The sequence below is a fragment of the Vagococcus allomyrinae genome (assembly GCF_017829975.1).
Classification (GTDB): domain Bacteria; phylum Bacillota; class Bacilli; order Lactobacillales; family Vagococcaceae; genus Vagococcus_D; species Vagococcus_D allomyrinae.
In genome coordinates this window covers 1-57,671 of sequence record NZ_JAEEGA010000014.1, presented here as the reverse complement: position 1 = coordinate 57,671, position 57,671 = coordinate 1, and the positions used below count along the sequence as shown (strand labels likewise).

Sequence of the window (57,671 nt, the reverse complement as noted above, 5' to 3'; positions counted from 1 at the left end):
TTTCTGGTCGGAAGGTTTCAATCTTTTCTTCCTGTCTACGCACTAAGGCCAAGGTTGGTGTTTGCACGCGACCAGCAGATAAACTATCTTCATATTTAACCGTAAGTGCTCGTGTGACATTTAGCCCAACTAACCAATCAGCTTCTGCTCTTGCCAAAGCTGAGTGATACAAATTGTCATATTTTTGACTTGGTTCCAGTTTTTTAAACCCATCTTTAATCGCCTTTGTGGTCTGGGATGAAATCCACAACCGCTTGACGGGTTTATCAAAACGAACGTATTCTAGTATCCAACGGGCAACTAATTCACCTTCTCGTCCTGCATCCGTTGCAATGACCGCCTCTTTCACATCTTTACGCTTAGCTAACTGACTGATGGCTTTTAATTGGTGCCCTGTTTTGGGTAACGGTTTAATCCCCACTCGTTTGGGAATCATCGGTAATGTCTCCATACTCCAAGCAGACCACTCTTTATTGTAATCTTCCGGCATTTTCAAGCCTAATAAATGGCCTAGTGCCCAAGTCACAATCACATTTGGGCCTTCAATATAACTTTTATTTTTTTGCGTTGCCCCAAGTACTTTAGCTAAATCTCTTGCAACACTTGGTTTTTCCGCGATAATTAATTGTTTCATCGATATCCTTTCCGTCTTCTGAAAGTTTCACACAATTTTTCAGAAGCATTAAACCTTTATATTGTTGAAGGTCCTCGTCGCAATCATCACAATACGCAACCTCCCCTTCATTCCAAAACGCTGTTAAACAATCTGGCTTCTCTCTCATCATACTATATTCTTCCTTTAATTGGGAAAATTTTTCCTGATAAGCCAATTTGGCACTGACTAAATTATCAAAGACTTGCTCCTCAACAATATCGTCCTGCCATTCATCAAAAAACCACCATGGTTCATTTTCACTGTAGGTTACAATTACTTGATACATGTTGTCCCATCCTATTCTCTTTTTATTCACTGTTAACAGTCTAATCTCTTTTGACCTATTCCGCAAACTTTTGAATTGAAAATAACATCACGTAGCGATAACATACGGCTGATTAAAGATAAGTTTAAAACGCTTCTCAACTATTTTTTTCCTAAATAAGACTGATCTCACAGTATCTAGAGTTTCATTTTAACATAAGTCCGTCACAAAATCATTCTGTGTTTTCAGTCACAATCAATCAGTAGATAGCACGACAATCGTTATTTAAATAAAAAAACTACCCACAGTATGAGTAGTTTTTTAGAGATAGGCCCCAATTGATATTCAAATAGGAGTAGGCAATGACTTATTCACTAACAGGTTTAATTTTGCCATCCCATTTTTCAGTAATCCATTCTTGAGTTTCTTTTGAACGCAACGCTTTAAATAAGGCTTCGATTGCTGGATCATCCTCGTTGTCAGTTCGAACCGCTAAAATATTTCCATAAGGCGAGTTATCTTTTTCAACAATTACGCCATCTTTTTCTGGTGATAAATCAATACCACCTGCAAAGTTAGCGTTGATTGCCACCAAGTCAGCCTCATCATTTTCATAAGTCGCGGCTAAAAGCTCTGGATTAACATCGTGATTAAATTTCAACTTTTTAGGGTTTTCGACGATATCATCAAACGTTGCCGTCGTTAAATCAGTGCCTTCTTTAACTTTAACTAGTCCTTCATCTTGAAGCATCGTAATAATCCGGCCCCAATCAGATTCAGAATTACTGGTTATGATCGTTGCCCCATCTTTTAAGTCTTTGATGTCTTTAATGCGTTGTGAATACAATGCCATTAATTCAATATGAATGGCTCCTTTATTAACAAAATCATCATAACCACTTTCCTTAACGGTTAAGTCAAAAAATGGAATATGCTGGAAATAGTTGGCATCAATTTCTTTTTCTTCCAGCGCTTTATTTGGCAAAACATAATCATTAAAGGTTTCAATCTCTAAGGTAATTCCCTCTTTTTCCAGTTGCGGTTTCACAAATTCCAAAATCTCCGCATGAGGCGTTGGTGACGCCCCCACTTTCAAGGTTGTTGTTTCTTCTTTCTTGCCACTACCATCTGTTGCAGCTTTGTCCGAATTCCCACACCCTGCTAACGTTAATGCTAGAGCTGAGACAGCTAAAATCCCGATTAATTTCTTTTTCATACAAAATTCCCCTCCACTTTTCCTTTATATATAATTAACGTTTATCTGTTCGTTTTACCGCAAAATCGCCGATTCCCTGAATGATAAACACAATTATCAAAATGCCAATCGTCGCAAATAAAGTGACGGTTGGTTTGTTACCTGTAAACCCTTCTCGATAAGCCAAGTCACCTAGTCCACCGGCGCTAATGGCCCCAGCCATAGCTGTAAAGCCGATCATGGTGATCGTCGTCACAGTTGCCCCAGAAATTAAAGCTGGCATGCTTTCTGGTATCAACACTTTGAAAATAACTTGCAGACGATTAGCTCCCATGGCATCTGACGCTTCTAATACCCCACTGTCAACTTCTCTAAAAGCCATTTCGACTAAGCGAGCAAAGAACGGGGCGGCTGAAATAACCAGCGGTAAAATGGCCGCTTTAGGACCTAAGAAAGACCCGATCAAACTCTTAGTAATGGGAATTAATAAAATGATCAGAATAATAAAGGGAACTGAGCGGCAAATATTGCTGACAACCGAAATAACGTTATAAAACACCTTAGCAGTCTTATTGTCTTTACTTTTGCCTAAATAATAGAGTAGTAAGCCTAACAACAAGCCAATGATAATGACAAAAAACATCGAAATAGCTGTCATATAAAGTGTTTCTTTGGTTGCCTTAATAAACTTTTCCGAATCAAGTTGGCTAAAATCAAAATACTGTTCTGTTAATGTTTTTTTCATTCTTGTCCAACCTCCACGCCAACGCCTTCTTCTTTAAAGAAGTGAATGGCTTGCTCAATTTCTTCCTCAGCACCTGTCAGTTCAATGATCAAGGTACCAAATGAACTAGTTTGAGTCTGTTGAATCTGCCCTTGAATGACATTCACATCGACCTGGCAATGACGGATAACTTTTGAGATAATCGGGCTACGTGCTTTATGCCCTTCAAAGGTTAGCTGTACGATTTTTCCTGCTGTAAAGCTTTCCGCTAAGAAGTTCAAGGCATCTGGGTTACTTCTCGTTTCTGGAACGGTCTCTTGTTGCACAAATCGTTTCGTCACTTCTTGTTGCGGATTACTAAATACCTCCAAAACATCTCCTTGCTCAACAATTTTGCCTTTTTCCATCACCGCTACCTTGTGACAAATTTTACGGATGACATGCATCTCATGAGTAATCAGCACAATCGTTAAGCCCAATTTTTGATTAATTGAAGCCAATAAGTCCAAAACTTCATCCGTCGTTTGTGGGTCTAGTGCACTTGTTCCTTCATCACACAAAAGGATTTTGGGGTCATTGGCTAAAGCCCGAGCAATTCCCACCCGCTGTTTTTGGCCGCCTGATAATTGACTTGGATAGGCGTCTTCGCGCCCTTCCAACCCTACCAGTTTAATCAAATCCAAGGCTTTATTCTCCCGCTCTCTCCTAGACAATCGACTTAATTCTAAGGGCAAGGCAATATTTTCAATCACCGTTCGTGACCACAACAAATTAAAATGCTGGAAGATCATGCCAATCTCTTTGCGAAACTCCCGCAACTTTTTACCACTCAACACTGCCACATCTTGCTGATCAATCAGCACCTGCCCCGAACTGGGAGCTTCCAGGCCATTTAACAATCGGACTAAGGTACTTTTACCTGCACCAGAGTAACCGACAATCCCAAAGATTTCTCCTTCTTCGACGGTAAAATTGACATCGGAGACTGCTGATACTGTGCCATTTTTCCCGCTAAATTCTTTTGATACTTGGTTCAAATTAATGAGCGCCATCCGTTTCACACTACTTTCTATTTCTTTCAGACACGAACTAAAAAAACGTTCCTCCTTGTTATACAACAAGGACGAACGTTTGACGTTTCGTGTTACCACCTTTATTTGCTGTTACCTCACAATAACAACCTCAATCAGTACGAGGTCTAGCCTGATACTGTTACACGTTAACGGGTGTCGACGGAATAGACTTACCGATGCTCATCTATTCAGCTCAAAGACCATCTTCCCACTCAGTCCTGTTGCCCTTTTTCACCGATGGGGGCTCTCTTGTAAACATTCTTGAGAAGTACTCTTCTTTTCAAAGCTTTTCCATTTATTGTGTCTCATTTTAACAAGTTGTCTTGAATTTGTCAAACTAAATTATCAAATTCTTTTTCGTCAATATCTGTTAACACAATCATCCACGCAAAATTTTCATTTTTAACATCTAAAGATGAGGCATCGGCTAAAGCCTCTTGATTAATTGAAGCGACAGTTCCAGACACTGGGGTAACTAATTCAGTAACAGCTTTTTCAGCTTCAATTTCCGCGAAAGAATCACCAACTGTCAAACGGTCGCCAATCTTAGGTAAACTGACAAAAGAGACACTCCCAAAATCATCTTGTCCTTCATTCGTCAAACCAATTGACAAACTGTCTCCTTCTTTTGTCACCCAGATCTGCTTATTCACTATTTTTTTCATTGTAAACTCCTATTTATTGCCTTATTTTAATAATTCAGCATAGTCCTGTTCTTTAAACCCAAGCAACACCTGATGTCCTGCTTTCTCCATAATTGGGCGTTTAATCAACATGCCGTCTTTGGTTAAACGACCAGCCGCTTCCTCATTAGAAAAGCCATTGACAATTTCCTTTAATCCTTGCTCACGATAGCGAGCTCCACTTGTGTTAAAGAAACGACGAACTGGTAAGTCACTTGCTTCCATCCAGGCGACTAATTGCTTTTTAGTCGGAGGTGTCTCAATCATGTCGATCGTCTTATATTTTACATTATTTTCATCTAACCATGCTTTTGCTTTTTTACATGTTGAACACTTAGGATACCAATAAAAATTTACCATCTAATCCCTCTTTCTATCATTATCTATAAATAGTATAACATAAATAGAAAGCAAAGCTAAAGGCTGACCCCAAAAAAAGAACAGCCCTTTGGACTGTTCTTAAAACACTACCTAAATTTCTGATAATCATCTTGTTGGAAACGCATTGACATCACGATGCCAACGCCAATCAAATTCCCTAATAATGAAGAACCACCTTGACTGACAAAGGGCAAAGGAATCCCGGTTAAGGGCAGAAGTCCAATGTTAGAGCCAATGTTTTCAAAGACATGGAATAAAATCATCATGATAATCCCAGTTGCAATATACGCATAAAATTCATTATTTGTATCGAAGCAGACACGAATCATGCGATAAATTAAGATAAAATACATCAAAATCATCAACGTACCGCCGACAAAGCCAAAGTTTTCACCGATTATGGTAAAAATCATATCTGATTCTCTGACCGGAACATAAACCTCTGACACATTAAAGCCTTTGCCAAACATCCCTCCGGAACCGATGGCAATCAACGCTTGAGCTTGTTGCATGGAGTTACCCGTGGCATCGTGGAATGGGTCAATCCACGAGTCAATACGCGCCAGTTGGTATTGTTTGACTCCCATTGAAAATAAAAACTCACGGCCAGCATCTTGGGTCACCAGATAAAGAATACCTGCTGCTAATAAAATAAAGACGATAATCGTAGGCAAAACTATTTTCCATGAGATTCCTGATAGTAAAAAGACACCACCTAAGATGGCCACATAAACTAACATTGTCCCTAAATCCTTTTGAAATTGCAATAAAATAACAATCGGAATCGTAAAAATAATCAGTTTACCAATCAAAAGAAAGTCATTTTTGATGGTGTGCAAATGCTTTAAATTGTGTTTCGTCACCACATAGGCCAACATTAAAATGTAGGCAATCTTCATCAGTTCCGACGGTTGAAAGGTAAAGCCGCCAAAATTAAACCAGTTTTTAGAACCTGTTAAAGCGGCTAAATTTTCATCATGAAACCAGATCAAAGAGGTCATTAAGCCCAATCCCATCAGGTAAACAAAGGGCGTGATCTTCCACAACATCTTAGAACTAAACTGCATCAAAATAACCACTGCAATGGCACCGATCAATATCCAAAGCAGCTGCTTTAACATCGGCGTCATAATATCTTTCGTCATTTGATCATTACTCAAGGCAGCATATAGGGCCGCTAAGCCCATTAAAGATAAGACAAAAACAGGCAATATAATGCCATAGTCGATGCGATTATCCAAACTATATTTATATTTCACTTTTTCCATTTTTCATCTCTTTTCTATCTCATCACATCTTCCATTATAACGGAAGATCGGTAGGCTACCTTCTCTGTCACTAAATTTAAGAAAAGTTTAGGAATCTAAGTCCTTTAAAAAGTTGACTAATGCTGCAAACGTCTGTTGTGATTGGGGAAGTGTCATATCAAATTGATACTCATGCGTTAGTTCTCCTTCGTCTGGAGAATAAAAAGCCGTCGTCACATCTGTTCCTTGAGACTCAATTAATTTGACAAAGGATTTAGCCTGTTCTTCAAAGGAACCCTTATTTCCATCTGTGATAAAAGTAGCAGGAAAACCACCACTAACCACTTCCAACAAATCCGCTTCTTTGGCAATCTCCGATTTAGCCCAGTCAGCTTTTCCTGTATAAGCCCACCCAACATTGCGAATGAAATAATCGACCGCCGATATACGCCGAGTAGTAGCTAGTTCATTTAACGAAAAAGGAGAGCAAAACAGGATGGCGCCTTTAATCGTTTCTTTAGGAACTTCTTGTAAAAAATTGACTGCTTGACTATAACTATCGTTCACTTGAATATTAATAAATTGAGAGGCAATTTGCCCACCAGCTGAATCGCCAGCAATAATCAGCTGGTTCAGATCCAAGGAATAGGCTTGACTAACTCGCTGTAATTCTTTATAAAGATCATTCATTTGGACTAACGGACCTGGATAACGGGTACCTGGAGCCAAATCATATTCCATGTTAACGACTGCATAGCCTTGAGCCGCTAACATATTGGCATAAATCGACACATCGGACTTCTGGCCACCAACATACGCGCCACCATGCACCCATAAAATCACAGGAAAATTGTCACCTGTTTTAGGAACAATTAAATCATACTTATTTTGCGGAATTAGCGACTCATAAGTCAAATCCTGCTTAATCTCAATCTTCTCCAAAACCTCACTGTAACCAGCTGGTTCTTTTGCCACTCCGCCATTAGCGAATAATGAGTGCACAAGAGCAGTCGCTGGGTAGGGGGTGAATATCATCATAAAAATGGCAAATAGCAGGCATACGCCTAGTACGATCCCAGTATCTTTAAACATTTCTTTCATTTAATAAGTCCTCATTTATCTATTTTTATGTTACAAGGGCTAAGCTATCTTTCAAAATACATCTATCATCACCTATATAACTAACTTCGTCAAATTATAGCATAATTTGCCTTTCAATTCTTTAGTTATGACTAAAAAAATCAAAATCAACGTCTAAGCAGACATATTGTGATGGTTCGTGCCTAAATTTAGAATTTATTCGAACATTTCTTTCCTTTTGAGTGACAACTTGCTATAATTTAATTAAAAGGAGGTTCACAATATGGTCAATACTTCTAATCGCTTTAATCCCTGCCAAGCTTGTGGCAACGAAGATATCTCCGATGTTGCCAATTTTTGTATCAAGTGCGGCACCACGCTGTACAACACTTGCACAAATGAGGACTGTGGACATACCAACCCAGCAGCTGCTTACTTTTGTGAGAATTGCGGCTCCTATACAAATAAACTATTGATAGAAAGTGCTGTATCCGATAAATCTCCTGATGAGATTGCTTTGGATCTAAAAGCAATTTAGCACATTTAATAATTACCAAAGCTGATTGTATCAGCTTTTTTTATTGACCATAAAACCCCCATTTGATTTATAAGACATATACAAGTTTACTTATCTATCAAATTAAAGATTAAAGAAGTCTAAAACACACGAATATAAATTTAGTTTATTTTGTGGTATAATGAAAGCTAGATGACATAAAGCGTTTTTCTTTGAAGATAGAAAGGGAGTGGCTTTTAAATGTTTAGACCTGTTCAAAATAATGCTTCAGAAGTTGGCATCGAATTTGTTCCTGATACTAAGGTTACCTTTTATTTTAAGGGCGATTTAGTCAGTGGGATCGTTGTCAAACAAATGACGAATTCAGCAATTGTTTCAATTAACGAAACCACCGACAATAAAGACATAATGTTTCAAACAAACGGGAACATGGTAGTGAGTTATGACGACTTATCTGTTAAAAATTAAATTCAAAAACTCGTGAATAGGTTACGATAACCTACTCACGAGTTTTTTTGCGGATCTTAAGAAATAATTTTTAAACCAATGGCCGCCCCTAAAATCAGTGCGATACAAAGAATTCGTTTGAGGTCTTTAGATTCACCATAAATTAGCATGCCTAAAATCGCCCCACCTGAAGCGCCAATTCCCGTCCATACAGCATAAGCCGTTCCCATTGCCAAACTGTCCATTGCCAGAGATAACAAGACAAAACTAATGCCAAAAGCTCCTACTAATAACCCTAGGGACTTGGCGTTTTTTTCTAAATTAAACTTGTTAATCAGCGATACCCCGACCATTTCAAATAAACCTGCTACGACTAACGCAATCCACGCCATCAGTTTTTCACCTCACTTGTCTCTGCTGGTGTCACCATTTTTAAGCCGATAACCCCAACTAACAGAATAACGATCAAGCTCACTTTGGCCACACTTAAGGAGTGACCAAATAACAAGGCGTCCAAAAGAACTGTCCCAGTCGTTCCAATCCCCACAAAAACAGCATAAACAGTTCCCACGGGTAACTCTTCACTAGCTGAAATCATCAAATAGAAACTAAAGAAAATAGCAACTAAGGTTAATCCCCAAGTCAATGGCGTCGTCGAGTGTTTTAACCCCACGACCCAACCTACTTCAAAGACACCAGCAATCACAACTTTCAGCCAATTTTTATTCATCTACATCCGCTCCTAATACCTTATTTAACGATATCCACACTCTGTCAAACCATGCAAAAAAGCCTAAGAGACTACTGCAGCAACAGTATCTCCCAGGCTTTTATCCTTCCGTGACGTAATAATGACTATTACGAGTTCTCTCTCGGTCCAGACCACAACGTGCGGAACCCTAGAAAACATTTAGTATGAAAATTTCAATTATCACTTTATTATACACATTTGGCTAAAACTTTCAAGCAGAAAGTCTAATTTTTTTTACAACTGGCGCAACTCATAGCGGAAAAGGTTTAGGCCTTTATCCTCTAAAAAAGCGATGAAATAGTATTCATCGCTTTTAACTATCTAGTATAAATGACTGTTATCCATACTTAATTTTTCAATAATTACAAAGGCGACATCGCCTCTTTGGCTGGAGCATTTAATTAAACGATCTACTTGATTACTTAGTGCCGAACAAGCGGTCGCCAGCATCACCAAGACCTGGTACGATATAACCATCATCATTCAAATGATCATCGAGACCCGCTGTGTAAATATCCACATCTGGATGAGCTTCTTGAAGAGCTTTTACACCTTCAGGAGCTGCAACTAGGCAGACAAATTTAATATTGTTACCGCCACGCTTTTTCAACGCATCCACTGCTAAAATCGCTGAGCCGCCGGTTGCCAACATTGGATCAACGACAAATAATTGACGTGTGTCAATATCAGATGGTAATTTCACGAAATACTCCACAGGTTCCCAAGTATCATGATCACGGTACATGCCGATATGGCCAACCTTGGCCGCTGGAATTAGTTCCAACATACCGTCTACCATGCCGATTCCTGCACGGAGAATTGGAATAATCGCAACTTTTTTACCTGTTAAGGTTTTTTGCGTTGATTTCCCCATTGGTGTTTCAATTTCAATATCCTCTAACGGCATATCGCGTGATACTTCAAATGCCATTAACATGGCTATTTCATTCACAACCTCACGAAATACCTTTGTTCCACAGTTTTTATCACGAATGATGGTTAACTTATGCTGAATTAATGGATGATCAATAACTTGAAATTTTCCCATAGCGATTCTCCTTTTCTTGAAGGTCTATTATCCCTCTTAGTTTTTCTTCTAACCTATTGTAAAGCAAAAAAGAGTGATTGACTAGTCAATCACTCAAACTTTTAACGATAAAGTGGAAATTTTTCAGTAATTGCTTTGATTTCTTTTGAAACACGCACTAGCGCTTCTTCATCTTGATGATTTGTAAGAGCCACATCTATTAATTCAGCTACGCGACGAACATTTGCTTCTCGGAAACCACGAGTTGTTACAGCCGGCGTTCCGATCCGAATGCCACTCGTTTTAAACGGACTTAAGACTTCAAACGGAATCGTATTTTTATTCACAGTAATATGGACTTTATCAAGGATTTCTTCGGCTTCCTTGCCATTTAAACCATAACCTGTGACATCAACTAACAGTAAATGGTTATCAGTAGCTCCACTGATAACGCGAGCTTTAGGTGCCTGATTAAAAGCTTTCACCATGGCTTGCGCGTTGGCAATCACTTGTTCCTGATAGTCCTTAAAGTCTTCTGTTAATGCTTCTTTAAAGGCAACCGCTTTGCCGGCGATGACATGCTCCAGCGGACCACCCTGTATGCCGGGGAAAATCGCACTGTTAATTTTTTTCGCCAAATCTTCGTCATTGGTTAAAATCAACCCACCACGAGGTCCACGTAAGGTTTTATGAGTTGTCGTTGTTACGATGTCCGCATAAGCCATCGGATTTTGATGGAGACCTGCTGCTACTAAACCAGCAATGTGAGCCATATCGACTAATAATTTGGCCCCTACCTCATCAGCAATTTCCTTAAAACGAGCAAAATCAATATGGCGAGCATAGGCACTTGCCCCAGCCACAATCAATTTTGGTTTCACTTCACGAGCGCGAATACGAACCACTTCATAATCGATCACTTCTGTAACGGGATCAACACCATAAGGATGAAAATCATAGGTTTTTCCACTAAAGTTTACTGGAGAACCATGAGTTAAATGACCACCATGAGTCAAATCCATCCCTAGAACCGTATCTCCTGGCTCAATTAACGCCATATAAGCAGCTGTATTCGCTTGCGAGCCAGAATGGGGTTGAACATTTGCAAATTTTGCATCAAATAATTGCTTTGCCCGCTCAATTGCCAACGATTCAACAATATCGACATATTCACAACCACCATAATAGCGACGGCCAGGATAGCCTTCTGCATATTTATTCGTTAAAATACTGCCTTGCGCTGCCATGACACCTTCTGACACAAAGTTTTCTGATGCGATTAATTCAATATTTCGTTCTTGACGGTTTTTCTCTTTGGCAACAGCATCCCACAACTCTTGATCTTGTTCTTTAAAACTCATTCTTCACAACACCTCTTTTTCTTTTCTATATTGTAACACAGTCCCTATCGATGAATCAATTTCCTATCCTCACTATTTCGTAAAATAGTTAAGAATTAAATAGTCTCAAGAAAAAAAAATTAAAAATCATCCGCATTTGCTAACTATAAAATTGAAAAACGACCAAAACATTCGTGTTTTAGTCGTCACGTTGAAAATATTCTTGGTTTGCCGCTTTCTTTAACCGATTCATATAAGCCAAACCTGCGCCCTCTTCTGGATAGGTTTGAGCAAAAATAACAGCTATTGGTTGCTTCTGTCCATCCAGTTCTCTAAGGCCGGCAAACAACCGTTGACTTGCAGTCTGAACATCTTGTGTGATACTTAATTCATAATTGCCAACTACATCAGCCTTAAAGGATTGGATGATCTCACGACTTGCAAGGATTCCACAGCTTATTCCTTTTTTTGCGGACCAGTCTAAAGCATCTTGCCAATTATTTTTTTGCCAATCAATCAGCAACACACGTGCATTCGGAGAATAATGCTGGTATTTCATTCCCGGAGCCTTAGGCGCTTCGTTTTCACTGATTAAATGTTGATCTAAGTTCACTTCTCCCACCACACTTGCTAGCGCTTCGACCGTTACCGCTCCTGGTCTTAAAATAACAGGAATCTCAGTTGTCATATCGACTACTGTGGACTCCAGTCCTATGTCAGTCGGACCATCATCTAAAATCCCAGCGATCTTTCCAGCTAGATCATGATAAACATGTTGAGCCGTCGTTGGACTTGGTTTACCTGAGGTGTTGGCACTCGGTCCCACAATTGGCACCCCTGCTTGCTCGATCAGCGCCAAAGCCATTTTGTTATTTGGCATTCTGAAAGCCGCTGTGGATAACCCACCCGTTGCGACGCTAGGCAAACTGTTTTTCTTGATTTCAAAAATTAGCGTTAGGGGCCCAGGCCAAAATTTTGCCATCAGTGATTGGGCTTTCTCAGAGAGGTTATCCACAAAAGGATCTAAGTCTGTGATTTCCTTTATATGGACGATTAAAGGGTTGTCACTCGGCCGTCCTTTGGCTTGATAAACCTTGTTGACAGCTGCTTCATTAGTCGCGTCAGCACCGAGTCCATAGACCGTCTCCGTCGGAAAAGCAATCAGTTCTCCTTGGCGAATTAATCGTGCTGGAACAGCTAATGAATCTTCCGTATAAATTATTGTTTCCACAGGTTATCCACAACTCCTTTTTCAGATTTTCCTAATTTATCAAGCCTTTTAATCAGTTATTCACATTTTGGGGATAACCGATTTGTCAAGTGTTAATAAGTCTGTTGATAACTCAATAAACCACTTCCAAGCTTGCTATAATTATGTTCTTTTAACTAAAAGCTAGTTAATAAAATTTTTTTATCCACAGAGTTATCAACAGACTTCAATCATGCGATCGTGACCCGTTAAATCTTGATGAACAACAACTTTTTTAGTTGGGAAAGCCTCTTTAAATATCTGTTTAACGGCTTCTCCCTGACGGTAACCAATCTCCAAGTAGATTTTACCCGTTGGTTTAATAACAGTTTTTGCCTCTTTAGCTAACCTCATATAGAGAGCTAACCCTTCTTTTTCGGCAAACAAGGCTAATTTTGGTTCATACGTACGAACACTGACGTCCATCTCTTGCCACTCATCAGGTCCTATATAGGGTGGATTTGATATGATCACATCAAACTGTTCTGAGATCACCGCTGTCAACAAATCGCTTTTTAGAAAACGGCAATCTAGGGCCAGCCGCTCCCCGTTTTCTTCGGCGACAGCTAAGGCTTTGTCTGAGATGTCAACTGCCGTTACTTGCCAATTAGGGGCTTGTTTTTTTAAGCTGAGAGCAATCGCTCCAGTTCCAGTGCCCACATCGATTACTTTCAGAGCTTTACTCGACTCATTGCCCTGTAGACATAATTGAACCAGTTCTTCTGTTTCCGGTCGCGGAATTAGTGTGTCAGCCGTGACTTTAAAACGTTGGCCATAGAACTGACAAGAACCAATGATATATTGAGGCGGGATATCTTGCAAAACTAATTCCAGATCCGCTTCCAATTGCGTTATTTCAGATATCGGCATCACTTGCCGATAATGACCAAGCAAGTCTGTCTTTGTCCAAAAATTTCTTTCCAAAATTAAATACTCAGCAATATATGGTTCTTTCTGATGAGTATCTAAAAAAGAAGAAGCCCAGTTAAGGACTTCAAAATAGCGCTTATGAGAATTAGCCATTTTGCATCTCTTCCAATTTGGCTGTTTGATCATAAATGATTAACGCATCAACTATTTCATCTAAATCTCCTGATAAAATTCGATCTAATTTTTGAATAGTCAAACCGATACGATGATCCGTTACTCGATTTTGAGGGAAATTATAGGTCCGAATCCGTTCAGAACGATCCCCTGTTCCAACTGCTGATTTACGACTTGCATCGTATTCATCTTGCGATTCTTGGCGCATTTGATCGTAAACTCGCGCTCGCAAAATTTGCATCGCTTTTTCACGGTTTTGTAATTGAGAGCGCTGATCTTGCATAGCGACTGCAATTCCGGTTGGTAAATGGGTCAAACGAACAGCAGAAGCGGTTTTGTTGACATGCTGACCACCTGCGCCACTTGCATGATAAATATCAACCCGAATATCTTTATCAGCCAATTCTAATTCTACTTCTTCCGCTTCTGGTAAAACAACAACCGTTGCCGTAGAGGTGTGAACACGTCCTTGCGATTCTGTTGAAGGGACCCGCTGAACGCGATGAGCCCCACTTTCATATTTTAATTTAGAAAAGACATTTTCGCCAGTAATCATGGCAATTACTTCTTTATAGCCACCAATTCCGGTAATATTAGCCTCTAATACTTCAAATTTCCAGCCTTGAGATGAAGCATAACTTTGATACATCTCAAAAAGATCGCCAGCAAATAAAGCTGCTTCATCGCCACCTGCGGCACCGCGAATTTCCATAATGATATTTTTGTCGTCATTAGGATCTTTAGGAATTAACAACACTTTAATGTGTTCTTCGATTTCTTCTTTTTCTTTCTTTAAATCAGATAACTCTTCCTTAGCCATTTCTTGCATATCAGCATCGAGCTTCTCGCCCAATAATTCCTCTGTCTCAGCAATTCCGGCAACCACCTCTTTATAACGACGGTAAACGGCTACCATCTCACGAGTGCTCGCCTCTTCTTTCGACAGCTCCATAAAACGCTTCGTGTCAGAAACGACGGTTGGATCGCTCAGCAACTCGCCTAGCTCTTCATAACGATTTTCAATTGATTGTAGTTGATCGTACATAATTACTCTCCTTTTTCCCTTATGATCCGACGTTCACTTTCTGAATGCTCTAGCATCTAGCGAGTGACCTGATCGAAACATAAGTGTAGTGTTGCTTCTAATGACCTGTTGCTTCGCTACAACGGCGGCGCCACATAATGCTTACGGCAAACAGGGTAATATGACTCATTGCCACCAATTTGGATTTGGTCTCCGGTATACGTCGGTTTCCCATCCAATAAACGCAAGTTCATAATTGCCTTGCGATGACAAAACCAGCAAATGGTTTTTAATTCTTCAAGTTTGTCTGCGTACAATAACAAGTATTTAGATCCCTCAAATAATTCATTGCGAAAATCATTTTTAAGGCCAAATGCCATGACTGGAATATCTAATTCATCTACGATTCGCGCAAACTGAATCACATGGTGTTTTTCCAAAAATTGTGATTCATCAATTAAAACACAATAGGGTTTAAAATCAAGTTCCTTAATAAATTGATAGACGTCTGTCTCGCTAAAAATCGCTGTTGCTTCTCGAGACAAACCAATTCGACTAGAAACTTTGCCGATGCCATCACGGGTATCTACGCCACTAGTCATTAAGACCACACGCTTATTTTGTTCTTCATAGTTATGGGCAACTTTTAAGATCTCAATGGTTTTTCCACTGTTCATTGCGCCGTATTTAAAAAATAACTGAGCCATTTCCCAATCCTTCACTTTCATTTTCTTCCTATGTAAGTATACTTTAAAACAACAAAAAAATCATCTTATTTAAAGCGAAAAGCAAAAAAAACAGTCGCAAAAGCCACTGTTTTAAACAAATTTGTGCTCTAACCATAATTGGGCTTCCACTGCCCAAGTATGTTTGACTAGCACGCCTTGAGCAAACATCCAGTTTATGAAATACAATGCGGCACTCTCTAAAGACGTTTCCAACGCAAGCAACAAACCAGCTAAATAAGGTGGGCTATCCGCTTGGTCCCATTGGATTTTATCGGCAATAAATAAAATTAAATCCAAAGTAGTAGGGTTCGCTCTTAATGTCGTGTGGCATTCAATAGCCCCAGTAATCTCCTTATTCTCGATCTGAAAACATTCGACAGCCATGAGCTTAGACAAGCGTTGGTGTAAAATCATTGGTATTTTTTTTTCTGCCTCACATACGACCATCTGATAAGATTGACACAAAGCTACTCGTTCTTCATTTGGGATAATAACACTGATATCGTGAAGTAAACCGGCAGTATATCCCCACTCCTTTGGTAAGCCATATCGAATACATAAACGTTCGGCTTCTTCCGCTACTTGAATTGAATGGCTCGCAACATTTGAATATTGATAAGCCACCAGTAATTCAGTTATATCTTGTTTCAAATCCCCTGTTACATCAGTGGTCAGATACGCCTTTATTTCTTTCACGTTCTCACTCCTAAATTTTTCTAACTTTTCAAACTATATAGTTCCCATTAAATAATCATCCTTTACTGTTAAACTTACAGCCAGAAAAAAGCTGAAAGTACCACTCTTGGCGGATGATTATGCGCATTATCCCATGGAACTATCTGTTTGATTAATTAACATGATGTATATATCGATTATTTAAGTCTTAAATTCTTGCTAAAATACAAAACCAGGTCATCATCATTGAGACAAGGTTGATTTTGTCCCAACAACTGATCTCGATACCATACTCCACCACCATCTGGCACATAACCTGAGCGAATGTACATCATCTGAGCAGCGCCATAACCGCTATGTAGTCCAACCCCAATCGTTGCTACATCACTCATTCTAGCAATTTGAGTTTCGGCTGCCGCTAATAAAGCGCGCCCATAGCCCAAACCTTGGTATTTTTCTAACACGTTAAAATCTTTAATCTCAGGTAATCCAAAAAAAGGGCCGGCTTTGGCGCTTGGTACAACGGTTACATAGCCAATCAACCCATGATTGTCCATTGCAACCAGCACGATACGCTGTTGCTTTTGTTGTTCATCATAATACATCTGAAAAATATCAACCGGCTTTTCCCACCCTTGATCAGCAAATAATAACGGAAAATCCTGGATGTCACTTGCGATCATCTCTCTTATCATCCTCTTCACCTCTTTGCTAGTATCTGCTTATTTTAACGTAAATGGTTAATTTTTTCTCTTACGGAGGAGAACATTTAGATAAATTTAACCAGTCGTTCAAAGATAACTACTATTTCAGCAAAGTGGGGCTATGACATCAGCAATTTATTGGTTTGTCGATAAATCGACTTCCCCCTTAAATCGAGAGGCAATCCACTCCATCAATATGACACCATGATTATTAACTTGATCCTTGGCAGCATAGACAAAGGTGATGGTTTCCCCATGACTTCGTTCTGCCAAGTCATGAAGTAAGTGCTGGGCCTCGGGAAGAGCGATTAATTCTCGCTGGTAGCGACGAGCAAACTCGCTCCGCTGCTCTGGAAATTGATGGTACCACTTACGTAAGTCAGTACTTGGTGTAAGCTCTTTTGCCCAATAGTCAATTTTAGCCATTTCCTTTTTGACTCCACGAGGCCACAAGCGATCAATCAAAACGCGATAACCATCTGTTGCCATCGCCTCAGCATAAACTCTTTTCAAATAAATCATCAAACCATCCCTCACTTCATTTTGTCTATCTCTAGCAGACCCTTTCCAATGTTCTACACTAAAAACCTCACTGCTTTTAAACAGTGAGGTTGCTGGTTAATTTGGACCTTCACCCTTGAACCAACCTGTTTTAGCGTTAATTGTCACTAAATAGATTGGCAATTCAGAGTCTGAACGACCTTTTAGTAGTGAAGATTGGGTACTTGTTGCAAATAAGTCATAATACGCTTCTCCATTAATGATAATCCGTTGACGTAGTTCATACCCACCTTCGATGATATATCCACGTTTGAGACATTCATTAATGACTTTCGCTTGAATTCCTTCACCCCAAGACCAATCACCGTAGGTAGTACCTGTGCTTTCGTTTGGCAGTGCGATTCCCGTACGGTAAGTCCACTGACCATTATTAGAAGTTGAGGCAACTGGTGGCGTAGTAGTTTGTGGCACTTGCGGTTGAGCTGCTAAGCTGGCTTCTGCTTGCGCGATAGCAGCAGCTTTTTCATCAGCCTTACGCTGAGCTTCTTTTTTCTCCTCTGCCACGATTAACGTATCTACTTTGGCTAATTTTGTGTCATAATCTTGTTGTAGCGAGCTATCTTTTAACGTTTTAACAGCTGCTTTGGCTTCGTCATATTGAGCGCGGGTCGCTTCCTTCTTAGCTTCCTCCCCATAAACCTTCGCCATTAGCTCTTTCGCCTTTTTATTAGCAGCGACTTGGTCACTTGCTACTTTTAAGCCTTTATTGATTAATTCTTCAAATTTATCAGCTGGTTTGTCAATTCCTTTAGGAACGGTTGCTTCAGCTTGTTTTAACACGCTACCCTCAACTAATTTGTCGCCTTTGATCAGCGGCTCTTTGAACAAATTATTAACGGATAACAATAAGTCACCACGGTTTCTTAAATCAGCTACAACGGGTTTTAACTCTGTCACATACTTAGCTTCTTTAAACTCTGCTATTTGACTCTCTAAATCTTGCAAACTGTCTTCTGTAAATGTCTCACTTAAGAATACCTTCTCCTCATTGAAATACAATTTATTCAGATCATTTTCAAGTAAGGCCGCTTCTTTTTTCACTGCTGCAATTTGATCGGCCTCTTTTTTTGCCTGATACTTGGTAAAACCAAAGATACTACCACCAATCACAAGAGCTGCTATCACAACAATCCCAATTAACTTGTTATAGTTTTTCTTTGGAACTGTCGGCTCACTTTCCTTAAATGATGATGGTGCTGACTCTTTTTTAGGCACAACACTCTCACTTGATACCGGATCCGTTTTGACCGCATAAGGGTCTTCCGGAATGACTTCTTTAGCTGCAAATTTTTCAATCTGAGGCTCTGTTGGCTCAACAGCTACTGGCTCATCCACAGGTTCACTCACAGATTCGACACTTGCTTCCTCTGCTTCAGTCGGTTGCTCTTCAACAATTTCTGGTTCAATCGCGACAGGTGTCTCAGACTCTTTTTCAATCGTAGGTTCGTCGACTGGCACTTCTACGGGTCTTTCGACAACGTTCTCAGACGTTAGCTCTTTCGTAAAATCTTCAAATGTTGGTTCAAAACGGTCGCAGTTAGGACAGTATTCTTCATTTTTCGTGGAGACATAGCCACAATTGGGACATTTTTTTCCTTTTTCCATGTTTTTATCACATTCCTATTTTAATTTTTCGAATTTTTGAGATTACAAATCAAGACTAGTTTATCATAAAATCGACTTGTTTTGTTAATTAAATTTACCATGCCCCCCTAATTTAAGAACTAATGGAAAAACATCAAAGTCAAAACCTTGCTGATAGCAAGGCAATCCCTTGATGTTCTTTGATTAATTAAGTTTTATTCTAAAAATGAATTCCCCTGTCACTTCATTCACTTCCCAGCTATAATGATAGCCGTACTGTGTTAAAATAGTGTCCACGATATAGAGTCCTAATCCATGACTTTTTTCAAATTCACTGTTGCATTCTGTTTCAAAACTGACAAAAGGTGCAAAAATATTGGCTTCTTTCAACTGTTGGACATTTTTAACCTGATTGCGAATTTGCCATTCCTGATCATTGGACACTATCACCAACTTTCCTTGAGTAGGTGTGTATTTGACAGCATTTCCAACTAAGTTCGACAAGACCTTTTGGAGGTTACGCTTGGGAATATGCACTAAGCCACTCGTTAAATGCCTTGTTTCAAGCTGGATTTCCTTGTCTTCCAACATATAAGAATAAATTTCGATCACTTCTTCAGTGGCTTTTTTCAACTCCATTTGACCTGAAAACATCACCGATTCTATTCGTGAGACTTCCAGCATCTCATTGACTAAGCGGCTCATGCTCTGTAAGCGAGTGTAACAGGCTTGCAAATAATGGTCGTGATCTTCGTAACCTTCAACTTGGGCCATCATGCCCTCCAACATCGTTGTCATGGCCATGATCGGTGTTTTTAATTCATGAGTTGCGCCACGCATAAAGACTTGGCGATCTTCTTCTAACCGTTTAACAGTGCTCATCTCTTGATTCAATTTCTGTAAGGTAAATTGTAATTCTTGGTACATGTGATGGACACTATTTTCCAAATCTTGCAACTCATCACCTGGCATTGCTTCATAAGTCATCGGCTCAGAACTTGTTGACATACTGTGAACGGTTCGATTCAAACGAGTAATCTTTCGCGAAAAATAACGAGCATAAATAACCGAAATGACTGAAGACACTAGCAAACCAATCACAATAAAGTAAGGAATAATCGAATAAAAAACACCTTTGATCTCCTCTTGATTGACAGTTGCCGGATACATGATCTCCACCAAATAAGGAATTCCTTGATAAGCGATGGTCTGCTGGTTCATTAAGGGAATCGTCTGAAATAGACCAACCGTCTCTATTTGATCGATATTACCGTCTATTTGGGGCTCAATCATCACGGTATCACCAATCTCAGCTGCTTCTTGCCCTTCATCTAATTCCGAGCTTTGAATCGCTGAATTAAACGAAATTTCAGCATACTCTGGATAGATGAGCTGTTCATTATAACTGATAAAGACATTGTAACCTGCGATCATATAGTTATCTAACACCTTTTGATTGATGCCCTCGGTCTCTACACTTCTAAAAATCAACTGGCTAGTTTGATCAAATTTTTTCTGTTGATTGTTTTCTAAAAAACGGGTGGCAAACAGTGAAAAAATCAGGAAAAACAAACCGATGGTGATTAAAATAGTGACAGCTGTTATCACCCAAGTTTTCCAGTAAAGTGAGGTTTTTTTTATTCGCTCTCTCACCATTTCCTTGAGGTTGATACTCATAAGCGGTCCACCTTATAACCGATGCCTTTAACGGTTTTGATGCAATCAAAGGGCAATTTTTTGCGAATGTTTTTGATGTGTACATCAATATTACGACTGTCGCCAAAATAGTCATAACCCCAAACTACCGTCAACAATTCTTCACGCGAATAGACTTTACCGCTGTTTAACAACATGGTTTGCAAAATTTCAAATTCTTTAACTGTTAACTCTATCGTCTGCTCTTGGTAATAGACTTCATAATTATTAACTAACAATCTTAGATCGTGATAGATAATTTCTTTTTTTTGTTTCTCATAAACACGTCTCAGTAGCGAAGCAATCTTATGAACCAAAATATTCATGGAAAAAGGTTTGACAACATAGTCGTCCACACTTTGCTCAAATGCGTCTAATTGAATCAGCTCATCGTTTAAGGCGCTGATAATCAAAATCGGCACATCCGACTTACGACGAATCCATTCCAAGACCTCTTCCCCGCCAATCCCCGGCAACATCATATCCAATAGAACCAAGTGAAAATCAGTCTTCGTATACTCGCGCAATGCCTCTTCACCTGTCTCTACAGCGACGACATGATAATCCTCCCGTCGCAAAAAATTGGTCATCGCGCGGCGAATTTCTTTTTCATCTTCTACTAATAAAATGTTGTAGCTCATGTTAATAGCTCCTTTTTGCGGTTAGTTCTTTAATCATACTATACATTGATGTCTGAAACATATCTTTTTAAGCATTTCCAGTACTGATTCGAATCTCAACGGTATAATCCATTGGAACGTATACGTTGACCGCACTCATACTGACAACTGTGCCTTTTTTTTCTTCTGAATTAACATATTTTATCGTGTAATTAATGTTAGCCCCTTTTGACTGGTATTCATCAAAGAAGATTTTTTGCAGGGCCCCTTCTGTTTCCCCGACGACATCTTTAAGATAAGGTTTGCCTTCCGAGTATGTCACCACAATGGCCAAATCATCTTTTTCCGTCAGTTCTGATCCCGATGGTAAGGTCTGCCAAATCAATTGGCCATAAGAGGCCTCATTGCTGTACTGACGCTTAACGGTTACCTCTAATCCTTTTTGGGCCATGGCCTCTTCTGGTGTTAAGGTGGCAAAGTCAGGCACCATGATCGGTTTGCCTGCTGAAACCTCAACTTCCATTTGGGTTTCTTTGGCAACTTTCTCTTTAGGTGGGATTGATTGTTTTAAGACTTTGCCTATTTCTTGCTCCTTAGACGCCAGATCTTTATAGGTCATCTGAATACTGTTCGTCTTCGCCCACGTTTCAACTTCACTCTTCAGTTTGCCACTAAAATCTGGAACTGAAATATCTTTTTTATAAACCTCTTTCCCTTTAGAATAGTAAAGCGTGCCACTGTCTTTGCGCTTAAAGTTCTCAGCCGTTACCTCATCTTTCAGTTCCATCCGCACTAATTTACCTTTTTCCACTTGATCATTGTACTCAGATAATAATTTTAAATTGTCGACTTTATTTTGCTTTAACCACTCTTCGGCGGCGGCTGTGGCTAAGCTGTTAAAATCTGGTAAGGGCACTTTGTCCTCGGGATTTGCTCCCTGGCTGATGGAAAAGGTCAGCTCTTGGCCTTTTCTGACTTTTTTGCCTTTCGCTATCGGTTGCTTCAATACTTGATTGACCTCTTTTTCAACCGAATACTCTGATTTAGTTGCTACCTTAAGATTGTTTGCAGCAGCCCATGTTTGGACATCACCAATCGTTTTGCCTTTAAAATCAGGCATCGCCACATGATTCAGCTGATAAATTGTCACACCAATGAGGGCCACAGCTACTGTTCCCAAAATCCCCAGCAGCAGCCATTTTTTGCGCTGACGCTTCCGATAGGTTGGGTCATGTTCTGTTTCCTCTTGTGAATGACGTCTGCTTCCCTGATTACTGAGCTTGGTTGTGACAGAAGGAACAAGTTCCTCAGTCGTTGGAGCCTCACTCGGCAACCGTTGATGTTCCTTTTCTGAATCAATCTCCTGCTCCACTAGACTTTTTTGATCGGCAGTATTTTTTTCATAATCGCCTGATTGGAAATTATTTAAAAAGCTACTCATATGGCGTCAACTTCCCTCCTTTTAGATAAAAGGTCTGATCAGAACTGTTGGCAATTTCCTGAGAATGGGTTACCACAATCACACATTTATTATGGATATGTGCCAATTCTTTAAATATCGCAACAATTTCTTGTTCCATCCCTTCATCTAAATTTCCTGTTGGTTCATCTGCTAAAATAATGTCCACATTTGTCGCCAAGGCTCTGGCAATAGCCACCCGTTGCTGTTCCCCACCTGATAAATGGGTAATCGTGCGATCGGCTTTACTTTTAACAATGCCGATATAATCCAATAAATTATAAGCCACGTCTTTTTGATTTGGCGGCAACTCATTATCAGTAATCGCCATCGCCAACAACACGTTCTCCACTGCTGTTAGATAAGGAATTAAATTATAACTTTGAAAGATAATCCCGATTTTATTTCGACGATACTCTTCATGCCCCATTTTTTTGATGTCCTGTTCCTCATAGATCACCTGCCCATCTTTCGGGGAATCCAAGGCACTGATTAACGAAAGATAAGTGGTCTTTCCTGAACCAGATTGACCTAAAATAGTGTAAAACTTCCCTTGCTCAAAACTATTGCTGACGTCACTTAGTATCGTCCGTTTACGGTCACCGTCCTGGTAAAAATAGTCAATGTGTTTCGTTTCTAAAATAGTCATCTAGAGTCTCCTTCTTACATCATAATTTTCTTAGGATTTAAGCGTATCAAGTAAACCATCGGTGCAATAGTGGCTATTAAAATAGTGCCTAGCCCAACGATGAAGAAACTGATAATATACTTACTACTTAAACTAACTTGATATTCTTTGTTGACATCATCAGCAGACAATGACGTCGTATCCGAATTATTGCTAAATACCATCATGCCACCACTAGCAGCTGCCGCTTCTTCTTTTTCGGCTTCAGCTTGGATTTGATTTTGAATCATTGAGCTGGAAATACCTTTTGCCAAGTAATTACCGGAAAAAACCGATAAGCCAATGGCAACAAAGGCTACCACTATGACTTCAATAATCACCTGTCCCAAGACACGCTGGCGTTTTTCACCTAAAGATAAATAAATACCAAATTCATGTTTGCGATCTCTTAGGAACAACAAGACCACTAAACTGAGGATTAAAAGGGAAGCTCCAATGGCTGCGATTAACACATAGCCTGATAATTTCGACATGGATTTAATGGGCGCAGCAATTGAATTGTATTGATCAGTTGAGGCACTTAATTTATAATTTTTAGGGATTAGCGGCGTCGTTTCTTCCTTAAAGGCGTCGACTACTTCAGGGCTTTTCAAAACATATTTCGGCTGATAGGACATTTCACCATCTCCCGCAGCTTCAGGATTCACTTTTTTTAATTCCTCATTTTCAAAACTTAACTCTTTTGAAGTGACACCATTAGGCACATAAAGGGTGTTTTGAAATTGTGTATTGTAAAAACCAGCCATTGGGTCTGCTTTTTTAGTCTCATCGTCTGTTTTTTTCTCCGCTTCGATCGGTTCAAAGATCCCAATAATTTCAAGAGGAACATCTCGGCTGGCAACTGGCTCCATATTGGGATCATAGGTTGGACCAAAATCAAAGACATTGTTTTGATAGACAAACGTATCGCCGACACTTAGATTATTTTCATCCGCTAATTTTTTAGAAATAATTCCGACGTTGCTGCCTTTTTCAATTTCTTCTTCCGTAAAGGCACGACCGTCAACTAATTTTGCTTTCTTTTCCTTAAAATCCATAACTGCAGCATATTGCACGCCTTTCAAGATAAATTCCATCCCTTTCAACTCGCCTGAGGTCATGATGCCATTATCTTCTTGAGGAGGTGCAAAAGGCTTTACCTCCTTACCACCACCGTATATCTCTAAATTATAGTCAAAGTACTTAACATAATTAGAACTACCAATTTGCTTAATCAAGTCTTCCTTTAAGGGATCAAGCTTCACTTCTTCACCGCTTGCCATGGCCTCTTCATAAACTTTTGGATCAACATCAATAGAAGCAGTCCCCCCAAGTTGCTTCTTAATGCTTTTTTCCACATTTTGTGTGGCTTGTTGAATGGAAATCGCCCCTGCAATTAAATTGCCTAAAATAAAGACGACTGCGAATAAAATAAGGGCCCTTCCTTTTCGTCTGGTAATGCTTAAAAATGCTCGTTTTGCAAAATTCATCTGTTAATAATGCCTCCTTTAGTTAATCTATTAGCATCTTAACAAGTCAATATGAAGCCAATGTAAAGAGACAGTGTGGAGGTTATAAAGAAGCATTTCAGAGGTTCCATGGGCTCTTCCAGACACTCAAAAACGACAAAAAAAGAAGTGATTGAGGCATCTCAATCGCTTCTTTTTCGTCTTTTATTTTACTTCAAAGCCTTCAATGGTAAACTTCTCAACATAGCCTTGAACCTGATCATCTACCATTTTAGCGACAAAAGTTACTTGGTCACCCTTTTCCAAAAAGCCAGCAACTTCATAATCGTTCTCATTAACGATGTAGACAACACCATCGTCCAACACAAATTTAATGATGGTCGCTTCTGTTGTCATCATTGGAGCTGTCATACGAGCGACTTTGCCACTGACCTCAACTTCTTTGACTTCTGAGGTCGCACTGACATTTGTCTTCTTTTCGCCTAATTTTAAGCGATAGGTCTGCAAGGTTTTGTCAACCGTATCTTCCATTGCCAAAATATCACTATCAGTGGCGTTAACATAGGCGATTTTCTTAAAGATACCATTTTTATCTAGCATTGAAACAACCCATGTTGGCACGCCATCAATATTGTAGAGCAATGGCATATTGCCTTCCAACTTTTTCTCAGGAAAAACAAGGTCAACTAAATTTATCAAACCTTCACTGTCCATCATATTCTTCTTGCTATAGTAGGTAATTTCCCCAGTTCGAGCATTGATAAAGGAATAACCAATCGCCGAATCATCAGAGCTAGAAGGCGAGGTAAAATCAGTGAAATAGAGCATTTCGCCTTTTTCATTAAAGATTGGCGTCACGTCATCTTCGGTTCCATTTTCAGTGGCTAACTTAACCCCTTTTTTGGCCATTCGACTGTTCAACCAACCATTTTCATATTTTCCGTATACGCTGTTCATCTCGCTTGCCATTTCAGGGGAGATCGGCGCCTCAATAAAGGACGGTACATCTTCTAAGTCATAAACCTCGACTTTTCCATTAACGGTGTCTAAAACAGCAATTTTCATCTTGCGATAGTTAGGATTTTCCGAAATCCCCCGCGGTTTGTAGAGCGTTTGAACATAGTAGGCGTGGCCATCATCAGCAATTTCCAACTGTGGCTCTCCAATTGATTTATACGTAGCTGTTGCAAAATAAATCTTTCGCTCCACATCTTTAAAGAAATAAGCACTAGGAATATACGTCATATCCGTTTTCACTGGTTCAGGTTGCGCGTAAACATCGGTCGCTGACATTTTTAAATAGCCTTCAGAAGCGCCACCTTTCAACCAGCGCCAAAAACCCTTAAATTCCAGCGGGGCAATATAGACCACTTCGTCATTAACCTTTTGAACTTGTAGATTACCTAAATTGTAATATTGTTGATTTTCGAATTGATTCATCGATTTTTTCATTTTATTGCGAACTGTTTTGGGTGGGATGGTAACAGGGGTATCTTGCTTGTCAAGTTCTGGTGTATCTGTTCCTGCCACCAAATTCAGCGTGCCATAGACTTGTTTTTTACTGTAAATATCATAACCCACTGAAGCCCCAATCAATAGCACAAAGCTGATGATCAAAAAGGCAATTTGTTTGCCTAAACGCGACTTGTGGTCAATCACCAGTTCGTCAACTTGGTTAATCAGAAAAACCACTCCAACGCCTAATACCCCTAAGACGATGTTGGTAATCAAATAATTAAATAAAGACTTACTCGGCAACACTACCCAAATATAGACACTGTTGACTACAGTGATCAGGACTAACAGGCCGATTAATAATTGCCATTGCCGCTTGTTGAGGGAGCCTTTCTTTTTTACCACATAACTGCCGATAATGATCGCTAATAAAATACTGCTAATACCTAACTGACTTAACACAATAAGTCTCCTCCTTCTATCTACTACATGCCCTGCCTCCAGCAAAAATCCAACAATCAAAAAACTTTAGCAGGTCATGGGGCCACCAAAAAACTCAAGCAGTCCAAATTTCAGCTACTTGAGTTTATTTTAGCGGTTTTAGATGGATAACACAATCCGTCTAAAGACCAGTTTTATAACGACTCTGTCGGAACACTCATCAGTTCGGTCTTTAAAGTGGTTAGGGTGGTCGCTTTTTCCATAAATAAAGCAACAGGATTACCCCAATCGTAAAAAGCTAACAAGGCTTGTTCCCGTTCTTCCATGATGACTTTTAATCGTTCAACCAGCACCCCCCATTGGCTTTTGTTCGCATTTCTGGCTGGACAATAGTCGAAGAGTTTCCCCTTAATCTCCGCTAAGACTTCTTCTTGCTGATAGTAGTGCTCGATAAACATCCCCGGATCATCAATCTCTTGCTCCACTACTAGTCCTTCTACTCCTAATACAACGGATTTTAATTCCTTTAATAATAACATTTCTTTGGTCATCTTCACCGGTCTCCTAATCTGCACTTAGCGCTTCAACTGGGTCTTTTTTAGCTGCCATTCTAGCTGGCAACATCCCGCCTAACATGGTCAAGGCGATACTTACCAAGGCAAGTAACAGTCCGTGAACAGGGTTTAATTGGGCAATATTAGCCATCTCCGTCAGATTTTCTAAGACTATATTAACCGGTATGGTCAATAGGTAGGCAATCCCAATTCCCAAGGCTCCTGAACAGGTCCCGATAATAAAGGTTTCGGCATTAAATACGCGAGTGATATCTTTTTTACGTGCCCCCAAAGCTCTTAAAACGCCGATTTCACGCGTCCGCTCCATGACTGAGATGTATGTGATGATGCCAATCATAATCAACGAAACGACCAGTGAAATAGCGGCAAAGGCCACTAACACAATCGTAATCGCATCTAAGACACTGCCCATTAAAGACGTCAGCGTGGCTGCCAAGTCATTGTATTCAATTTGCTCACTTTCAGACTTGCCTTTATTCCAATCATCAAGGTAGGTTAACACGGCTTCTTTTGTCGCAAAATCTTTCGGGTAGATAGTAATCAACTCCGGACTATCGCTGTCACCAAATTTGGTTAATAGCTGGTCTTTGGTAATCGAACTAACCGCTGCCGATAGAGAGGCACCGCTGCCCATTCGGTGATCAGATTCAGGCTGACTGGCTTCAGTGGTGAAGGATTCACCTGTCAACACGTTATAATCGGCCTCCTGTTGCGCTTTGACAATCGCTGAATTTTGGGCCAGCTCAATCATCTCTGTGGCAAATTCCTGAGCATACTTTAGGCCTTCACTTAAACCGGCAATCTCCAAATCTTCCTTCCCTCTAATAACGCCCGTTACTTTTAAGGATTTTGCTGACGGTTTTTCATAGGCTGCCTTCAGTTGTTCCTCCCCTTGAATTGCTTTAAAATAGGCCCCCGCTGGCTGATAAAACTCGTCGTTTGGTATGGCTTTTAACTGATAGCCAATTAACTGATCAAATGTTAGCTGAGCATCCTCGGCAAACCCTAAGGACACTAGCAATTCACTGCTCAATTGATTATTTTCACCAATAACTAAAATTAGCTCGTCCTCACTTTTCGGGTAAGCGCCAGCCAATAAATCATAGTTTTCCTTTAAAAATCCTTGTTGATCACTGCCATTAGGCGTCGGGTAGCTAGCAAAACCAATCGTGTCTTGATTGACAACCTGGGTTTCTGCCTGTCGCCTGACCAAATTAAGCCCACTATTATACCCTCGATTAATCCCTGAAATTTGCTCATCAGTCAATTGACTTAAATAAGTCAAAAAAGCTGGACTAATTTGGTTTTCATGAGGCTCTTCTTCAGCGCCTTTATCTGCATAAATCAGTTGACTATCACGGTCTTCAGTTTCCGTCGTCTCTTCGGTTCCCAATCTTCTGGGGCCAAAACTGGTGTTGGTGGCCACCTTGGAAATGGTGATGGGGTAACCGGACAACGTGTCATTTTCAGCAGAACTAATCTGCTTATCAAAGCCATTAGACAGTGAAAGAACGAGGGCAATGCCAATAATCCCAATACTTGAAGCAAAGGCGATTAAACCTGTTCGCCATTTTTTGGTGGTGATATTTTTGCCAGAAAGCTTTAAGGCATTCCAAAAGCTCATACTGGTTCGACGCATCTGATAATCATGGGTCGGTTCTAAGACTTCCACTGGGGCTGAGTCATGAACAACTTGACCATCACGAAATTCAATAGTGCGCGTGGCATACTCAGCTGCCAATTCAGGATTATGGGTCACCATGATCACCAGCTTATCGTGAGCAATTTCGGCAATCAGCGCCATAATTTGTTCACTGGTTTTCGTATCTAACGCCCCTGTTGGTTCATCAGCTAATATAATGTCTGGATCATTCACTAAGGAACGAGCGATTGCCACCCGCTGCATTTGCCCTCCTGATAATTGATTGGGCTTTTTGTGGAGATGATCTCTTAAGCCGACTCGTTCTAAAACGGCTAACGCGCGACTTTTTTGTTCCCCTTTGGCCACCCCGCTCAGATCCATCCCCATCATGACATTGTCCATGACAGAGAGATGAGTAATTAAATTGTAGCTCTGAAAAATAAAGCCTACGCTGTTGTTGCGATAAGCATCCCAGTCAGCGTCTTTAAAGGTAGTCGTTGATTGGCCATTGATCAGTAAATCCCCTTCATCATATTGAGCCAAGCCACCAGCAATATTAAGTAAGGTCGTTTTACCTGAGCCACTGGGGCCTAAGATAGCCGCAAATTCACTTTTGCGGAATTTTAGATTAATCCCAGCAAGAGCTGTTTGTGTAAACTCTCCAGTGGTATAATGTTTGTAGATATTTTTAAGTTCTAACATGACGATCATCCTTCCAACTGTTGTTAACATTGAGTTTATCTTGCTAAGGTAAACTCAATGTTAACAACACCACTAATGATCAAAAGTTCAGACTAAAGTCTGAGACTCTCTTAATCCAGAAACTGAAAGGAGCGCCACATGGAAACAATTTTAATCGTAGAAGACGACCCTAATACCCAAGAACTGATGAGCATATACTTACGAAACAACGGCTTTCAAACCGTCCTTGCCAATAATGGCAAGGAGGCCATGACCATTATCGGTCAGCAAGCAATCGCTTTGGCTTTAGTCGATATTATGATGCCTGAAATGGACGGTTACCAATTGACTGATGCTTTAAGACAAGCCAATTATCAATTGCCTATCTTGATGGTCACGGCTAAAGAAACCCCTAGTGAAAAGAAAAAAGGCTTTTTAGTTGGCACTGACGACTATATGACCAAACCGGTCGATGAGGAAGAGATGCTTTTACGAATTCGCGCCTTACTGCGTCGCTCCCAAATTGTTGCTGAAAATCGCATCATGCTTGGGGACGTGTTAATCGATGCTGACTCATTGCAAGTTACAAAGGAACAAACAATTATCAACTTGCCTCAAAAAGAATTCTTGTTGCTCTTCAAATTATTGTCTTACCCAGGTAAAATCTTCACACGTCTGCAACTCATGGATGATATTTGGGGATATGATAGCGAAACCGACGCTCGCACTGTCAATGTTCACATCAATCGTTTAAGAGAAAAATTTGCTGAGTTTCCAGAATTTTCGATATTGACTGTTCGCGGACTAGGGTATAAGGCGGAGCGACACGTATGAAAGAAAAAAAGAGTCGTTTCTCCTTAACCGTTGGCCTTGTCTTTTTTGTTTTTTTTATGATGATCAGCTGTTTTATCATTATCGGGGGCGTCGTATTGATTTTAGCTAAAACAAAACTAATCGCCTTTGTTCCCCGCTTTTCCCACCAATATCGATTTTTTGGTCCCTTTATCATTATTTTTATTTTCAGCATTTTAATGGGAACCATGCTAACGGCTCTGTTCAGTCATAAAATGCTTCACCCCTTTAAGCGGGCGATTAACGCCATCAATCAGGTAGCCAATGGAGACTTAGAGACCACCCTACACTACGAACGGGCGCCATATGAATTGATTGAATTAAGCCACAGTTTTAATCGGATGACCAAGGAATTAAGTGGGATTGAAACCTTGCGGAGTGACTTTATCAATCATTTTTCCCATGAATTTAAAACACCGATTGTCTCGATTCAAGGCTTTGCCAAATTGTTAAAAGATCCGGGGATTAGCGAGGAAGATCGCCAGAAATACATTGACATTATCATTCAAGAATCCACCCGTCTCACTTCCTTGTCAACCAATGTACTCAACCTGTCAAAAGTTGAAACCATTGAAATATTGCCTCAAAAAACCAGCATTCAACTGGCTGAACAATTGCGACAAGTTATTTTACTGTTAGAACCTAAATGGCAAATTAAACAGATCACCTTTAACCTGACCTTAGCAGAATGTTGGCTTCAATCCAGCGATGAGCTGTTACAACAATTGTGGATTAACCTGATTGATAATGCCATTAAGTTCTCACCACCAAACAGTTCCATCACCGTAGAGTTGATTGATCGTGGTCAAGAGGTAATGGTCGTCATTAGTGATCAGGGAATCGGCATGGATCAGGCTACCCAAGAACTAGTCTTTAATAAATTCTATCAGGGGGATAATTCCCACGCAATTGAAGGCAATGGACTTGGCCTCTCTTTGGTTAAACGGATTGTTACCTTGTGTCGCGGCCAAATAACGCTTACTAGCAGCCCTGATAAAGGCAGCACCTTTACCATTACCCTACCAAAAAAATAAGGAGATATTCCAATGCCAAGCAAAATAACTGAACGATGGGATCTATACGATCACCATCGCAATCCAACAGGAAAGAGCCATCTAAGAGGAACTCCTTTAGGAAAAGACTGCTATCATTTGATCGTTCACGTCTGTATTTTTAATCAGCAAAACCAACTGCTGATTCAACAGCGCCAAGCTGATAAAATTGGTTTTCCAAATATGTGGGATCTCTCTGCCGCTGGTTCTGCACTTCAAGGTGAGACCAGTCAACAAGCAGCTGAGCGCGAAGTCGCTGAAGAATTAGGGGTAAACATTGACTTGTCCAACCAGCGGCCACGCCTGACAGTAAGTGTTTCCGAAGGGTTTGACGATTATTGGATGCTTTATCAAGAGATTACTCCTGACCAATTGACCCTTCAAATCAGTGAAGTTCAAGCTGCTCGCTGGGCAACAGAAGCAGAAGTATTGGCTCTATCTGAGGCGGGAAAATTTATTCCTTATTTCTTCTTAAAGGAGCTGTTTCGGCTAAAAGATGGCCAAGAGAGTACCCTCCCTGAGGCAATTGAGTAACACGAAGTCGCTGACTATTTGGCGACTTTTTTCTGATTCCAATTGCCATTTTTTACGCAAATGATATACTTAATGAAGCAACTACTGAAAGGGATCCAAAAACATGGCCAAACGTCGTTTTTTTTATGGATACAAGCGTGATTTTGCACGATTTCTCTCCACGCATCTATCCAGTATTCAATTAATCGTGATTTATTATGTCATTTTAACCATTATTTCTTTTGTTCTATTAAAATTACCTTTTTTTCGACATGCTGATGTTCACACCACCCTACTGGATGATCTTTTTATGGCCATCAGTACTGTAAGCGTCACAGGACTCAGTACCTTCAACATTAATGAAGTGTTTAATGATCGAGGTGTCATTCTCCTTGAAGTACTTTTTCAGGTTGGTGGCTTGGGAATCATGATGGTCTCCACCTTTTTCTTTATTGTCTCTCGGCGAAAAATTTCTTTAAAGCAACGTCAACTAATCATGACCGATATGAACCAACCTAAACTAAGTGGAATTGTCCGTCTAATTCGAACCACTTTAGCCATTTTATTATGGATTCAGTTAATATTTGGCGGAATTTTTTCCGTTCATTTTTATCTCTCCAACCATCACGCCACCATTCGAGATGCCATTTTTTACGGCTTCTATCAGTCGATATCAGCAGTCACTAACTCGGGGTTTGATGTGACAGGCGCTTCGCTAACGCCTTATGCTGAAGATTATTTTTTTATCATCTGTATTATTATTTTGATCATTATTGGTGGTATCGGCTTTCCAGTTATTATGGAAATGAAAGAGTGGCTCTTTTTCAAAAAGAAACGGCGGGGTTATCCTTTTCGCTTTTCTCTATTCAGCAAATTAGCGATCGGCGCCTTTCTGATCCTGTTTATCATCGGAACCTTGTTGATCTACTTACTAGAACGGCAGCATCTCTTTGCTGATATGGGAGAGAGTCACCGATGGATTACGTCTATGTTCTACTCCATGACGACCCGCAACGCCGGCTTGCAGATGAACAGCTTGACGGATTTTCAGACGCCAACACTTTTAGTCTTTTCGACCCTGATGTTTATCGGCTGTAGCCCTAGCTCCGTCGGCGGTGGGGTTCGAACGACCACCGTCGCCATTGTCGTGCTCTACATGTTCTCCTTTATTAAAAGCGAAGAGAAAATTAGTATTTTTGGGCGACGAATTTCAGAAGAAGATATCAAAAAAGCCATCGTCGTCTTCAACTTATCCTTATTAATGTGTTTCTTCTCAGTGATGACCCTAGCGGCAACTGAAAAACATTCACTTATTTCAATAGTAGTAGAAGTCGCCTCAGCTTTCGGAACCACTGGTCTTTCAATGGGGATTACCGGTGATCTTTCGGTCACTGGTAAAATCATTATCGCTGCCTTGATGTTTATTGGGAGAGTTGGCATGCTTTATACCTTGATGCTTTTCGTTCCTAAAGAAATGCAAGATAAAGGTTATCTTTATCCCACTGAAAAAATTATTATTGGCTAAGTGTCCAATTCAATCAGAAGTAATCAAAGCGGGTCCCTATCAAATGCTAGGGACTCGCTTTGCTTTTCCCCTATTTCACAACAAATATCGGGGGCATCAGTCAATAAGAAAAGGCTAAAAATAGTCTTTTTCTTAAGACTGCCTTTCCTTCATAGCAAAAGCATTAAAAAACAGCAAAATTTATGGTATGATGAACTGGATATAAAATTAAGTTTTCATTGTAAGCAGGAGGAATAATGAATGACCTTACAAAGTCAGTTAGCCACGTTTGTGGGAAAATCAAGTCAATGGTTTTTACAAACCTTTCTGAAAGGTGGCAGTAGTTTACCAGGAAAGCTCGCCTTAAAAATTGATCCTAATATTTTAGATAGTTTAGCCAAAGATTTTGAGGTCATCGTCGTAACAGGGACTAATGGTAAAACTCTGACGACCGCTTTAACGGTTAATATTTTAAAACAAGAGTTTGATAATGTCTTAACAAACCCTACGGGCGCCAATATGGCCCAGGGAATTGTTTCAACCTTTCTTTCAGCCAAAAATAAACGAGGACAGAAAAAATTTGCCGTTTTGGAAATAGATGAAGCCAGCTTAAGCAAAGTGACTGAACACATTAAGCCAAAGTTGTTTTTATTCACGAATATCTTTCGTGACCAAATGGATCGTTATGGTGAAATTTATACTACCTATCAATTAATCGTCGATGGCGCTGCTAAGGCACCAGAGGCCACGATTTTAGCCAATGGCGATCTGCCGATATTCAATTCAATAGAAACGGTGAATAAACGGGAATATTTCGGTTTTAACCATGAAAATGACAGCGAACTAATGGCCCATTATAATACGGATGGCGTTGTTTGCCCTAACTGTCATCACATTCTTCACTACAACATGATTACGTATAGCAATCTTGGGAAATACTATTGTCCAAATTGTGACTTTAAGCGCCCTCCCCTAGATTACCAGCTAACATTATTGGATAATATGACCAATACCTCTGCTGAGTTCGTCATCGATAATGAGCGCTACAGCATTGAGGTTGGTGGGCTATACAATGTTTATAATGCGTTGGCAGCAACAGCTGTGGCTGAGCACTATCACGTCGCCCCTGAAAAAATTCGCGCTGGCTTAGCTTATGATGAAAAAATATTTGGTCGTCAAGAAGTCATCGACATTAATGGCAAAAAATGTACGCTCGTACTGGTGAAAAACCCAGTCGGCCTCAATCAAGTCATTGATATGATTGAATTAGCGCCAAAGCCCTTTTCACTGGTCAGTTTGCTAAATGATAATTCAGCTGATGGTATTGACATCAGTTGGATTTGGGATGGCAACCACGAAGCCTTCGCTGAAATGGGTATTCCTCAAGTGTTAACAGGTGGCATTCGTCGAAAAGATATGACTTTGCGAATGAAAGTCGCTGGCATTCCTGAGTCGCAAATTAAAGAAGTGGACAGTTTGATCCATATCATTGATGAAATCAAACAGTTACCGACTGAACAGGTCTTTATTTTAGCCACCTATACAGCGGTGCTACAACTCCGCAAAGAATTAGCTAACCAAGGCTATATCAAAGGAGGAATGTAAGATGAGTTTGGAAATCAGAGCCTGCCACCTTTATGGCAACTTACTTAATACATATGGTGACAATGGCAATATGCTTATGTTAGCCTATCAAGCCAAACAACTTGGCGTTACCTTCACATCAGAAATCATCAGTGTCTATGAAGAGTTTCATCCTGATAATTACGATTTTGTGTTTTTTGGTGGAGGACAAGACTTTGAACAATTGATCGTCTCAAAAGATCTGCAAACAAAAAAAGAGCCCTTAACCCGTTATATTGAGGAAGAAGGTGTGATGCTTGCGATTTGTGGTGGCTATCAAATGTTAGGTCATTATTATATGGGCGCTCATGGAGAAAAAATACCTGGTATTAGCGCACTGGACCATTACACCTTGAGTCAAGACAACAACCGCTTTATTGGCGATGTGGAAATTTATAATGAGGCCTTCAAAGAGAGCTATGAAGGGTTTGAAAATCATAATGGCAAAACCTACCTTGGTAAAGGAGAGCGACCATTAGGCGTCGTGAAAGTAGGTTATGGCAACAACGGAGAAGATCAAACAGAAGGTGCTATCTATAAAAATACGTTCTGCAGCTATTTCCACGGGCCCCTCTTAGCTCGCAATGAACACTTAGCGAAACGACTCATTGACTTAACTTTAGTCAAAAAATACGGCAAAGATTATTTAAACCAATAAGTTGTTTATCTGGATTACCAAAAACCATCGAGGACATGTCCCCGATGGCTTTTTTATAGTTCATTTGGATTATCTTCGTGCTCAAAAAACTCGCGGGTAAATCCTTCACCAATTACGCTTTGTGCATCATTGATAATCACAAAGGCCAATGGATCAATCTCATCGATAATCTTTTGAATGGGTAATAGCTGTTGTCGACTAATGACCACGTACAACATTTTTTTAGCGTTTTTCTGATAATGACCTGTGGCATCAATAATCGTAATGCCCCGGGCTAACTGATGGCTAATGGCTTCAGCTATTGCTTCATGTTTTTCAGAAATAATGGTGACAGTTTTCTTCGGGTTAGCTCCTTCTAAAATAAAGTCCAATAATTTAGTCGACACAGCTAACGAGATGACGGTAAACATCATGCTCTCCAAACCGATGACAAATACTGAGGGTATGACCACAATCAAATCAAAAAAAAGTAAGGCATAACTGGTATTCCAACCTAAATATTTATTAGCTAATTTCGCTAAAATAGCACTGCCAGCTGTCGTGCCATTCCCTTTCATAATCAGCCCCATGCCGACACCCATTAAAGCACCAGCTGCTATTGAAGCAATGATGACCTCTGTTGTTTCGACCACTAACTGATCCGTTATTTTCAAAAAAAAGGACATGGCCATAACAGCGTACAAAGTATTAATAATCGTTTCACGGTCTAAAAATTTATAACCAACGATCAATAAAATCGTATTAAAAAAAACATTCGTTAAGGCAGGTGAGATCCCGTTAGTATAATAAAGAATCATTGTCAGGCCCGTAACCCCACCTTCACCTAGGTTATTAGGCAAAGCAAACGAGTTAACCGCAATGGCAAATATCAAGGCACCTGTCGTAATTTTTAATAAATTGAATAATAGCAATTGATTCTTCTTATTCATCATAAACCTCCTTTGTTCTGACTCATTAATTTTTTGCCAAAAAATAAGCGAACAGAAATGCTGATAAATCCGCACCTCTCTCCCTTAAATCGACATACTTTCACACACTAAAAAAGCCCACTCACTGGAATGGTTAGGCTTCTAGTGTCTGCTACACGCGAACCTTCTGACATTTTCGCAAGCTAAGTATAACATGATTTGTAATTTCTATCAAAATACTTAGCCACTTCAGATAACTCTCAATATCTGAAGAAGACGAGCATCCTTGATTAAACGATGCTACTTAAAAGTTAACCCTAATTTATTGGATAGTTTTCTCCAATTCACCAGCATAGATACCTCCCAGTTAGAAATCAATCGTATTATGCAAGCAGATAAAAAAAGAAACATGGCTCATAAATATGATGAATCGGTGGTATTAGAATGGGGGTTGTCATAAAAGATCAATTCATGGTGTTGATTAGCAATCCCTGTGTTAGTTTAGAAATGGATGGTCTTTACCACTCCTTTCACTACCCTCTCCATTCCTATTATGCTAAAATGGAGTCACTAATTTAGATGAGGTATCCAGATGGTCCAAACTATTGTTGAAAAATTAAACCTGAATCGCTATACTAACAAAACAATCCTAAATGCCCCAGCAGATCATCATTATTTTGATGATCTGGAAATAACTCAGTTAACCAATCAATTAACTGATCGTAAAGAAGATCTGGTGATTGTTTTTGTCTATTCAAAAGCTGAACTAATCCAACAAATCACCAGCTTGACTAGTTCCTTGTCAATGAATAAAGATGGCTATCTCTTTGTTGCTTATCCTAAAATTGGCAATCCAACATATCCTAACACTGTTCATCGTGATGAGATTTTCCCTGCCTTAGCCATTGACCCACAGGGAGATGGTTATCTTGGCAAAACTGACTTCAAATTTTCTCGCATGGTCAAACTCGATGAGACCTTCACCATCATTGGGCTTAAATTTACACCCATTCGCAAAAAAATAGCAACAAGCCAAAAAGTAGCAGACTATACGTCATTCGTTTCCCACTTACAACAACAGTTGCAAGCGGAGCCGACTCTTCTTACGCTTTTTGAGACATTAGCTCCTGGCTATCAACGCAATTGGGCACGTTATGTTTTTAGCGCGAAACAACAGGCCACTCAAACAAAACGCTTTGAAGAAATGAAAAAAATCCTCGCTTTAGGCTACAAAAGCAAGGAATTGTACCTACAGGCTCAGAGGGGGTAGGAAACTGATGAAGCAAACTGAACCACGGGTAGGCGTCGGCGCCATTCTCCTAAATAAAAACAATCAAGTGCTTCTAGTCTTGAGAAAAAAAGCACCCGATGCTGATCACTGGAGTTTACCTGGCGGCAAAGTCGACCTTTATGAAACCATTGAATTGGCCACCATTCGAGAAATAAGGGAGGAGCTCAATGTTTCGATTGAGTTAATTCAATTAGTTTGTGTAACCAATCATATTCTCGAAACTGAAAAGACCCATTTTATTTGCCCGACATTTTTAGCAGTCATAACAGCTGGCGACCTTCAGAATAACGAACCAGATAAACTGGCGGAATTCGGTTGGTTCCCTCTTGATCAGCTCCCGCACCCGCTCACCTACACCACCACTAACGCCCTTGAGGCTTTAGGTTCAGCCAAAAGAAAGACGGCCAACTAATTGGCCGTCTCTTTCTATTTACCAGCTAAATAGGCTTTAGTAATGGTTAATAAACGTGTCACTTGATCGCTTGCGGCCGCTTTAACATTAGCAGCATTTTGCATAGTTCCTTCACCATCAATAGTGGCACTTGTCCCATAAGGATTACCGCCTGCTGCAAAGGTTGAAACGTTGACGTAACCTGCAGGAACAATAACAGCTCCCCAGTGTTGCATAACGGTATATATCCCTTGAATGACTTGTTCTTGACCACCATTTGGATTTTGTGCAGAAGACATTGCTGTCACAAATTTATTAGCCAATTTTCCTTGAGCCCAAAGTCCGCCTTGTAAATCCATAAATTGTTTCATCTGACTTGCCATAACACCAAAACGTGAAGGTGAACTGAAAACAATGGCATCTGCCCACAGCAAATCATCTGATGTGGCAACTGGAATGTCTTTGCTTTCCTCAACATTTTTACGCCATAATGGGTTAGAATCAATTGCTACATCTGGCGCTAGCTCCTGAGCTTGACGAATTCTAACTTCTGCACCAAAGGCTTCCCCAGCTTCTTTTGACCATCTGGCTAATTGAGTATTACTTCCTGTTGAGCTATAAAAAACAACTAATAATTTTTCTGACATGATGAATGTCCTCCTCTAATTTATAAAACTTATTTTAAGTAAGCAACTTACATCTATTATACTAACATTTTGTAAGTAACTAATCAAGTGATTTGCCTCTTTTTTTATTTTCACAAAAACTAGCACAAAAAAAGAGAGTCTGCCCATAAGGCCACTCTCTTTTACAGTTAGCTAAACACTCTTCAAAAAACTACTGGTAATCAATGCAGATTGGTTAATGCCAGAAATCAAAACGACCTTTTTTCATCAACAGGGAAGGAGTTCCCACTTGCAACAATGATTTGTCAACAATTCCTTTTTTCATAACCGAAGCCGTCCACCCTTTCCAGTCCTTGTTAAACGAATGACCGATCCCTTCATTATTTCCCAAAGAGGCCACTGTTCCTAAAGATTTGAAAGTAAAACTTTTTAACTCTTTGCCTTGAATGGCTAATTCCATGTTCTCAACAACTTGATCAGCTTGCCCAAGCGCAATTTGAGCGGTTGTTGGATAAGGACGACCATTTGCCTCATCCATGACGGCACTAACATCGCCTATCATGAAAATTTCTGGATGACCTGGGACAGTTAAATTCGGTTCAACCATAACGCGGCCTCGTCGTTCCTCAAAGCCTGAAGCCCCAATGACACTGCTCCCACGAACGCCTGTCGTCCAAATAATCGTGCTGGCACTTACTTCTTTTAGTTCGCCATCTTCTTCGTACACAACAGAGTCGGCTTTAATTTCTTTGATTGGGGTTCCAACAAGAAAATTAACGCCACGTTGTTTTAGTACGCCCACGCCATAATCAGATAGATTACTTGAAAACATTGGCAATAAACTTGGCATTGCTTCAATACAAGTAATCTTGATTTTATCAATTGGGAATTTATAGCTATCTGCCAATCGAGGTAAACGGTTAGTGATCTCACCTAAGTACTCAATGCTGGTAAAACCAGCGCCACACACCACGATACTCAAATCTTTTTCATCTAATGAATGCTGATAATTGCGAATATTTTTATCTAACTGCTCTTTTGCCGCTTCGGCTGTTTTAATATCAACTAATGGCCAACCAAACTCATCTACGCCTTTAATGCCAAAAGATTCAGATTCAAAACCAAGTGCTACCACTAAATAATCATAGTCAACGGTTGCCCCTTTTTTCAATTGAACCTGTTTGTTTTCTTTGTCAATTAGTTTTACGGTGCCTCGAATAAATTTGACTTTATTGTCATTAATAACATCTTTCACATCAAAACTAATTTTTTTAGCTGGCTGAGTACCAGCTGCCACTTCATGTAATTGCGTTGCTTCATAATGATAGTCATTTTTGTTGATTAAGGTAATGTCAGCATTAAGATTTTTTTTCTGCAATCCTTTAACGGTTCTTAATCCTGCGTAACCTGCGCCTAAAACAACAATTTTCATTTTACTCATTTCATCGGTTCCTCCCAAAATAGTAGTACTCTTTCACAATTTAAAGACGGTTTTTCGAAACCACTTTTGATCACACAGTTACTATTAAAACATATTTCACAAAATAACCATAATAATCTGTTTGCTAGGTTTATCTCTGCTATCTAGTGACACATGTTTTCACCCTTATCAACTCGTAAACCAGCCTCTCAAACGCATCAAAACTTATGCGATTCTTTGTGAAAAAATACTCTAATTTAACGATTTACTCCTAAAACGAATTCGATCATTTTGCATCATGTTTGGTCCCTCACTGCTCTGTCTACCATCTCGTTTCCTTGGATTGCTTACAGCTGAACACATTCCAAAACGCCCCTTCATCAGTTGATTAACTAAAGAAGAGGCGTTGACTTATAATTCGTTTATTAATTTATTGGGTTGCTGCTTCCAAAATAACGTCATAGCAAATGAAACAGCTAAAATCACCACGACCACAAAATAGGGATAATGACTGTCCATATCCAATAAGGTACCGGATAAAATTGGACCGATAATATTGCCAACACTCGTTAATGCCGAATTAATCCCACTAACCGTCCCTTGATTTTCCCCTGCATTTTTTGATAAAAAAGTAGTTATGGCTGGTCGAATTAAATCAAAAGCTAAAAAGACCACAAAAGTGGAAATTAATACCGTCCAATAACCTGTCGCAAAAACAAGGCCAGCAACAAAAATAGCACTCAAAAGCAAACAAATACGAATCAGACCAACTTCTCCCACTCGTTTAACCATGCCGTCAAAGAAAACCAATTGAGCAATTAATGCCAAGACACCACTAACTGTAATTACCACCGCAATATCTCGAACAGAGAAACCATAATTCAAATCAACATAAATACTGTAAATCGACTCAAAAGCAGCCAGACCAAAAGCATTGATTAGGATGATCAAAAAAGGAAATGCCAGAACAGGTGTCAACATTACTTCTTTCATACTCCTTTTTGGTTTGTTCTCAACAATTTGTGGACGTGGTGGCTCTTTTAAAAGGACCCAAGCAAAAACAAAACCAATTATGCCCAAAAGACTGGCAACAAAAAAAGGCAAACGCGTGGAAATATCACCTAAGAAACCACCGATTCCAGGGCCAATAATAAACCCTCCACTGATGGCACCTGATACCCATCCCATGGCTTTTGGTCGCTCTTGGATCGTCGTTACGTCAGCCACAAAGGCCATGACAGACGGCATGATTAAGGCGGCACCTAGACCTCCTAATAGGCGTGACACATACAATATCGAGACATCTTGACCTATTCCATACAAAAATTCTGATACAGAATAAACTAACATGCCAATAACGATCATTTTTTTCCGTCCAAATAAATCTGACAAACGACCGGCAATCGGCGAACAAATCAACTGAGCTACAGCAAAAGCGGCCACTAAATATCCCATGGTTTGCCCTGATAAATTCATTTCATGCATAAAGGTTGGCATAACAGGTATCACTAAGCCAATACCTAAAAAGACGACAAATAGATTGGCAATAACAATTAACAACATATTCATCGTTTGTTTGTTCTTCATTCAAACACCCCTAACAATAGTCTAATCTTACATATTATGCCTTGTTTCAAAATTTAGAGCAAGAAAAAAAGACTTTCTCATCGTCTTTTTTGCTCATTTATTTCAATTTTAGATAATCACTGGCTAACATCGCATAACACTCACTGTCTACCCACTGATCATCAAATTTAAAGGCCTCTCGCCTAGTTCCCTCATAAACAAAGCCGCTTTTTTGATACACATGACGTGCTCGCGGATTAAATGAAAAAACTTCTAACTCCAAGCGATTTAATTTTAAATACTCAAAAGCATACGCTACCAGCAACGCCGTAGCAGTTTGACCAATTCCCTGATTGCGCCCTTTTTCACCGATTAAAATTCGATAATTAGCGCTGTTGCTGTTGGCATCCCATTCATTAATCACGACTTCGCCGACAACGGCTTGTTGTTCTTGACTGTAGATCACTAAGTCAAGTCGGTCAGTCTGCTGATTGCGACTTTCATACCAATGACGTATCCGTTTAACTTCATCAGCTGACAGCTGGCGCTGTGCTTCAGCACTCGTGCCAACACTTCCAGTCAAACGATTGACTTCTGGTTCAGCTAAAATAGCTAACAAGGCGTCACTGTCAGCCATTTCAAAAGGCCGCAATAAGATAGATTGACTTGCCAAACGAGGTTTCGTCGTAAAATCAGGTTGTGACTCATTCATATCTAACAACTCCTATCGATGGTTTATCTTTATCATAATGGAGAGAGGGTCCTTTGTCTAGATGGTTCTAACCAAATCAGTACAAGCGCAGCAGGTCGAGTTCCCCAAAGGTTCAACACTCTACTCTCCTTCTTAACCAAGCAAACCGTCCTCCTATTATCAATAAGCCACCGATGGCACTTCCCAGGTTACGGGATAGCCAAACTTAGCTAGCGCGTTTAATTCAAGATAACTGGAGATGGCCCCTTCATAAATCAGCTCCATCTCTGGTAAGCTGGTCATGTCCTGAGGGGTCATAAATGTGACTTTTTTTGGTAAAATAATGTTCGTTGAGTTCTTCAAAATCGTCGCCGCAAACTCTGAACAAAAATAATGATTAGGTCGCTCGATTTCAAATCCCCATGATAAAAAAATCAGGCCCAGAAAATTATACTTTAACGCTTGACGACGGCCTTCAAACTCTTGCAACAAGGCTTTCATTTGGTAGTATTCCTCGGTCGTGACCGCCATTCGATAAACTTGACACTTAGCATCAGTAAATAGACCTGAGCTCATATCTTCTCTCACAAACCCACCTACCAACGGATTATGAATTTGTTTACGCCCAAAACTATAAACTTCCATCAATTCTTGGTCAAATCCGATTGAAACATGATTGTATTTATTTTTGGTATAAACACCAATCGACCTTGATAATATTGACGTCGTTGATGTGTGAATAAAATAGACATACATACCTTTTCCTAACCTTTCAAAAAACCGTCACCGACTAGCTTTTTCTAGCTAATGACTGCTTCATCTCTTCTTGATACTTCTATTCTATTAAAATTCTAAACAAGAAACATCACACTTTAGTCTGATTTTTTTCTAAACCTTTTATTGTTCAACTGAGTCCTTGAATCAAATTTCTTGTGATTATTGTACCTGTAAAAAAATTCAACCACAACTCTTGCTTGCTTACATCTTTGTCACTCTAAATTAATCAGCATCTCACTAACAACTATCAACTCTTTTTTGATACAATAAACACGAACCACCATCAATTGTCGAAAGGAGCTCCAATGTATCCTAATACTAGCCAGTTAATTTTAACCTATTTACAAGCCGGGGTTTATCCTGGCGTCTCCTACGCCTTTATAAAAAAAGAAAAGACGGAACAAGCCACTTTCGGTTATGCTCAACTTGAACCCCAGCGCCTGTTAACCACGTCAACTCTTTTTGATATGGCCTCATTGACAAAGGTCATTGCAACTAACTCGTTAATTTTACAGTTAATAGAATCGGGCCACCTTAAAATAGATAGGCCTCTTCAGTCCTACTTGCCACAATTTAGAGATCCGATTGTGACCATTCGTCATTTATTAACCCACACCTCTGCCATTAATCCACAGATTCACAACCGGAACCAGTTGGATCAAGCGGCTCTCACACGGGCGATTTTATCTTTATCATCCGACCGTGATATTGGTCAAAAAGTGGCTTATACTGATACTGGAACTATTCTTTTAGGTTTTTTACTTGAAGAGATTTACGCAGAACCTCTTCACCAACTCTTTCAAGAGCGTGTGCTCGAGCCTTTGCAAATGACCCAAAGTACTTTTGCACCTACTAGCTCTGATGTCGCCGCTACAGAACAAGACCCGATAAGAGGGTTAATTTGCGGGCAAGTTCATGACCCGAAAGCTTTTACTTTAGGGGAACATTGCGGTAGTGCCGGTCTTTTTTCAACGATTGAGGATTGTTTGATTTTTGCGAAAATGATGTTGGCTGGCGGACAGACGGCAAAGGGAGAGAGCTTTTTGCAAGATGCCACCGTCGATTCTTTATTTGCCGATTGGACACCAACGGGCACGCTCCGTCGCTCTCTAGGTTGGGATTTAAAAGAAACGATTGATGATCACCGTCCACTGCTTTTTCACACCGGCTATACCGGGACCTTTATGTTACTGGACCGGGAAACTCAAGAAGCATTTATCTTTTTATCCAACCGCGTTCATCCTGTCGATCAAAGAGGTGACTATTTAAAGAAAAGAGACCACATATTAGAGGTATATTTAGAAGAGAAAGCACAATCTTCTTCAAATCTGCTATAATATTTGAGAAGAGGATCTTCTTAGTAACCTAACCTGTTTTTTTCTAAGGCACTTAGATCGATCTAAATAATAATAGCTACACACATTGTTAGCTAAACTGGAGGAATACGCGTGGAACAACCATTATTTTTAGCACCTGTCTTTCAAGAAAAAATTTGGGGTGGCGATAAGCTTCACACTGTTTTTGGTTATGATCTCCCTCATGATAAAATTGGTGAATGTTGGGCAATCAGTGCTCATCCCCATGGAACGTGTCATGTCGAAAACGGTCCTTTTAAAGGACAAAAACTAGATGAGCTTTGGGATAATCACCGTGAACTTTTTGGCAATGCCAAAGGGGATGTTTTCCCTTTATTAACAAAAATTCTCGATGCCGAAGATGATTTATCCGTGCAAGTCCACCCAGATGATGCTTATGGCTTAAAGCACGAAGGAGAACTTGGTAAAACAGAATGTTGGTATGTGATCGAAGCAGATGACGGAGCTGAAATCATCTACGGCCACCATGCTAAAACACGGGAAGAATTGCTAGATTTGATTGAAACTGGTCAATGGGACAATCTCTTGCGCCGAATTAAGGTCAAAAAAGGGGATTTCTTCCATGTACCGAGTGGAACCATTCACGCCATCGGAGCTGGCATTATGATTCTGGAAACACAACAAAGCAGCGACACGACTTACCGTGTCTATGATTACGATCGCAAAGGTGACGACGGTCAGCCAAGAGAATTGCATATTCAACAATCAGTTGAGGTGACCACGGTTCCCCACGTTGATCCTGAATTACATATTATCCAGCACAACCAAGGAACATCTAGCGTCACCGAATATGTCCGTACGCCTTTCTTTAACGTCTTTGAATGGGCGGTAGATGGAACACTCACTCTCACTCAAGGCGGCTTGTACACCCTCGTCAGTGTGATTGAGGGACATGGTCAACTAATCATTGAAGACCCTGAAACCGTCAATTCAACGGAAACTTATGACATAAGCAAAGGCACTCACTTTATCTTGCCTAACCAAATCAAAAAATGGCGTTTAACTGGTAAGATGCAATTAATTGCCTCCGAACCAGGGATTGACGCTTAACCAAACATCAAGCTAGGCATCAAAGAGCCCTTAGAGGGTAGAGACATTCCATAATTTCCCATATCTTCAAAAAAAGTCATCAAAACACTCAGTGTTCTGATGACTTTTTATACTTTATAGAAGAACATAAAACTTTCTCTATATTGCCGTTCAGCTTTTCTTATTGATTTATACTTCAGTTAGGTTATCATCGTTCTCTTCATCTTCATTCATATCATTTTCCTCCGAAGAGAAATCGTGAACTTGAACTTGCGTGAGTGGTTCGCATTTAACTCGATTACGCCCTGCCAAACTCAAAGGCACATGCTCCGTAATCACATCGCTATACTCCAAGCCGTACCAACGAGCTGGTGATGTTGTTATCGATTTAATGGCTAGTTTGGCCTGCATGATCATTCGATCCAAATTACTTAAATCAGTCACCCGAGACAATTCCTCACGAATTAACACAAAACAAAAATCTCCCACATCTCGCCCTGGTGTAATCGTATATTTTTGCGGTTGACGGGGCAATTTGCCTTGATCCATCAAATCATGGACAATATGGCGCAAGTAAATATTGACATCTTGGTTCATCCGGAAGCCTAAGCGCAGTTGAACATTCACAATATAGTCCGTGTTCATCATGTCCACGTGATACTCTTTAGTAAAGGGGTCATCGGTCACAAAGACATTCACAAACCAGTAAACTTTGGCCTTTTTAGGTTTTTTATCCAAGATTGAGTACATAATCTCACGGCCAATTTTGTGTCGTTTTAAGTTATTCGTTAGAAATACCACATTGGTTTGATATAACTGAACCGTGTCATCCTGACGCAACTGATCAATTTGGTCCACATAATCATAAAGAGATACTCGATTGCTCATTCGTTCTTGGATTAAAGAGCCCTTTTCCCAAATAACCATTACAGAAAGGATAATTAGGGCAATTAAAACGGCCACATAGCCGCCATGGAAAAACTTAGTCGCACTTGAGATAAAGAAAATACTCTCGATTAAAGTGAAGAAAAGGAAGACACTTCCCGCCACAATTTTGGGAACCCCTTTTTGTAACAGATAAAACAGTAACAAGATCGTCGTCATCAACATGGTAACCGTAATCGCAAGACCGTAGGCGGCTTCCATATGAGCCGATGTTCTAAAGTATAAAACAATCGCCACACAAGTCACAAATAAAATTGTGTTTACCACTGGTATATAGAGCTGACCTTTTTGGTTACTTGGATAAATAATTTTAAATCTCGGCAGAAGACGTAACTTAACGGCTTCTGATACAAGTGTATATGAACCAGAAATTAAAGCTTGTGAGGCAATCACTGCCGCTACAGTGGCAAATGCCACACCAATCACCGACAGCCATTCTGGCATCATTCTGAAAAACGGATTTAGCATTTCAATTTTTTGGTAATAGCCGCTATCTTTGACTGAAATGATCCAAGCTGCTTGACCAAAATAATTGAGTAATAAACAAATTTTAATATAAGGCCAACTGCCTAAAATATTCATGCGACCTACATGTCCCATATCAGAATACAAAGCTTCAGCACCGGTGGTGGCTAAGAAGACACTGCCGAGAATAAAGATACCAGCTTTGTTTTCCGAACTTGTTAGTAATTGTACGGCATAATAAGGATTTAAAGCCTTAATCACACTAGGATTATCAAAGAAATTCCACAGGCCAACCGCCCCAATAAACGTGAACCAGCCTAACATAACCGGTCCAAAGGCTCGTCCAACCCGTTCTGTCCCAAAACGTTGGATCATAAATAAGATGCAGATGATCACGATCGTGATGATGATGATCACATTTTGGTCGTTACCAAAGGTATTAAAAAATGTCGGAATTCCTCGTAATCCCTCAATCGCTGTGGTAATCGTCACCGCAGGGGTTAAGACCCCGTCAGCTAGTAGAGCGGCTCCACCGATCATCGCTGGAATAATTAAATACTTGCTAGCTTTTCTGACTAGGGTGTAAAGTGAGAAAATTCCGCCTTCACCATGGTTGTCTGCCCTTAAGGCAATCATGACGTATTTGACAGTTGTCAATAGTGTTAACGTCCACACGATCAAAGAGACGGCACCGATGATAAAACTTTCTGAAACATTGGCTAATCCGCCGTTGCCTTCGATGATTGCTTTCATTACATAAAGTGGGCTTGTTCCAATATCACCGTAAACAACACCCATTGCCACTAAAGCTCCACCAATTTTAAATTTATCCATATGTGGATTATGGTGGCCTTGACCTTCTTTTTTCATTTTTCCTCTTTCCTCCTGCGAAGTTATCCTTTTTTCCATAAAAAGGGACCTGCATATTAGACTAGGGCCCAATACACAGGTCTTGCTATTTCATTTTAGACCAGCACCCTATCTGGTACTTGCTGTTGGCCTAAACACACATCAGCTATTAAAGTGCTAAAGACTTTAAAAAGACTGTTATGTCAGCTACTCCCCTATGATTATCAATTACTGATAGAGCTCATTATAGGCTTTTTAACGGAAAAGTCAATCAACTTTTCTGCTATTTTTCAGAAATTTGTTTTTCTTAATTTTCTCATTTGGGTTATATTTTTTTAAAAGTGATGACAGCGCCATTTAGGCCTCCTATCCAACACAAATTCACTATTTCACATAAAAACTTCTCTTTTCAATTTTTAATCTTTTTTTAATCTTGAAACTCTGGTATAATAATTACCAACTTCTTTCTGAAAATAAGAAGAAAATACTGAGAGGTGTGTTTACATGAAAGAGATTTACAATTTTTCTGCTGGTCCGGCGGTTTTGCCAAAATCAGTCCTTTTAAAAGCCCAATCTGAACTTATTAATTACCGAGACAGTGGTATGTCGGTGATGGAACTAAGCCACCGCTCCTCCTTATTTGAAGAAATCATTCAAGAAGCTGAAAGTCTCCTGCGCGAGTTAATGGCCATTCCTGACAACTATCGAGTTCTCTTTTTACAAGGCGGCGCTAGCCTACAATTCACAATGGTTCCGTTGAATTTAGCTAAAGATCAAGCCGTTGGCTACATCAATACTGGTACCTGGTCAGAAAAAGCCATTAGTGAAGCTAAAAAAATACCCGGCTTAGATGTGCAAATTTTGGCTAGTAGCCAAGAAAGCAACTATACTAATATCCCTGATTTAAGTACCCTTGATGTTCCGCAAGACTTAGCCTACTTACATCTGACAACCAACAATACCATTGAAGGGACCAGCATTTATCACTTGCCAAAGAGCGGTGCAGTTCCACTTGTTGCTGATATGTCTTCAAATATTTTATCTACCGATTATCAAGTGGCAGATTTCGGCTTAATTTACGCTGGTGCCCAAAAAAATATTGGACCAGCTGGCTTAACGGTTGTTATCGTCCGCGATGATTTAGTGGGGAAAGAAAAAGTTCCTAGTGCCATGTTGGACTACGCGATTCAAGCCAAGGCCAATTCCCTTTACAACACACCGCCAACCTATGCTATTTATATTGCAAAATTAGTATTTGAATGGGTCAAAGAATTGGGTGGCGTGAAAGAAATGGAACGTCGCAACCAAGAAAAGGCCCAGTTGCTTTATGATTATTTGGAAATATCCGCTTTATTCGATTCACCGGTAGCGATTGCTGACCGTTCTTTGAATAATATTCCCTTTGTCACTGGACAGCCTGAGTTAGATAAACAATTTGTGTCAGAAGCAGAAGCTGCCGGCTTCGAAAATTTAAAAGGTCATCGCCTAGTTGGTGGCATGCGAGCCAGCCTATATAACGCTTTTCCAGTTGAAGGGGTTCACGCCTTAATCGACTTTATGACAAACTTTGAACAACAACATGGAGGTAAATAACATGAGTTTTGAGATTCAAACCTATAATAACATTGCCGAAGAAGGGTTAAAACGTTTTAGAAATGCGACCTACACCATCGACACAGGGGCTGAGCCTGACGGCATTATGCTGCGAAGTCAAAACTTACATGAGACAACTTTTCCAGCCAGTGTCAAAGGGATTGCTCGAGCTGGGGCTGGGGTTAACAATATTCCCGTTGAGTCTTGCACAAGCCAAGGAATTGTTGTGTTCAACACTCCTGGAGCCAACGCCAATGCCGTCAAAGAGTTAGTCCTCGCCAGCTTATTGCTCTCTGTTCGCCCGATTTTAAAAGGCGCTACTTGGGTGCAAACCTTAACTGGTACTGATATTGACAAGCAAGTTGAAAAAGAAAAAAAGCAATTCAGCGGCTTTGAATTAGAAGGAAAAAAACTAGGTGTTGTTGGACTGGGTGCCATTGGGGCAATGATTGCCAATGACGCTTATCGCTTGGGAATGGATGTTGTCGGCTACGATCCTTTTGTTTCTGTCGACACCGCTTGGAACATTTCACGTCGTGTGCGACGGGCATTAACCCTTGATGAGGTCTTTCGCGAGTGCGATTTTATTACCATTCACGTTCCATTAAACGATAAAACGCGCCATCTGATAAGCACCAAAGAATTACAACTTATGAAAAATAATGCCACCTTGCTGAACTTTGCCCGTGGCGAACTGGTTGACAATCAAGCTCTTGTCGAAGGGATCAATAATCAGACAATCAAAGAATATATCACGGATTTTGCTAGTGAAGAATTGCTACATCACCCACAAATAACGGTCTTGCCACATTTAGGTGCTTCCACTAGTGAAGCAGAGATTAATTGTGCTAAATCTGCGAGTCGCAATTTGAAGTTATTCTTGGAAACTGGCAATATTCAGCATTCGGTCAACTTCCCAGCAGTCGAATTAGCCTTTCATTCTCCTTATCGTTTGGCAATCTTTCATAAAAATGTGCCAAATATGTTGGGCGCTATCTCCAGTACTGCCGCAGATTTAGGGATGAATATTGACAACTTAATTAATCGCAGTCGCGATGAGATCGCCTATACCTTATTAGACTTATCAGAAACTGACATCACTAAAATCAACGCCTTACAAACGGCCGTCTCAGCATTAAATGATGTCATCAGAATTCGGATCATCAAACATCAGGAGGAGAATTAATCATGGTAGTACTGCGACCTTTTAAAGGCATTCGCCCAGAAGCTTCCCATGTGGCTCAAATAGCAACTCATCCTTACGATGTCTTAAACTCACAAGAAGCAGCAGAATTAGCCCAAGATAATCCTTATTCTTATCTGCATATCGATAAGGCGGAGATTGATTTACCAAGTGACTTGTCACCTTACGATGAACAAGTCTATCAAAAAGCGGCTAGTAATTTGGCGGCTTTTCTGGAAAAAGGCTGGTTCGTCCAAGATGAGACTCCCGCCTTGTATTTATACGAGTTAACCATGGATGGCCGTGCCCAAACTGGTATCGTGGCCACCACGGCTATTGATGATTATGCCGCTGGACACATCAAAAAACATGAATATACCCGCCATGAAAAGGAAATTGACCGTATCAATCATATTGATTACACTGATGCCAACACCAGTCCGATTTTTTTGACTTATCGACAACAAGCGGATGTGAAACAACTCATCGCCGAGTGGCAACAAAGTCATCAACCCATCTATGATTTTGACAGCTTTTACGATGTCAAACATCGTGTCTGGATGATCACTGACCCTCAGGTAATTGCCAAACTAGTGACGGCCTTTAAATCAATTGATTATTTGTACATTGCTGATGGCCATCATCGAACAGAATCTGCTGTGAAAGTTGGACTTAAACGTCGCGAAAGCTTTCCAAAGGCACCTGCTGACAGCGCCTTTAACTATTTCTTATCTGTTATTTTTCCAAAAGAAGAATTGGCCATTTGGGATTACAACCGGGTCTTACAGGTGCCTATTCCCGCAGATTTAGTGGCTCAGTTAGCCCAATCTTTTGTGGTAACGCCTTTGACTGAATCAGCTTATCAACCTCAAGAGGTGGGACATTTCGGCATGTACGTTGCTGACAAGTGGTATGATTTGGCGATCAAAGCTGAGCTGATCCCGACTGACGCCGTTGGCAAACTGGACGCGGCTCTTTTACAACAGTACGTTTTTGAGGCTATTTTCAAAATTGACGATATTCGCACAGACAAGCGGATTGACTTCGTTGGCGGCATTCGAGGCATTCAAGAGTTGGAACGGTTAGTTGATTCAGGGGACTTTAGTCTCGCCTTCTCACTCTATCCAACATCCATGGATCAGCTACTTGCTGTTGCTGACGCTGACCAAGTAATGCCACCAAAATCAACTTGGTTTGAACCTAAATTATTAAGCGGATTATTTTTACACGATTTAGAAACACCAAATTAAACAAAATGGCAGGATAATGATATACTAATGAGATAATGGTTGGAACTTAGGTTCCAACCATATTCATTAGATGCAGGGAGAGAATTGTAGTGAGGGATAAATTAAATGAGGCAAAACGGATTGTCATTAAAGTAGGAACTAGTACACTGATGTATCCCAATGGCAAACCAAACTTGCAAGCAGTCGACGAATTGGCATTTACCTTAAGCGATTTAGTCAATCAAGGAAAAGAAGTTATCTTTGTTTCTTCTGGAGCCATCGGTATTGGATTAAACCAATTGAACATGAATCGCCGACCCTCATCCATACCTGAACAACAAGCTGTTGCTGCCATTGGTCAATCAGAGCTGATGACCATTTATAATCGGCGCTTTCGCACGTATAATCAGCAAATCGGCCAGGTCCTTTTGACTCGTGATGTCGTGGATTATCCCGAAAGCCGCCAAAATGTCATCAACACCTTGGAGCAATTGATTAACATGCAGGTCGTTCCCATCATTAATGAAAATGACAGTGTCTCCGTTGACGAATTAGATCATCTGACAAAATTCGGCGACAATGACTTTTTATCAGCGATTGTGGCTCAGTTAATCAATGCGGATTTATTGATCATGTTATCTGATATTGACGGGTTTTATTCGGCTAACCCGACAACTGATCCAACGGCCGTCCTCTATCAACAGATTCACCAACTGGATCAACGTTTATTTGACCAAGCCGGTGGCAATGGTAGTGGTAGTCAGTTTGGCACGGGCGGTATGCTGAGTAAGCTAAATGCCGCTCAATTAGTCCTAGCGAATAATCAAAAAATGATTTTAGCTAACGGCAAGCACCCTAAAATTATTTTTGATCTTTTAGAAGGCCGAAACATCGGCACACTATTTTCGAAAAACCAATTGGAAGGAGCAAAGAAATGACACTTTTAACATTAGGTAAGCAAGCGAAAATAGCTTCATACAGCTTGTCACAAGCCAGTACCCGGCTAAAAAATGAGCTGCTAATGGCTATGGCAGAGGCAATCGAAGCCAAAACAGACCTCATTTTGCAGGCAAATCAGCAGGACTTAACTCATGCCGTCGATAATGGCATTGACGACACCATGCTTGACCGCTTGCGCTTGACTGTCGAGCGAATCCAAGCTATGTCCGATGGCATCCGCCAAGTGGCTAGTTTAGCCGACCCGATTGGCGAGGTTGACAAAATGTGGAAAAACGAAGATAACCTGACCATTGGCAAACGCCGTGTTCCTCTTGGGGTTATTGGCATTATTTACGAATCACGGCCAAATGTCACAACAGATGCCGCCGCACTCTGCTTTAAAACCGGCAATGCGGTAATTCTCCGAGGAGGTAAAGAAGCTTTTTATTCCAATCAGTTACTCGTTACGATTCTACAAGAAGTCCTGACCGAAAGCCCTTTATCGGCACACTCGATTCAATTTGTCAGCGACACCTCACGAGAAACGGCTCGCGAACTAATGCAATTAAATCAGTATTTAGATGTGCTGATCCCTCGAGGTGGGGCAAATCTGATTAAAACTGTTTTAGCCACTGCAACGGTCCCAGTCATTGAAACGGGGACAGGCAATTGCCACATCTATGTGGACAAAGCCGCTCAATTGGAAATGGCGCGAGATATCGTGGTCAATGCTAAATGTCAGCGTCCCTCTGTCTGCAACTCAGCCGAAACGCTCTTGGTTCATGAAACGATCGCTGCCGAATTTTTACCTTTGGTCGCCGCGGGCTTAGCTCCCTTTAATGTCGAATTGCGAGGAGACGAACAAACTCGTCGCTATCTACCAGAAGCAATTCTGGCCAATGAAGAGGATTGGGGCACAGAATTTCTTGATTTCATACTGGCCATCAAGATTGTCGGTTCAACTGATGAGGCCATTTTACACATCAACACTTATAACACCAAACATTCTGAAGCAATCATCAGCGACAACTATTTCGACACTCAAAAATTTCTTGATCACGTTGACGCCGCTGCCGTGTATGTCAATGCCTCGACTCGCTTTACCGATGGCTTTGCTTTTGGCTTTGGGGCAGAAATTGGGATTAGCACGCAAAAACTCCATGCTCGCGGTCCGATGGGACTTCACGAATTAACCTCAACAAAATACATCATCTATGGTGACGGACAAATCCGCCGCTAAGATACCACCCTCTAGTTGTTTAAACTGGAGGGCTTTTTAGTTCCCGAAACGCAAATACGCCTTTAGACATGAATATTTTATGTCTTTTGCCCTTGTCCTTTTTATTTCTGAGATGAGTGTGCTAAAATTAACTTTAGCAGTACATTTTTGGCTCTGCCAAATCAATGTTGAAATACAGTTTAGGAGATCAATTGATGAAAGAAAAACTACACGCCTTATTAAAAAAAGAAAAACGGTACGGCTTGGCAGCCTTTTTAATCCCGGTCATAATTATGGCCATCTGTTATGCCATGATCGGCATTTATTGGGGAAGCGATCGAAGTGTGCTAGCCAGCGACGCCTTTTCACAGTTTTCCAATTTCCACGCTAGCTTTAACAATGTATTACACGGCAAACAAAGCATCTTCTATTCATGGAATGCCTCTTTAGGCCTGAATTATTATGCTCTTATCTCCTATTATTTAGGCGGAATATTTACGCCTTTGGTCTTTTTCTTTAAAAACAGCCAAATGCCAGATGCCCTTTATTTACTTACGCTGATTAAAATTGGGTCAGCAAGCTTAGCTTTCTGGCATTATGCTAAAAATACATTTAAAATCAATAAGTGGTCACATGTTGCTCTGGCCGTTGGGTATTCGTTAATGTCTTTTATCACGGCACATTCTGAATTGATCATGTGGTTGGATACCTTTGTCTACCTGCCTTTGATTTTCTTGGGAATCAATAACATTATTGACAAACGAAAACCGTTGCTGTTGTTCGTGGCTTACTTCTTGCTATTTATCTCGAATTTCTATTTTGGTTTCATGGTTGGTATTTTATCCTTTATGTATTTTTGGGCTCGAACAGCCACCGATTGGCAAAAAAATAAAAGAGCCATCAGTCACTATTTAACAACCTCTTTCTTAGCTGGAATAGCTTCAATGGTCATGATTTTACCGACAGTTTTAGATTTGCGTTCTAACGGTGAAACCTTAAGCGAAATCACAAAATGGAAAACAGAAGCCACTGCTTTTTGGGACATTGTCGTCAAAAATATGGTCGGCGTCTACGACACCACTAAATACGGGTCAATCCCTTTTATATACGTTGGTTTATTACCGTTGATTTTTTGTGTCTTTTATTTTGTTAGCCGCAAAATACCCTTAAAAAATAAAGTGGCCTACGGGCTGATTTTTGCGATTATCACTGCTAGTTTCTACTTGGTACCACTCAACTTGTTCTGGCATGGCATGCACGCCCCTAATATGTTCTTATTCCGCTACAGTTTCACTTTTTCTTTCTTGATTCTGATGCTAGCTGGCTATGGGCTTGAGCAATTCACCAAGGATGACAGTGCCGTTTTTACCAGCTCAACTATTGTCTTGATTGGGATCTTTATTATGGCCTATGCCGTCCGTTCAAAAGACAGTTATGATTTCCTAACGGATCGAAACTTTCTAGTGACCATTTTATTTTTATTGCTTTATTTAGTTGGCATTATTTTCTATCAATTCTATCACCCTTACAAGGATAAAAAAACCAGTCGACTACAGTCACACCAATTAGCTCTATTGTTGTTAATTCTTGTCTCCTTTGAAGCAACCATTAACACTCATGCCATGCTAAATGGCATTTTGGAGGATTGGCGTTATGCCTCTCGCAGCCTTTACGAGGATCCTTACAAGGACTATAGTGACGCCATCGATACAGTCAAGGAAAAAGATACTGGCACTTTCTATCGCATGGAAACCTTGGATCCTGTCTCTTCCAACGATAGCATCAATTATGGGTTTAGTGGTATCAGCATGTTTTCATCGATTCGTAATCGAAATGCTTCCTCAGTTATGAACGATTTAGGGTTTCGCTCGCGAGGAACGGGGCTGAATATACGTTATCCTAATAATACCTTGCTGATGGATTCTTTGTTTGGTATTAAGTATAACCATGCTAAACTAAATCCCCAAAAATTTGGCTTTGAACGAACCTATCAAAATGAGAGCTATCAAATGTATCAAAATAAACACGCCATGTCATTAGGTGTCCTAACGGATCAGGAAATTTATACGGTTAAATTTCCTGCTAACGACAATTTGGCTGCTCAAACAAACTTGGTTAATCAACTGGCAGGCACTGAGGAAACCTTCTTTACGTTTGCTACGCCAACTATTACTACTACGACTAACACAACACTGACTGAAAGTAATGGCAATATCACCTTTGCAGAAATCGAACCGAATATTGCCAAAGTGGTCAACTGGGAAATCGAAGTGCCAGCCAATAAACAGGCCTACTTAAGTCTGTTTCCAACTAACTTTGGCGAATTAAAAAGCTCTACCGCTGAAATAACTGTCGGCGGTCAAAGTTGGAAGACTCAGATTGATATTACGGGACAATATTATAATTTAGGATACTATCAAGAAAATACAATCGTCACTTTCTCAGTGGCTTTTTATGGCACTACCTCCTTAACCTTAATGAAACCACCCGTTATTTTATTGGATATTCCCAGCTACGAGAAAGCTTTTACAGCGATTAATCAACGGGATGTGCCCTTTAACGTTAAAGGACGAACAGCCACCGCTCAAGTAGAAGCAACTGAGGACGACCAAGTTTTGATGACAACCATTCCTTACGACAAGGGCTGGACAGCTTATGTCGACGGCAAAAAGGTGGAGATTAAACCACTGAAGAAAGCCTTTATCACCCTTCCATTAACGAAAGGGAAACATGATATTAAATTGAGCTTCTTACCACAAGGGTTTATTATAGGTCTGCTTTGCCTGATAATCTCACTCATTATCTTTAGTGGTTATCTTTACCTGCTTAAAAGATCAGCTAACACCGTTATTAAAACCACGCCAAAAAAGCGCAGTAGAAAAAAGGCAGTAGAAACCTTGGAATAAGCTGACTAGCTAGTTCCTATGAACAAGTGCAAAAAAGGGCTCTACGTCAAATGATGTGGATGGCTAGAAATTAATCGAAATTATCGACAAATTAAGCGGCTCTGTCAGCGATGGCAGGGGTGCTTTTTTGTGTTAAGTTAAAGCTAACTAAAATGCGGTGTTTGAAGTTCCAAAAACTGCGGTACCCATAAGCCACCCTTTTGATAACTTTTATTTTATTGATCGTGCCTTCTAAAGGGCCATTTGAAAAGGAATACTTAAACGTATTTTCGATTCGTGGTAAATGCTTCTTTAAGGTCTTTAAAGACGTGGTCATCAGGGAAGAACCCCCTTCAGGCATTGACTCAACGACGTGTTTGAAGGCATCAAAATCATTTCTCTGGGAGTGGAAAAGCAACGTTTGGTAAA

56 protein-coding genes, 1 riboswitch and 1 other annotated feature (1 of these 58 running past the window's edge) are annotated in these 57,671 nt (G+C 40.2%); of the genes, 19 read left to right on the top strand and 37 right to left on the bottom strand.

Going from position 1 to position 57,671, the window contains the following annotated elements; all coding sequences use genetic code 11:
* The 9 genes from I6N95_RS18975 to I6N95_RS18935 all read right to left on the bottom strand — a co-directional run.
* Nucleotides 1–634 carry the 5' end (the start) of a DNA topoisomerase 3 gene (locus I6N95_RS18975; RefSeq protein ID WP_209530916.1) on the bottom strand. Its footprint begins 1,448 nt before the window's first position, so 634 of the gene's 2,082 nt are visible here — the first part of the coding sequence; its start codon is at nt 632–634; its stop codon lies off the left edge, out of view.
* Entirely contained in the window at nt 582–941 is a 360-nt protein-coding gene (locus tag I6N95_RS18970; RefSeq protein ID WP_209530915.1) for a DUF1033 family protein, read from the bottom strand. Before I6N95_RS18970 ends, I6N95_RS18975 begins: the two co-directional genes overlap by 53 nt.
* A 346-nt stretch (nt 942–1,287) precedes the next feature.
* A complete protein-coding gene (locus I6N95_RS18965; protein WP_209530914.1) occupies nt 1,288–2,136 on the bottom strand; it encodes a MetQ/NlpA family ABC transporter substrate-binding protein in 849 nt (282 codons plus the stop codon).
* Between the two features lie 34 nt (nt 2,137–2,170).
* Nucleotides 2,171–2,860, bottom strand: coding sequence for a methionine ABC transporter permease (locus I6N95_RS18960; protein WP_209530913.1), 690 nt, complete (start codon nt 2,858–2,860; stop codon nt 2,171–2,173).
* Nucleotides 2,857–3,891: a methionine ABC transporter ATP-binding protein gene (locus I6N95_RS18955; RefSeq protein WP_209530912.1), complete on the bottom strand. Its 1,035-nt coding sequence runs from the start codon at nt 3,889–3,891 to the stop codon at nt 2,857–2,859. Before I6N95_RS18955 ends, I6N95_RS18960 begins: the two co-directional genes overlap by 4 nt.
* Nucleotides 3,892–3,955: 64 nt before the next feature.
* Nucleotides 3,956–4,205, bottom strand: a binding site (T-box leader).
* A gap of 39 nt (nt 4,206–4,244) precedes the next feature.
* A complete protein-coding gene (locus tag I6N95_RS18950; protein ID WP_209530911.1) occupies nt 4,245–4,577 on the bottom strand; it encodes a glycine cleavage system H family protein in 333 nt (110 codons plus the stop codon).
* Between the two features lie 21 nt (nt 4,578–4,598).
* Nucleotides 4,599–4,955, bottom strand: coding sequence for an arsenate reductase family protein (locus I6N95_RS18945; protein ID WP_209530910.1), 357 nt, complete (start codon nt 4,953–4,955; stop codon nt 4,599–4,601).
* A 107-nt stretch (nt 4,956–5,062) separates the two neighbouring features.
* Nucleotides 5,063–6,244, bottom strand: coding sequence for an FtsW/RodA/SpoVE family cell cycle protein (locus I6N95_RS18940; RefSeq protein WP_209530909.1), 1,182 nt, complete (start codon nt 6,242–6,244; stop codon nt 5,063–5,065).
* An 87-nt stretch (nt 6,245–6,331) separates the two neighbouring features.
* A complete protein-coding gene (locus I6N95_RS18935) occupies nt 6,332–7,324 on the bottom strand; it encodes an alpha/beta hydrolase (RefSeq protein WP_209530908.1) in 993 nt (330 codons plus the stop codon).
* A 262-nt stretch (nt 7,325–7,586) separates the two neighbouring features.
* Between I6N95_RS18935 and I6N95_RS18930 the strand changes: the two genes are divergently transcribed.
* Together I6N95_RS18930 and I6N95_RS18925 are read left to right on the top strand one after the other, a co-directional pair.
* Entirely contained in the window at nt 7,587–7,841 is a 255-nt protein-coding gene (locus I6N95_RS18930) for a double zinc ribbon domain-containing protein (protein WP_209530907.1), read from the top strand.
* Between the two features lie 219 nt (nt 7,842–8,060).
* Nucleotides 8,061–8,288, top strand: coding sequence for a hypothetical protein (locus tag I6N95_RS18925; protein ID WP_209530906.1), 228 nt, complete (start codon nt 8,061–8,063; stop codon nt 8,286–8,288).
* A 56-nt stretch (nt 8,289–8,344) separates the two neighbouring features.
* Here I6N95_RS18925 and I6N95_RS18920 read toward each other — a convergent pair whose 3' ends face one another.
* The 20 genes from I6N95_RS18920 to I6N95_RS18825 all read right to left on the bottom strand — a co-directional run bounded on the left by I6N95_RS18920 (nt 8,345) and on the right by I6N95_RS18825 (nt 29,679).
* On the bottom strand, nt 8,345–8,659 hold the full coding sequence (locus I6N95_RS18920) for a DMT family transporter (RefSeq protein WP_283808998.1): 315 nt from the start codon (nt 8,657–8,659) through the stop codon (nt 8,345–8,347).
* Entirely contained in the window at nt 8,659–8,997 is a 339-nt protein-coding gene (locus I6N95_RS18915) for a DMT family transporter (protein WP_209530905.1), read from the bottom strand. The genes I6N95_RS18920 and I6N95_RS18915 overlap by 1 nt, the downstream gene beginning before the upstream one ends.
* 87 nt (nt 8,998–9,084) lie before the next feature.
* A riboswitch (guanidine-I (ykkC/yxkD leader) is annotated at nt 9,085–9,181 on the bottom strand.
* A 255-nt stretch (nt 9,182–9,436) separates the two neighbouring features.
* Entirely contained in the window at nt 9,437–10,066 is a 630-nt protein-coding gene (gene upp, locus I6N95_RS18910) for a uracil phosphoribosyltransferase (protein WP_209530904.1), read from the bottom strand.
* Nucleotides 10,067–10,167: 101 nt separating this feature from the next.
* On the bottom strand, nt 10,168–11,406 hold the full coding sequence (gene glyA, locus I6N95_RS18905; RefSeq protein ID WP_209530903.1) for a serine hydroxymethyltransferase: 1,239 nt from the start codon (nt 11,404–11,406) through the stop codon (nt 10,168–10,170).
* A gap of 178 nt (nt 11,407–11,584) precedes the next feature.
* Nucleotides 11,585–12,616, bottom strand: a complete 1,032-nt coding sequence (locus I6N95_RS18900) for an L-threonylcarbamoyladenylate synthase (RefSeq protein ID WP_209530902.1) — start codon at nt 12,614–12,616, stop codon at nt 11,585–11,587.
* A 195-nt stretch (nt 12,617–12,811) separates the two neighbouring features.
* Complete coding sequence (prmC, locus tag I6N95_RS18895; protein WP_245249703.1) at nt 12,812–13,657, bottom strand: peptide chain release factor N(5)-glutamine methyltransferase; 846 nt, start codon at nt 13,655–13,657, stop codon at nt 12,812–12,814.
* The gene (prfA, locus tag I6N95_RS18890; protein ID WP_209530900.1) at nt 13,650–14,723 is read right to left on the bottom strand and encodes a peptide chain release factor 1; all 1,074 of its coding nucleotides are present in this window, start codon (nt 14,721–14,723) and stop codon (nt 13,650–13,652) included. The genes prmC and prfA overlap by 8 nt, the downstream gene beginning before the upstream one ends.
* A 116-nt stretch (nt 14,724–14,839) precedes the next feature.
* Complete coding sequence (locus I6N95_RS18885; protein ID WP_209531020.1) at nt 14,840–15,409, bottom strand: thymidine kinase; 570 nt, start codon at nt 15,407–15,409, stop codon at nt 14,840–14,842.
* Between the two features lie 111 nt (nt 15,410–15,520).
* A complete protein-coding gene (locus I6N95_RS18880; protein WP_347340579.1) occupies nt 15,521–16,126 on the bottom strand; it encodes an HD domain-containing protein in 606 nt (201 codons plus the stop codon).
* Between the two features lie 176 nt (nt 16,127–16,302).
* Nucleotides 16,303–16,800: a GNAT family N-acetyltransferase gene (locus I6N95_RS18875; RefSeq protein WP_209530899.1), complete on the bottom strand. Its 498-nt coding sequence runs from the start codon at nt 16,798–16,800 to the stop codon at nt 16,303–16,305.
* Between the two features lie 144 nt (nt 16,801–16,944).
* A complete protein-coding gene (locus I6N95_RS18870; RefSeq protein ID WP_209530898.1) occupies nt 16,945–17,331 on the bottom strand; it encodes a DUF488 domain-containing protein in 387 nt (128 codons plus the stop codon).
* A gap of 96 nt (nt 17,332–17,427) precedes the next feature.
* Complete coding sequence (locus tag I6N95_RS18865; RefSeq protein ID WP_209530897.1) at nt 17,428–18,975, bottom strand: cell division site-positioning protein MapZ family protein; 1,548 nt, start codon at nt 18,973–18,975, stop codon at nt 17,428–17,430.
* 183 nt (nt 18,976–19,158) lie between these two features.
* Nucleotides 19,159–20,631: a sensor histidine kinase gene (locus tag I6N95_RS18860; protein ID WP_209530896.1), complete on the bottom strand. Its 1,473-nt coding sequence runs from the start codon at nt 20,629–20,631 to the stop codon at nt 19,159–19,161.
* Nucleotides 20,628–21,290 carry a response regulator transcription factor gene (locus I6N95_RS18855; RefSeq protein ID WP_209530895.1) on the bottom strand — a complete coding sequence of 221 codons (663 nt, stop codon included), beginning with the start codon at nt 21,288–21,290 and terminating at the stop codon, nt 20,628–20,630. Before I6N95_RS18855 ends, I6N95_RS18860 begins: the two co-directional genes overlap by 4 nt.
* Nucleotides 21,291–21,357: 67 nt before the next feature.
* Nucleotides 21,358–22,710: a PASTA domain-containing protein gene (locus I6N95_RS18850; protein ID WP_209530894.1), complete on the bottom strand. Its 1,353-nt coding sequence runs from the start codon at nt 22,708–22,710 to the stop codon at nt 21,358–21,360.
* The gene (locus I6N95_RS18845; protein WP_209530893.1) at nt 22,703–23,377 is read right to left on the bottom strand and encodes an ABC transporter ATP-binding protein; all 675 of its coding nucleotides are present in this window, start codon (nt 23,375–23,377) and stop codon (nt 22,703–22,705) included. The genes I6N95_RS18850 and I6N95_RS18845 overlap by 8 nt, the downstream gene beginning before the upstream one ends.
* Nucleotides 23,378–23,391: 14 nt before the next feature.
* Nucleotides 23,392–24,885, bottom strand: coding sequence for an FtsX-like permease family protein (locus tag I6N95_RS18840; RefSeq protein WP_209530892.1), 1,494 nt, complete (start codon nt 24,883–24,885; stop codon nt 23,392–23,394).
* A 183-nt stretch (nt 24,886–25,068) separates the two neighbouring features.
* On the bottom strand, nt 25,069–26,781 hold the full coding sequence (locus I6N95_RS18835; protein ID WP_209530891.1) for a DNA-binding protein: 1,713 nt from the start codon (nt 26,779–26,781) through the stop codon (nt 25,069–25,071).
* A 173-nt stretch (nt 26,782–26,954) separates the two neighbouring features.
* Nucleotides 26,955–27,311: a hypothetical protein gene (locus I6N95_RS18830; protein ID WP_209530890.1), complete on the bottom strand. Its 357-nt coding sequence runs from the start codon at nt 27,309–27,311 to the stop codon at nt 26,955–26,957.
* Between the two features lie 13 nt (nt 27,312–27,324).
* Nucleotides 27,325–29,679 carry an ABC transporter ATP-binding protein/permease gene (locus tag I6N95_RS18825; protein ID WP_209530889.1) on the bottom strand — a complete coding sequence of 785 codons (2,355 nt, stop codon included), beginning with the start codon at nt 29,677–29,679 and terminating at the stop codon, nt 27,325–27,327.
* Between the two features lie 138 nt (nt 29,680–29,817).
* On the opposite strand from I6N95_RS18825, the gene I6N95_RS18820 reads away from it, so the two are divergent.
* The 6 genes from I6N95_RS18820 (at nt 29,818) to I6N95_RS18795 (ending at nt 35,860) form a co-directional block, all read left to right on the top strand.
* Nucleotides 29,818–30,492: a response regulator transcription factor gene (locus tag I6N95_RS18820; RefSeq protein ID WP_209530888.1), complete on the top strand. Its 675-nt coding sequence runs from the start codon at nt 29,818–29,820 to the stop codon at nt 30,490–30,492.
* Nucleotides 30,489–31,544, top strand: coding sequence for a HAMP domain-containing sensor histidine kinase (locus I6N95_RS18815; RefSeq protein ID WP_209530887.1), 1,056 nt, complete (start codon nt 30,489–30,491; stop codon nt 31,542–31,544). Before I6N95_RS18820 ends, I6N95_RS18815 begins: the two co-directional genes overlap by 4 nt.
* Before the next feature lie 12 nt (nt 31,545–31,556).
* A complete protein-coding gene (locus I6N95_RS18810; RefSeq protein WP_209530886.1) occupies nt 31,557–32,096 on the top strand; it encodes an NUDIX hydrolase in 540 nt (179 codons plus the stop codon).
* A gap of 103 nt (nt 32,097–32,199) precedes the next feature.
* A complete protein-coding gene (locus I6N95_RS18805; protein ID WP_209530885.1) occupies nt 32,200–33,600 on the top strand; it encodes a TrkH family potassium uptake protein in 1,401 nt (466 codons plus the stop codon).
* Between the two features lie 240 nt (nt 33,601–33,840).
* Nucleotides 33,841–35,184: a Mur ligase family protein gene (locus tag I6N95_RS18800; protein ID WP_209530884.1), complete on the top strand. Its 1,344-nt coding sequence runs from the start codon at nt 33,841–33,843 to the stop codon at nt 35,182–35,184.
* Between the two features lies 1 nt (nt 35,185).
* On the top strand, nt 35,186–35,860 hold the full coding sequence (locus I6N95_RS18795; RefSeq protein WP_209530883.1) for a type 1 glutamine amidotransferase: 675 nt from the start codon (nt 35,186–35,188) through the stop codon (nt 35,858–35,860).
* Nucleotides 35,861–35,913: 53 nt separating this feature from the next.
* Here I6N95_RS18795 and I6N95_RS18790 read toward each other — a convergent pair whose 3' ends face one another.
* Nucleotides 35,914–36,789 carry a YitT family protein gene (locus I6N95_RS18790; RefSeq protein ID WP_209530882.1) on the bottom strand — a complete coding sequence of 292 codons (876 nt, stop codon included), beginning with the start codon at nt 36,787–36,789 and terminating at the stop codon, nt 35,914–35,916.
* Between the two features lie 265 nt (nt 36,790–37,054).
* On the opposite strand from I6N95_RS18790, the gene I6N95_RS18785 reads away from it, so the two are divergent.
* From I6N95_RS18785 to I6N95_RS18775, 3 genes are all read left to right on the top strand, one after another.
* Nucleotides 37,055–37,228 carry a hypothetical protein gene (locus tag I6N95_RS18785; RefSeq protein WP_209530881.1) on the top strand — a complete coding sequence of 58 codons (174 nt, stop codon included), beginning with the start codon at nt 37,055–37,057 and terminating at the stop codon, nt 37,226–37,228.
* A gap of 132 nt (nt 37,229–37,360) precedes the next feature.
* The gene (locus I6N95_RS27195) at nt 37,361–38,038 is read left to right on the top strand and encodes a YdeI/OmpD-associated family protein (protein WP_245249701.1); all 678 of its coding nucleotides are present in this window, start codon (nt 37,361–37,363) and stop codon (nt 38,036–38,038) included.
* Between the two features lie 7 nt (nt 38,039–38,045).
* Nucleotides 38,046–38,471, top strand: coding sequence for an NUDIX domain-containing protein (locus tag I6N95_RS18775; protein ID WP_209530880.1), 426 nt, complete (start codon nt 38,046–38,048; stop codon nt 38,469–38,471).
* 14 nt (nt 38,472–38,485) lie between these two features.
* Here I6N95_RS18775 and wrbA read toward each other — a convergent pair whose 3' ends face one another.
* From wrbA to I6N95_RS18750, 5 genes are all read right to left on the bottom strand, one after another.
* Nucleotides 38,486–39,097 carry an NAD(P)H:quinone oxidoreductase type IV gene (gene wrbA, locus I6N95_RS18770; RefSeq protein WP_209530879.1) on the bottom strand — a complete coding sequence of 204 codons (612 nt, stop codon included), beginning with the start codon at nt 39,095–39,097 and terminating at the stop codon, nt 38,486–38,488.
* A 214-nt stretch (nt 39,098–39,311) separates the two neighbouring features.
* A complete protein-coding gene (locus tag I6N95_RS18765; RefSeq protein ID WP_209530878.1) occupies nt 39,312–40,517 on the bottom strand; it encodes an NAD(P)/FAD-dependent oxidoreductase in 1,206 nt (401 codons plus the stop codon).
* A gap of 390 nt (nt 40,518–40,907) precedes the next feature.
* Nucleotides 40,908–42,083, bottom strand: a complete 1,176-nt coding sequence (locus I6N95_RS18760) for an MFS transporter (protein WP_209530877.1) — start codon at nt 42,081–42,083, stop codon at nt 40,908–40,910.
* 97 nt (nt 42,084–42,180) lie between these two features.
* Complete coding sequence (locus tag I6N95_RS18755) at nt 42,181–42,774, bottom strand: GNAT family N-acetyltransferase (RefSeq protein ID WP_209530876.1); 594 nt, start codon at nt 42,772–42,774, stop codon at nt 42,181–42,183.
* A gap of 159 nt (nt 42,775–42,933) precedes the next feature.
* A complete protein-coding gene (locus I6N95_RS18750) occupies nt 42,934–43,509 on the bottom strand; it encodes a hypothetical protein (RefSeq protein WP_209530875.1) in 576 nt (191 codons plus the stop codon).
* A gap of 326 nt (nt 43,510–43,835) precedes the next feature.
* Between I6N95_RS18750 and I6N95_RS18745 the strand changes: the two genes are divergently transcribed.
* Nucleotides 43,836–44,867 carry a serine hydrolase domain-containing protein gene (locus tag I6N95_RS18745; protein WP_209530874.1) on the top strand — a complete coding sequence of 344 codons (1,032 nt, stop codon included), beginning with the start codon at nt 43,836–43,838 and terminating at the stop codon, nt 44,865–44,867.
* A gap of 111 nt (nt 44,868–44,978) precedes the next feature.
* Nucleotides 44,979–45,956 carry a mannose-6-phosphate isomerase, class I gene (gene manA, locus I6N95_RS18740; protein WP_209530873.1) on the top strand — a complete coding sequence of 326 codons (978 nt, stop codon included), beginning with the start codon at nt 44,979–44,981 and terminating at the stop codon, nt 45,954–45,956.
* 168 nt (nt 45,957–46,124) lie between these two features.
* Here the strand turns inward: manA and I6N95_RS18735 are convergent, their stop codons facing one another.
* Nucleotides 46,125–48,215, bottom strand: a complete 2,091-nt coding sequence (locus tag I6N95_RS18735) for a KUP/HAK/KT family potassium transporter (RefSeq protein WP_430727550.1) — start codon at nt 48,213–48,215, stop codon at nt 46,125–46,127.
* Nucleotides 48,216–48,698: 483 nt separating this feature from the next.
* On the opposite strand from I6N95_RS18735, the gene serC reads away from it, so the two are divergent.
* From serC to I6N95_RS18705, 6 genes are all read left to right on the top strand, one after another.
* Entirely contained in the window at nt 48,699–49,787 is a 1,089-nt protein-coding gene (gene serC, locus I6N95_RS18730) for a 3-phosphoserine/phosphohydroxythreonine transaminase (RefSeq protein WP_209530872.1), read from the top strand.
* Nucleotide 49,788: 1 nt separating this feature from the next.
* Nucleotides 49,789–50,973 (top strand): 3-phosphoglycerate dehydrogenase family protein, encoded by a 1,185-nt coding sequence (locus I6N95_RS18725; RefSeq protein WP_209530871.1) that lies wholly within the window; start codon nt 49,789–49,791, stop codon nt 50,971–50,973.
* 2 nt (nt 50,974–50,975) lie between these two features.
* A complete protein-coding gene (locus tag I6N95_RS18720; RefSeq protein WP_209530870.1) occupies nt 50,976–52,220 on the top strand; it encodes a DUF1015 domain-containing protein in 1,245 nt (414 codons plus the stop codon).
* Nucleotides 52,221–52,309: 89 nt separating this feature from the next.
* Complete coding sequence (gene proB / locus I6N95_RS18715; RefSeq protein ID WP_209530869.1) at nt 52,310–53,137, top strand: glutamate 5-kinase; 828 nt, start codon at nt 52,310–52,312, stop codon at nt 53,135–53,137.
* Entirely contained in the window at nt 53,134–54,378 is a 1,245-nt protein-coding gene (locus tag I6N95_RS18710) for a glutamate-5-semialdehyde dehydrogenase (RefSeq protein WP_209530868.1), read from the top strand. The genes proB and I6N95_RS18710 overlap by 4 nt, the downstream gene beginning before the upstream one ends.
* Before the next feature lie 194 nt (nt 54,379–54,572).
* On the top strand, nt 54,573–57,263 hold the full coding sequence (locus I6N95_RS18705) for a YfhO family protein (protein ID WP_209530867.1): 2,691 nt from the start codon (nt 54,573–54,575) through the stop codon (nt 57,261–57,263).
* A 91-nt stretch (nt 57,264–57,354) separates the two neighbouring features.
* Here the strand turns inward: I6N95_RS18705 and I6N95_RS18700 are convergent.
* On the bottom strand, nt 57,355–57,671 hold a 317-nt coding region (locus tag I6N95_RS18700; RefSeq protein WP_209530866.1), incomplete at its 5' end, for a transposase.

Excerpts from the sequence above, each read along its gene's own strand:
- I6N95_RS18750 (WP_209530875.1), bottom strand. The coding sequence starts at position 43,509 with ATGTATGTCTATTTTATTCACACATCAACGACGTCAATATTATCAAGG.
- I6N95_RS18930 (WP_209530907.1), top strand. The coding sequence starts at position 7,587 with ATGGTCAATACTTCTAATCGCTTTAATCCCTGCCAAGCTTGTGGCAAC.
- glyA (WP_209530903.1), bottom strand. The coding sequence starts at position 11,406 with ATGAGTTTTAAAGAACAAGATCAAGAGTTGTGGGATGCTGTTGCCAAA.
- prmC (WP_245249703.1), bottom strand. The coding sequence starts at position 13,657 with ATGGCTAATTCTCATAAGCGCTATTTTGAAGTCCTTAACTGGGCTTCT.
- upp (WP_209530904.1), bottom strand. The coding sequence starts at position 10,066 with ATGGGAAAATTTCAAGTTATTGATCATCCATTAATTCAGCATAAGTTA.
- I6N95_RS18955 (WP_209530912.1), bottom strand. The coding sequence starts at position 3,891 with ATGGCGCTCATTAATTTGAACCAAGTATCAAAAGAATTTAGCGGGAAA.
- wrbA (WP_209530879.1), bottom strand. The coding sequence starts at position 39,097 with ATGTCAGAAAAATTATTAGTTGTTTTTTATAGCTCAACAGGAAGTAAT.
- I6N95_RS18940 (WP_209530909.1), bottom strand. The coding sequence starts at position 6,244 with ATGGAAAAAGTGAAATATAAATATAGTTTGGATAATCGCATCGACTAT.
- I6N95_RS18755 (WP_209530876.1), bottom strand. The coding sequence starts at position 42,774 with ATGAATGAGTCACAACCTGATTTTACGACGAAACCTCGTTTGGCAAGT.
- I6N95_RS18935 (WP_209530908.1), bottom strand. The coding sequence starts at position 7,324 with ATGAAAGAAATGTTTAAAGATACTGGGATCGTACTAGGCGTATGCCTG.
- I6N95_RS18790 (WP_209530882.1), bottom strand. The coding sequence starts at position 36,789 with ATGAATAAGAAGAATCAATTGCTATTATTCAATTTATTAAAAATTACG.
- I6N95_RS18870 (WP_209530898.1), bottom strand. The coding sequence starts at position 17,331 with ATGATTTATTTGAAAAGAGTTTATGCTGAGGCGATGGCAACAGATGGT.
- I6N95_RS18705 (WP_209530867.1), top strand. The coding sequence starts at position 54,573 with ATGAAAGAAAAACTACACGCCTTATTAAAAAAAGAAAAACGGTACGGC.
- I6N95_RS18875 (WP_209530899.1), bottom strand. The coding sequence starts at position 16,800 with ATGATAAGAGAGATGATCGCAAGTGACATCCAGGATTTTCCGTTATTA.
- I6N95_RS18970 (WP_209530915.1), bottom strand. The coding sequence starts at position 941 with ATGTATCAAGTAATTGTAACCTACAGTGAAAATGAACCATGGTGGTTT.
- serC (WP_209530872.1), top strand. The coding sequence starts at position 48,699 with ATGAAAGAGATTTACAATTTTTCTGCTGGTCCGGCGGTTTTGCCAAAA.
- I6N95_RS18775 (WP_209530880.1), top strand. The coding sequence starts at position 38,046 with ATGAAGCAAACTGAACCACGGGTAGGCGTCGGCGCCATTCTCCTAAAT.
- I6N95_RS18885 (WP_209531020.1), bottom strand. The coding sequence starts at position 15,409 with ATGGCTCAGTTATTTTTTAAATACGGCGCAATGAACAGTGGAAAAACC.
- I6N95_RS18960 (WP_209530913.1), bottom strand. The coding sequence starts at position 2,860 with ATGAAAAAAACATTAACAGAACAGTATTTTGATTTTAGCCAACTTGAT.
- I6N95_RS18795 (WP_209530883.1), top strand. The coding sequence starts at position 35,186 with ATGAGTTTGGAAATCAGAGCCTGCCACCTTTATGGCAACTTACTTAAT.
- I6N95_RS27195 (WP_245249701.1), top strand. The coding sequence starts at position 37,361 with ATGGTCCAAACTATTGTTGAAAAATTAAACCTGAATCGCTATACTAAC.
- I6N95_RS18920 (WP_283808998.1), bottom strand. The coding sequence starts at position 8,659 with ATGGCGTGGATTGCGTTAGTCGTAGCAGGTTTATTTGAAATGGTCGGG.
- prfA (WP_209530900.1), bottom strand. The coding sequence starts at position 14,723 with ATGTACGATCAACTACAATCAATTGAAAATCGTTATGAAGAGCTAGGC.
- I6N95_RS18825 (WP_209530889.1), bottom strand. The coding sequence starts at position 29,679 with ATGTTAGAACTTAAAAATATCTACAAACATTATACCACTGGAGAGTTT.
- I6N95_RS18830 (WP_209530890.1), bottom strand. The coding sequence starts at position 27,311 with ATGACCAAAGAAATGTTATTATTAAAGGAATTAAAATCCGTTGTATTA.
- I6N95_RS18720 (WP_209530870.1), top strand. The coding sequence starts at position 50,976 with ATGGTAGTACTGCGACCTTTTAAAGGCATTCGCCCAGAAGCTTCCCAT.
- I6N95_RS18760 (WP_209530877.1), bottom strand. The coding sequence starts at position 42,083 with ATGAAGAACAAACAAACGATGAATATGTTGTTAATTGTTATTGCCAAT.
- I6N95_RS18810 (WP_209530886.1), top strand. The coding sequence starts at position 31,557 with ATGCCAAGCAAAATAACTGAACGATGGGATCTATACGATCACCATCGC.
- I6N95_RS18710 (WP_209530868.1), top strand. The coding sequence starts at position 53,134 with ATGACACTTTTAACATTAGGTAAGCAAGCGAAAATAGCTTCATACAGC.
- I6N95_RS18800 (WP_209530884.1), top strand. The coding sequence starts at position 33,841 with ATGACCTTACAAAGTCAGTTAGCCACGTTTGTGGGAAAATCAAGTCAA.
- I6N95_RS18965 (WP_209530914.1), bottom strand. The coding sequence starts at position 2,136 with ATGAAAAAGAAATTAATCGGGATTTTAGCTGTCTCAGCTCTAGCATTA.
- I6N95_RS18945 (WP_209530910.1), bottom strand. The coding sequence starts at position 4,955 with ATGGTAAATTTTTATTGGTATCCTAAGTGTTCAACATGTAAAAAAGCA.
- I6N95_RS18845 (WP_209530893.1), bottom strand. The coding sequence starts at position 23,377 with ATGACTATTTTAGAAACGAAACACATTGACTATTTTTACCAGGACGGT.
- I6N95_RS18865 (WP_209530897.1), bottom strand. The coding sequence starts at position 18,975 with ATGGAAAAAGGAAAAAAATGTCCCAATTGTGGCTATGTCTCCACGAAA.
- I6N95_RS18735 (WP_430727550.1), bottom strand. The coding sequence starts at position 48,215 with ATGAAAAAAGAAGGTCAAGGCCACCATAATCCACATATGGATAAATTT.
- I6N95_RS18745 (WP_209530874.1), top strand. The coding sequence starts at position 43,836 with ATGTATCCTAATACTAGCCAGTTAATTTTAACCTATTTACAAGCCGGG.
- I6N95_RS18860 (WP_209530896.1), bottom strand. The coding sequence starts at position 20,631 with ATGAGTATCAACCTCAAGGAAATGGTGAGAGAGCGAATAAAAAAAACC.
- I6N95_RS18915 (WP_209530905.1), bottom strand. The coding sequence starts at position 8,997 with ATGAATAAAAATTGGCTGAAAGTTGTGATTGCTGGTGTCTTTGAAGTA.
- I6N95_RS18950 (WP_209530911.1), bottom strand. The coding sequence starts at position 4,577 with ATGAAAAAAATAGTGAATAAGCAGATCTGGGTGACAAAAGAAGGAGAC.
- I6N95_RS18840 (WP_209530892.1), bottom strand. The coding sequence starts at position 24,885 with ATGAATTTTGCAAAACGAGCATTTTTAAGCATTACCAGACGAAAAGGA.
- I6N95_RS18765 (WP_209530878.1), bottom strand. The coding sequence starts at position 40,517 with ATGAGTAAAATGAAAATTGTTGTTTTAGGCGCAGGTTACGCAGGATTA.
- I6N95_RS18820 (WP_209530888.1), top strand. The coding sequence starts at position 29,818 with ATGGAAACAATTTTAATCGTAGAAGACGACCCTAATACCCAAGAACTG.
- I6N95_RS18805 (WP_209530885.1), top strand. The coding sequence starts at position 32,200 with ATGGCCAAACGTCGTTTTTTTTATGGATACAAGCGTGATTTTGCACGA.
- I6N95_RS18925 (WP_209530906.1), top strand. The coding sequence starts at position 8,061 with ATGTTTAGACCTGTTCAAAATAATGCTTCAGAAGTTGGCATCGAATTT.
- I6N95_RS18850 (WP_209530894.1), bottom strand. The coding sequence starts at position 22,710 with ATGAGTAGCTTTTTAAATAATTTCCAATCAGGCGATTATGAAAAAAAT.
- I6N95_RS18815 (WP_209530887.1), top strand. The coding sequence starts at position 30,489 with ATGAAAGAAAAAAAGAGTCGTTTCTCCTTAACCGTTGGCCTTGTCTTT.
- I6N95_RS18725 (WP_209530871.1), top strand. The coding sequence starts at position 49,789 with ATGAGTTTTGAGATTCAAACCTATAATAACATTGCCGAAGAAGGGTTA.
- I6N95_RS18855 (WP_209530895.1), bottom strand. The coding sequence starts at position 21,290 with ATGAGCTACAACATTTTATTAGTAGAAGATGAAAAAGAAATTCGCCGC.